The sequence below is a fragment of the Streptomyces sp. DSM 120436 genome, assembly GCF_055778765.1.
On the sequence record NZ_JBSKBS010000001.1, the window covers coordinates 1,410,846 to 1,466,437 of the forward strand.

Sequence of the window (55,592 nt, forward strand, 5' to 3'; positions counted from 1 at the left end):
CGGGTGTGGCCGACGGCGTCCGCGCGTGACGAAGCCCGGAGGGAATGCCCTCCGGGCTTCGTCGGTTCGAGGTGGTAAGAAGTTCAATGCTCAACTAAGCTGGGCGTACCCGAGGAGGTACCCATGCCCGCAGTGACCGTCGAGAACCCGCTGACGCTGCCCCGTGTGACCGCTCCCGCCGACGCCGTGGCACGTCCCGTGCTGGCCGTCACGACCGCCCCCAGCGGTTTCGAGGGCGAGGGCTTCCCGGTGCGCCGGGCGTTCGCGGGGATCAACTACCGCCACCTCGACCCGTTCATCATGATGGACCAGATGGGTGAGGTGGAGTATCAGCCTGGGGAGCCGAAAGGAACCCCGTGGCATCCCCACCGCGGCTTCGAGACCGTCACGTACATCATCGACGGCATCTTCGACCACCAGGACAGCCAGGGCGGTGGCGGCACCATCACCAACGGCGACACCCAGTGGATGACGGCCGGCTCGGGCCTGCTCCACATCGAGGCGCCGCCGGAGCACCTCGTGATGTCGGGCGGCCTCTTCCACGGCCTCCAGTTGTGGGTGAACCTGCCCGCCAAGGACAAGATGATGGCGCCCCGCTACCAGGACATCCGCAGCGGCAGCGTCCAGTTGCTCACCTCCCCGGACGGCGGCGCGCTGCTCCGCGTCATCGCCGGCGAGCTGGACGGCCACGAGGGCCCGGGCATCACCCACACGCCGATCACGATGGTCCACGCCACGCTCGCACCGGGCGCGGAGGTCACCCTGCCCTGGCGGGAGGACTTCAACGGCCTGGCGTACGTCATGGCCGGACGCGGCGCGGTGGGCGCCGAGCGGCGTCCGATCCACCTCGGGCAGACCGCGGTGTTCGGCGCGGGCGGCTCGCTGACCGTCCGCGCGGACGAGAAGCAGGACTCGCACACGCCGGACCTGGAGGTCGTCCTGCTCGGCGGCCGGCCCATCCGCGAGCCCATGGCGCACTACGGGCCGTTCGTGATGAACACGAAGGAGGAGCTGATGCAGGCCTTCGAGGACTTCCAGAAGGGCCGCCTCGGCACCGTCCCCGCCGTGCACGGCATGACGGAGGAGGGCCCGCAGGGGGCCTGAGCCTCTTCGGTCCGCGGGGTCCCGCCCGGCACCGGGCGGGGCCCCTGGCGTTCCCGGCGTCCCGGTCAGCCGGGACCGTCGCCGTTCTTCTGTTCGTGGAGCTCGAACCAGATGCTCTTGCCGCGGCCGCGAGGGCGGCCGCGGGGACGGTGTGCACCAGCGCATTGGTCAGTATTTCGGACACGGCCGAAGCGATGCGCGAGCGGTCAGGTGGACGGGTAGCGCGCTTCGCACTCCCCCAGGGCGGGCAGGGGTTCACCAGTGCGCATTGCACCACTTCGGGAAGATGCTCCCGGAAACCTCCACCCATGTCGTTTGCCCGCCCCATGGGTTATGGCGGAGCGGCGATCTTGGCCCGGCCGGTAGGCTTGGGGGGAGTTTCACGTGAAACGACGACCCCGATCCGCGAAGGCTGGATGAACGACGATGCATCGGTACAGGTCCCACACCTGCGGCGAGCTCCGCGCCTCTGACGTCGGCACCGACGTCCGGCTGAGTGGCTGGCTGCACAATCGGCGCGACCTGGGCGGCATCCTCTTCATCGATCTGCGCGATCACTACGGGATCACCCAGCTGGTGGCCCGTCCGGGCACCGAGGCGTACGAGGCGCTCGACAAGCTCTCCAAGGAGACCGTGGTCCGCGTCGACGGCAAGGCCGTCTCGCGCGGTGCGGAGAACGTCAACCCCGACCTGCCGACCGGCGAGGTCGAGGTCGAGGTCTCCGAGGTCGAGGTGCTGGGCGAGGCGGCCCCCCTGCCGTTCACCATCAACACCGAGGACGGTGTCAACGAGGAGCGGCGCCTGGAGTACCGCTTCCTCGACCTGCGCCGCGAGCGCATGCACCGCAACATCATGCTGCGCACGCAGGTCATCTCGGCGATCCGCCAGAAGATGACCGCGCTGGGCTTCAACGAGATGACCACGCCGATCCTGTCCGCGACCTCCCCCGAGGGCGCGCGCGACTTCGTGGTCCCCTCCCGCCTGAACCCCGGCAAGTTCTACGCGCTGCCGCAGGCCCCGCAGCAGTTCAAGCAGCTGCTGATGATCTCGGGCTTCGACCGCTACTTCCAGATCGCGCCCTGCTTCCGCGACGAGGACGCCCGCGCCGACCGCTCGCCGGGCGAGTTCTACCAGCTCGACGTCGAGATGAGCTTCGTCGAGCAGGAGGACGTCTTCCAGCCGATCGAGAGGCTGATGACCGAGCTGTTCGAGGAGTTCGGCAACGGCCGTCACGTGACGTCGCCGTTCCCGCGCATCCCGTTCCGCGAGGCGATGCTGAAGTACGGCTCCGACAAGCCGGACCTGCGCGCCCAGTTGGAGCTCGTCGACATCACCGACGTCTTCGAGGGCTCGGAGTTCAAGGCGTTCGCCGGCAAGCACGTGCGCGCGCTGCCGGTGCCGGACGTCTCCGGCCAGCCCCGCAAGTTCTTCGACCAGCTCGGCGACTACGCGGTCTCCCAGGGCGCGAAGGGCCTGGCGTGGGTGCGCGTCGGCGAGGACGGCTCGCTGACCGGTCCGATCGCGAAGTTCCTCACCGAGGACAACGTCGCGGAGCTGACCAAGCGGCTGGCGCTGGCCCCCGGCCACGCGGTGTTCTTCGGCGCGGGCGAGTTCGACGAGGTCTCGAAGATCATGGGCGCGGTGCGGGTCGAGGCCGCCAAGCGCGCCGGCCACTTCGAGGAGAACGTCTTCCGCTTCTGCTGGATCGTCGACTTCCCGATGTACGAGAAGGACGAGGAGACCGGCGCGATCGACTTCTCCCACAACCCCTTCTCGATGCCGCAGGGCGGCCTGGAGGCCCTGGAGACCCAGGACCCGCTGGACATCCTGGGCTGGCAGTACGACATCGTCTGCAACGGCGTCGAGCTGTCCTCCGGCGCGATCCGGAACCACGAGCCGGAGATCATGCTCAAGGCGTTCGAGATCGCTGGCTACGACCGCGAGACGGTCGAGGAGAAGTTCGCCGGCATGCTCCGCGCGTTCCGCTTCGGCGCCCCGCCGCACGGCGGCATCGCCCCCGGCGTCGACCGCATCGTCATGCTCCTCGCCGACGAGCCCAACATCCGCGAGACCATCGCCTTCCCCCTCAACGGCAACGCCCAGGACCTGATGATGGGCGCGCCGACGGAGCTGGAGGAGGCCCGGCTGAAGGAACTGCACCTGTCGGTGCGGAAGCCGCAGCCGAAGTAGGCGCAGGGCAGGCGAAGGGCCCGGGACCGAGCTGGTTCCGGGCCCTTGCTGTTGCCGGCGTCGGCACCTCAGTTGTGGAACACCTCGATGTGGTTCCTGGTCACACAGTGCTCGGGCCGCATGCGGCCATTCGATCACCGGTGGCCGGGACTCAGGAAGCTGCCGTGTCTTCCGTTTCGTCGGTGAACAGGTCCTCGGCCTTGGAGACGGTCAGGGAGCGGTCGAACCACACGGCGAGGGTGTCGAGGTCGGTGCATCCGGTGACGCGCTCCCGGACGTTGTCCGGGACCGGAAGCCCGCGCACCGTCAGCACGCGCAGGATGTCCTCGGTCTTACCCTCGGCTTTCCCTTCACTCTTCCCCTCGCTCTTCCCCGCAAGGTACTTCTCCTCGAAGAGCGTGCCGTGTCCCGGGAAGTAGGTGACGACATCCTGCATCAGTTTCCTCCAGTTCTCCCTGGCCGGAGTGGACTCCAGCCCGACTTCCACGACCTCGAACCAGTACTTCGTGACGTCCGGCTCGAAGGACACGAGTCCGCGGGCGACCGCCTCCAGTATGGCCGTGGCCCGCTTGCTCTGGCTGTGCACGATGGCCGAGAGCGCCGCAAGAGCCGGTTGCCGGGCCACCACCGCCTCGTCGGTGACCTCGGGCACGGTCTGCGGTCCCAGCACGAAGGGGCGGGTGACCTGGGTCGTCCAGGGGCCGACCGAGCACGCGAAGGGGCCCATGGCCCAGGCTGCCGTCGACGGGTCGCGGCAGACCGCGACCAGCAGCACGGGCAGGTCGTACTTCGCGCGCAAGTAGGAGACGTAGTACGCCCAGTTCCTTGCCTTCTCCGGGTCCTTCTTCGTCTGGGCCTCGACGGCCAGGACGAAGTGCTCGCCCATGTCGGGCTCGAACATGAGGACCGTGTCCGCGCGGCGCTCCATCGGGCGGATCTCGGTGACATCCGGGGAGAGCTCGTGGAAGTCCGTCTTCACGGGCGGCGGAAGCCCCAGTGCCTCGAAGACGGGGGCGAGGGCCTCGGGATGCTCCTGGAACAGTCGGTGGGAGGCCTCGTGTGTTGCGGTGACCATGAGCGCACGGTAGGGCGCTCATGGTCATAAGGACGGGCGTATGCGGGCACGTTCACCCGTTCGAGGACAGAAGGAGCGTTCCCGCCGGTTCGGGAGCCCGGTCAGCGGGTGACGGACTGGGTGAGGACGGCCGGGACCTCGTGGGTGTCGACGCCCTTGGTGAAGGACCATGGGGCAGCGGTACGACTGGACCGGACGCGGGTGGGCACGTCACGTCGTCGCCGCTCACGGGGATGAATGCCGGGCGGCCAGGTCAGGGTCCGAGCGGCAGGGAAGACTGTTCCGCCGCCGGACCCAGATAGGTGTACTCGGTCGGCCGGGCGATTCCCACCGCATCGAGGCGCTGACGGAAACGGACCCGGAAGTGCACGTTGTCCCCGAGTCCGGGACGCATCCGCAGCAGTGTCTCCGGCTCCTCGAAGTGGACGTCGTAGGCCTGGGCGTTCCTGGCCGTGCCCGTCTTGACCTTCACCCAGCCGCTTTCGCGGAGCTCGGTGACGCGGACCGAGATGATGAGTTCCTGGTCACGGGCCCTGGTTTTTTCACGAAGCCGCTCGACGTGGCGTCTGCCGCGCTCCGTGAGCTGAGCCCTGCGCATGTCGCCGTCGGCGCCGTACCAGGTCACTCCCAGGTCGAGCTCGTACTTGCCCAGAGCCCGGGCCAGGGCGTCCACCGCGTCGCACAGGCGCGACCATTCACGGACGTCCTGCTCGGCCTCCAGCGCACCGAGCAGCCTGGTGAGCATCTGCATGCCGGTGCTCGCGGCCGATGTCGCGGGCGCATCCATGGCCGTGGTCTCCGGGACGACCACGGACGGCACGGGACGCGCGTGGACCACGGTGCTGCCGGCCGAGATGCCCGTGAGCTCCAGCTGGATCGGAGTGCTCGCGGCGACGGAGAGCGCGTTCTCCACAGGGCTCAGCAGAGCGTCACCCCACTGGAAGCGCAGGGCGCCTCCCGCGGTGTCCGGACCGGTCAGCCGGAGCCGCAGTTCCTCGTCGAGGCGGCGTCGGGCTCGAAGGCACGGACCGCGGCGAGGCGGCCGGCCCGGTGCCCGGCCTCGACCTCCTCGTCGTCCCGCTCCTCGGTGCCCATGTCCTCAAGAAGGCGCTCGGCGGCCTCGGCCGCTGCCGGATCGTCCCTGAGCAGCGCACGCCTGCGCTCACGCCAGCGGTCGCCGGTGGTCACAGTCGCTCACCGCCGCCGGTGTCTCCCGGCACGCGGGCGTCCCGCTCCCTGCACTTACGGCACCTGCCCGGCTCGGGTGCTCGGAAGGCGAGGTCGCAGCCGTCGCAGTTCTGGAGGGGGTGACGGGGACCGGGGGCCGGTGAGGCCGGGGGCCGGGGCGGCGGCGGGGGCGGGAGTTGGGCGGTCAGGCGGTGGGCGAGGAAGGCGGCCGGACGGATCAGGGGCTCGTCCGGCAGGTCCGCGGCGAGGGCATGGCGTACGGCGGTGGGGGTGAGGTCGCGCTCCAGCCAGGCGGCGACGCCGGGGGCGAGGTGCTCGGCGTCGGTGGCGGAGAGGAGCAGCCGGGGGTCCTGGCGGCGCAGGCCGGCCAGGACGTCGAGGGCCGCCTGGAGCAGGGCGGGCCAGGGGTGCGACGGCTGGGGCACGGCGGGGAGGCGCCGCTTGCGGGGCGTGGGCTCGTCGGGGGCCGTGCGGCGGGCGGGCCTGCGGGCGGGCCTGCGGGCGGCCGTCTCCCGCGCCGCGTGGTGCCCCGGCCGGTTGCAGGACACCGTGCGGGTGACGATCCGGCCGGTGGGCGTGCGCTCGCGGGTGCGGCGCAGGTAGCCGTGCGCTTCGAGCTCCCGCAGGGCGGCGGCGATCCGGGTGGGGCCCTCGGGGAAACGGGCCGCGAGGGTCTTGATGTCGACGGCGGTGCCCCGCCGCACCGACTGGATGTAACAGGCCAGTCCGATGGCGAGCAGGGACAGCTCCGGGTGCTGGGCCAGGTCGTTGCCGATCACCGTGAAGTTCTCGGTGTGGCGGACGTGGTCGTGGACGACGCCGGCGACCGGCTGCCCGTCGGGGTGGTTCTTGCCCCGGATACGGGACTGGAGGGGCGCGGGCGCGCTAGGGTTTTCGGTATCCATCGGGAAGAGGTCCGATCTTCCTTGGTGGTCAGGCCCTCGCAGTGGGATGCCAGTCCCGGCGGGGGCCGTCGCATGTCTGGGGTGGTCTTGTGCTGCTGGCGCTGAGCGTAGGGCAGGCAACCGGTCCCGAATCCAGCTCACAGGGGCATATTCACTCGCGGGAGTGAGTTTGCCCGGCGGGAGGGAGGGGTGGGGTTTGGTGGGGTGCTTTCTCCCCCGTGGGTGGTGCATAGGGAGCGCAGGTCCGGCCGGAGCACGGGGAGTCGTGTTCCGGTGACTGCGGCGCGGGGAAGGTGAGTTCGGCCCAGACCGTCTTGCGGGGCGGCAGGTCGTGGGTGACGCCCCAGCGGTCGGCGAGGGCGGCCACGAGGGTCAGGCCGCGGCCCGACTCGGCGTCCGTGGCCGGAGACCGGAGATGCGGGATCCGGTCACCGCGCGTGTCCGTCACCTCGATGCGGAGCGTGCCGCCGACCACGTAGAGCAGGAGCCGGACGTTCCGACCGGGGACGCGACCGTGGGTGACGGCGTTGTTCGCCAGTTCGGCCACGATGAGCTGGGCCGGGTCCAACGGGAGACCCCAGGCGCGCAGTTGTTCGGCGGCGAACAGGCGGGCGAGGCGGGCGCCTCGGGGCGTGGGGGACAGCAGGACGCTGAAGTTGCGGACGGTGTGTCCGGGGGCGGTGATTTTCTGGTTCACGTCACTCAGCGTGGCCGGATATGCCTACCGTGAGGAGTGACGCCGTGGTTGCGTACGGTGACTGTCCCACGGTTGTCCGGTGGTGTCCGGGCTTGTCGGGGCGGTGCGTACGGGTAGGGCGTGGCTGGTACGACCCGGTACGACGGAGGGGCGCGCATGTCGGTGGACGGCGAGATTCGGCAGCTGAGGACGGAGGCTGACGAGCCGGGGTGGGAGGTGGACCCGGACGACGAGTGGGGCGTGGCCGTGGTCGCCACCGTGGGGCGGCAGTTGAAGCTGCGGCGAGAGGCGGCCGGGATGCGCGCCGGCGAGTTCGGCAGGGCCACGGGGTACGGCGAGGACCTCGTCTACAAGATCGAGAGCGGGAAGCGGATTCCCCGGCCCGAGTATCTGGACAGGGCGGACGAGGTGCTGGGGGCAGGTGGGCTGCTCGCCGCGATGAAGGAGGACGTGGCGAAGGTCCGGTACCCGAAGAAGGTGCGGGACCTGGCGCAGATGGAGGCGCGGGCGGTCGAGATCGGGGTGTACGAGAACAGCAACATCCCGGGGCTGTTGCAGACCTCGGACTACACGAGGGCACTGCTGGAGTCGTGGCTGCCCGCCTACACGCCGGAGGACTTGGAGCGTCGCGTGGCCGCCCGTGTCGCTCGACGGGCCGTCTATGAGCGGTGTCCCGCACCGGCGTTGAGCTTCGTCCTGGAAGAGGCGACGCTTCGACGCAAGGTGGGAGGCACAATGGTCCGACGGCAGCAATTCGAACGTTTGCTGGAGGTGGGGAAGTTGAGCAATGTCTCCCTCCAGGTGATGCCGATGGACAGCGCGCCACACCCCGGCATGAGCGGCAGGATCGAGTTGCTGAAGTTCGAGGACGGAACCGCCGTGGGGCGCTCCGACGGGGCGTTCAACGGACGCCCCGTGACTGACCTGCGGCAGCTCCGCATCCTTGACCTGCGGTATGGCACCATCCGGGCGCAGGCTCTCCCGCCGGGGGAGTCACTGGCCTTCGTCGAGCAACTGCTGGGAGAGACATGATCCGCAAGGTCCCCGCCGGTGACGCCTCCGAGCCGGCGTGGTTCAAGAGCAGCTACAGCAGTGGCCCTGACGGCGACTCCTGCGTCGAGGTAGCCACCACCCCCGGCACCGTCCACGTCCGCGACTCCAAGCACCGGGACGCCGGCCCCCGTCTCGCCGTCGCGCCGGAGGCGTGGGCGGACTTCGTGGCGTACGCGTCCGGGAGCAGGGCCATCGACTGACGTGCCCCGCACCCGGGCACACAGCGCGCCGCGCTACCGCGCCACGAACTGGGTCAGGATGGCCTGGACCTCGTAGATGTCGACGCCCTTGGTGAAGGTCTTCTGCACCGGGGTGGGGGAGCCGGAGATCCAGATCTTCAGCTCGGCGTCGAGGTCGAAGTGGCCGGCGGTCTCGACCGCGAAGTGGGAGATGCTGCGGTACGGGATCGAGTGGTACTCGGTCTTCTTGCCGGTGATGCCCTGCTTGTCGACCAGGATCAGCCGGCGGTCCGTGAACAGTATGGTGTCGCGGATCAGCAGGAACGCGGCGTGCACCTGCTCGCCGTGGCCGAGGAGCCGGGCGTAGTCCTGCTGGGCCTTGGCCGGGTCGACGGTGTGCGCGTTGCCGAAGAGTGCCATGGTGCGGGTCCCCCCGTGTGTCGTGAGCGCGGCCGGACGTTCGGGCCGCCGTGACGCGATCTTCGCAAAGCGGAGGGCCCCGGGAGAAGCGTCGTTCTCTCCCGGGGCCCTGCTGTAGCGAGCGTGTTACGCGGTGGGCTTCTCCTCGAGACGGGGGAAGAGGACCGCGCCCTTGGTGACGGTGGAGCCGGCGGGGAGCAGGCCCCAGGTGCCGGCCTCCTGGACCTTCTGGTCGGCGAGGGCGCCCAGGGAGGGCTCCGCGCCGAGGGAGTCCCAGAGCTTCTGGGAGGTCTCCGGCATGACCGGGTTCAGCAGGACGGCCACCGCGCGCAGGGACTCCGCGGCCGTGTAGAGGATCGTCGCCAGGCGGGCCTTGCCCTCCGGCGAGTCGTCCTTGGCGACCTTCCAGGGCTCCTGCTCGGTGATGTAGCCGTTGACCTGCTTCACGAAGTCGAAGACCGCCAGGATGCCGCCCTGGAAGTCCAGCTCCTCGCCGATGCGGCGGTCGGCCTCCGCGACGGCCTTCGCCAGGCCGTCGTGGACCGCCTTCTCGGCGTCGCCGTCGGCCGTCGCGGCCGGCAGCTCGCCGCCGAAGTACTTGCCGACCATCGCCGCCACGCGGGAGGCGAGGTTGCCGTAGTCGTTGGCCAGCTCGCTGGTGTAGCGGGCGGAGAAGTCCTCCCAGGAGAAGGAGCCGTCCTGGCCGAACGCGATCGCGCGCAGGAAGTACCAGCGGTACGCGTCCACGCCGAAGTGCGAGGTCAGGTCCTGCGGCTTGATGCCGGTCAGGTTCGACTTGCTCATCTTCTCGCCGCCGACCATCAGCCAGCCGTTGGCGGCGACCTTGCCCGGCAGCGGCAGGCCCTGCGCCATCAGCATGGCCGGCCAGATGATCGCGTGGAAGCGGAGGATGTCCTTGCCGACCAGGTGCACGTCGGCGGGGAACGTCGACCCGAACTTCTCCGGGTTCTCGTTGTAGCCGACCGCCGTCGCGTAGTTCAGCAGCGCGTCGACCCACACGTAGATGACGTGCCGGTCGTCCCACGGGACCTTGACGCCCCAGTCGAAGGTCGAGCGCGAGATGGAGAGGTCCTGCAGGCCCTGGCGGACGAAGTTCACGACCTCGTTGCGCGCGGACTCCGGCTGGATGAAGCCGGGGTTGGCCTCGTAGTGCGCGAGGAGCTTCTCGCTGTACTCGCTGAGCTTGAAGAAGTAGTTCTCCTCGCTGAGGATCTCCACCGGCTTCTTGTGGATCGGGCACAGCTTCTGGCCCGCGTACTCGCCCTCGCCGTCGAGCAGCTCACCGGGGAGCTTGTACTCCTCGCAGCCCACGCAGTACGGGCCCTCGTAGCCGCCCTTGTAGATCTCGCCCTTGTCGTACAGGTCCTGCACGAACTCCTGGACGCGGTCGGTGTGCCGCTTCTGCGTGGTGCGGATGAAGTCGTCGTTCGCGATGTCGAGGTGCTCCCACAGGGGCTTCCAGGCCTCCGTGACGAGCTTGTCGGCCCAGGCCTGCGGGGTGACCCCGTTCGCCTCGGCCGTGCGCATGATCTTCTGACCGTGCTCGTCCGTGCCGGTGAGGTACCACACCTTCTCGCCCCGCTGGCGGTGCCAGCGGGTGAGCACGTCGCCTGCGACGGTCGTGTAGGCGTGGCCCAGGTGAGGAGCGTCGTTGACGTAGTAGATGGGGGTCGTGACGTAGAACGCCTTCGCCCCCTGCTTCTCTGATCCAGTGGCCGCCATGGGCGAAATCCTACTGGTCCCGGGGAGATCGACTCACACGCGTTTCGGGGGGTGGACGGGGGTGAACGGGGGTTCCGTTTCTCTCTCCGTCCACCCCCCGGGGGTGGGTGAGGGCAGCGCTTCCTACGGGCGCCAGGCCGCCAGGACGCCCTCGTACAGCTCCTTGTCCGTGAGCTCGCGGGGGGCCGGGCCCGCGTGGAAGAAGGAGGCGTTGCCGGTCTTGAGCTTGCGGAGGTAGTCGAACGCCTTGTTGTCGTGCTCGCCGAAGGCGACGAAGGAGAAGAACACCTCGGGGTGGTTCTCCGCGGCCTCGGCGAGGGCCTTGGTGGCCGGGGTCTTGGCGTCGGGGGCGCCGTCCGTCTGGAAGATCACCAGGGCGGGGGTGCCGGCCGGCTCCTCGGCGTGCCGGCCGAGGACCGCCTCGACGGCCGCGTGGTAGCTGGTACGGCCCATCCGGCCGAGCTCCGCGTGCAACTTGTCGATCTTGTTCTCGTGGTCGGAGAGGGTCAGCTCGCCGGTGCCGTCCAGCTCGGTGGAGAAGAACGTCACGTGGAGCGTGGCCTCGGTGTCCAGGTGCGCGGCCAGGGCGAGGGCCTGCTCGGCGAGGGCCTGGGCCGAGCCGTCCTTGTAGTACGGGCGCATGGACGCGGAGCGGTCGAGGACGAGGTGGACCTTGGCACGGGCACCGGTGAGGTCGTGCTGCTCGAGGACGGTGCCGGCGGCTTTGTAGGCGGTGGTGAGGGTGGTGTCGCGGAGCGCGGTGGCAGGGGTGGCGGGGGTGGCAGGGGCGGCGGGCTTGCCGGCGGGGGCCGTGCGGGGTTCGGCCTCGGCCTCGGCTTCGCCTTCGGCCGGGGTTTCGTTCCCACCCGCACCACCCGTGCGGGTCTCGTCGTCGGGTGCGGGTGACTCCTGTGGGGCCTGCTCGTCGTCGGCGGCTGCGGGAGTCGTCCCCGGTGCGGATTCCGGTTCCGGTGTCGGTTCCGGTGCCGGTGCCTGAGCTGCGGGCTTCGGCTCGGGATCCGGCTCGGGAGCCGGCTCGGGCGCCGGTTCCGGCTTTGCCTCGGGCTCGGGCTCGGCGGTTCCCTCGGCCTCGGACCGGGGGGCCGCCCCCGGCTCGGCAGCGGCCTCGGGCTCCGAGGTCGCCTCTGTCCTCGGCCCGGCGTCGACCTGGGGCTCGGGCTCGGGCTCGGCTTCAGCCTCGGGCTTGGACTCCGGGGTCGTTTCGTGCGTCGGCTCCGGCTCGGGAGCCGGCTTGGCCTCGGGCTCCTCGGCCGTGGTCGCCGCCTCGGTCCCGGCGAGGGCTTCCTCCGGCTCCGGCTCTGCTTCCGGCTCTGCCGTCGCCTCGGCGACCGGCTCCGGGGCGGGCGTGGTCTCGGGCGTGGTCTCGGGCTCGGGGTCAGGGGCCGGTTCGGTCTTGGACTCGGCCTCGGCGACCGGCTCCGGGACGGGCGTGGTCTCGGGCGTGGTCTCGGGCTCGGGGTCAGGGGCCGGTTCGGTCTTGGACTCGGCCTCGGCGACCGGCTCCGGGGCGGGCTCTGCCTCGGGCTCTGCCTCGGCCTTCGTCTCAGCCTCGATCTTCGGCTCCGTCTCAGGGACCGCCTTCGGCTCCGGAGTCGTCTCCTCGGGCTTCGCCTCCGGCGTCTGGGCCTCGGCTCCCGTCTCCGGCGCCTCAGCCTCCGCCTTCCTCCCGGGCTCCGGCGTCTCCGCCTCCCGCTCCGACTGAGGCGTCTCCGCCTCCCGCTTCTCCTCCTCCGCGGACGGCCGCGTCGGACGGGGGACCGACACCCTGTCGAAAGCCGCGCTCACCAGGTCGTGTTCGTCGCTTTCACGTGGTTCCGGGACCGCCGGAGTCGTCGGAGTCGTCGGAGTCGGCGGGGTGCCCGCGGAGGCCGACGGCTCCGGGGACGGGGACGGGACCGTGCGCTCCGGGGACGGCTCGGGCGTCGTCGGAACCGCCGTTTCCGTCGCCTCGGCGGCCGGCGCCGCACCCTCCGCTTCGGCGGACTTCGCTTTACGTGACCGGCCGAACGCGTTCCGCAGGAGAGTGAGAATGCCCATGTGCGCAACCCTTCGCGTGAGTTGGTGCCCGTCAAACCCTGGCCAGGACGGACACGTAAGGTTAGCGGCCCTCGGGGGCGATCTTGGGCAGGGTGGGGTGTAGGGGATCGTCTCTGTCAAGGGTGCGATCCGGCCGGTGTGAGGTCGCCGTCCGCTCCGGCGCACGCCCTTGATGCCGCCCCGGCTTCACCCGTCGTTCACTCCCGCGCCCGGTCGTCGCACCCGTGTGCTCCTACGGTCACGCTGACACCACGGGCACGCCAAGGAGAGAACACGTGCGAAAGCTGCTGCCGTTGATCGGAACGCCGTCCGGTGCGCACCCCGGCGGCCGGTCCGCCCTGACCTGTCGTTTCCGGTGTGGTGACGCCTGCTTCCACGAGGTGCCCAACACCAGCGACAACGAGTACGTCGGTGACGTCGTCGCCGGCGCCCTCAGCCGCCGTTCGATGATGCGGGCCGCCGCCGTCGTGACCGTCGCCGCGGCCGGTGCCGGCGCGGTGGGTGTCGCCGCCGCTCCCGAGGCGCAGGCGGCCCCGGTCGCCAAGGGCCGTAAACCTCACACGCACAGGGGCGCCCGGGGCCTCAGGTTCACGCCCGTCCCGCCCAACACCCGTGACGCCGTCACCGTGCCGGAGGGCTACCGGCAGAACGTCGTCATCCGCTGGGGCGAGCCCATCCTGCGCGGCGCGCCCGCCTTCGATCCGGAGCGGCAGAGCGCGAAGGCGCAGGCCGGGCAGTTCGGGTACAACTGCGACTTCCTCGCGCTGCTGCCCCTGAAGGGCGAGCGGAACCGGCAGCTGCTGGTCGCCAACCACGAGTACACCGACGAGATCCTCATGTTCCGGGACTACGACCCGGAGAACCCGACGCGCGAGCAGGTGGAGATCGCCTGGGCCGCGCACGGTCTCGCCGTCGTCGCCGTGGACGAGGACCGCAGGAGCGGCAGGCTCACGGCCGTGGGGCGGCACCACCTCAACCGGCGGCTGACCGCCACCTCCGAGTTCCGGCTCACCGGTCCCGTCGCCGGCTCCGACCTGGTGAAGACCTCCGCCGACCCGAGCGGCACCCGCGTGCTCGGCACCCTCAACAACTGCGCCGGCGGCACCACCCCGTGGGGCACGACGCTGCACGGCGAGGAGAACTTCAACCAGTACTTCGCCCACGGCAGCAGCGCCACGGACAAGCGGTACGGGATCGGCGCCGGTGCGACCGAGCGCAAGTGGGAGAGGTTCGACAAGCGGTTCGACCTCTCCCAGGAGCCGAACGAGGCGCACCGCTTCGGCTACGTCGTCGAGCTCGACCCGTACGACCCCGACTCCGTCCCGCGCAAGCACACCGCGCTCGGCCGGTTCAAGCACGAGGGTGCGACCGTGCGGCTGACGCACGACGGGCGGCCGGTCGTCTACTCCGGCGACGACGAGCGGTTCGACTACTTCTACAAGTTCGTCGGCAGCAAGCGGATGCGGCACGGCAACAGCCGCGCGGCCCGCGAGCACAACCTCTCGCTGCTCGACGAGGGCACGCTCTACGTCGCCAAGCTCACCGGTGACTCGCCCGCCTTCGAGATCGACGGCACGGGGAAGCTGCCGAGGGACGGGGAGTTCGACGGCAGCGGCGAGTGGATCCCGCTGGCCACCGCGACCGCGCGCGGCGCCGTCTCGCACGTGGAGGGCATGACCGCCGAGGAGGTCTTCGTCTTCACGCGTCTCGCCGGCGACAAGGTCGGCGCGACGAAGATGGACCGTCCCGAGGACATCGAGCCCAACCCGGTCACCGGCAAGGTGTACCTCGCGCTCACCAACAACTCCAACCGCGGCGTCGGCTCCCACCCGAAGGCGGACGAGGCGAACCCGCGGCACGCCAACAAGCACGGCCACGTCCTGGAGCTCACCGAGCGGTGGAACCGGCCGGAGAGCACGAGGTTCGCCTGGTCGCTGTTCCTCGTCGCGGGCGACCCGGAGGACCCGGCGACGTACTTCGCCGGCTTCCCCAAGGACGCCGTCAGCCCGATCTCCTGCCCGGACAACGTCGCCTTCGACGCGCACGGCAACCTGTGGATCTCCACCGACGGCAGCGCCCTCGGCTCCCACGACGGCCTCTTCGGCGTCGCCACGCGCGGGGAGCGGCGCGGTGAGCTGAAGCAGTTCCTGACCGTGCCGACGGGCGCGGAGACCTGCGGCCCGGTCATCCAGGACCGGCGTGTGCTGGTCGCCGTGCAGCACCCGGGCGAGGTGAACGGGGCGACCGTGGAGCGGCCCGCCAGCACCTGGCCCGACGGGCCCGGCACGTACGTCCGCCCTGCGGTCGTCGCGGTGTGGCGCGAGGACGGGCGGGACATCGGCGTCTGACGCCGGGCCGGAGCCGGTGCCGGGGGTCAGGCCCCCGGCACCAGCTCCTCCAGCCACTCCCGGTACGCCGGGGCCTGCCGGGCCACCTCCTGGTAGGCGTCCGCCAGGTGCGGGTACACGCCCTCCAGCTCCGTGTCCGTGCGCGCCGCCAGCAGCAGCCGTACGCCCAGCGGGTCGCCGGCGATGCGGCGGACCGCCGCCTCGGGGCGGGAGGGCGAGGTCGGCTGGCAGACGGTGACGACCTCGCCGATCGCGACCAGGGACGCGGCCGTGTGGTAGTCGCCGTGCAGCACGGGCGGGTCGATGCCGGCCTCGCGCAGCATCCGCCGCACGGCGTCCCACTCGCCGTCGACCGCCGGGTCGATCATCCAGCGGTCGTGGGCCAGGTCGGAGAGGCGGACGACCGGGCGGGCGGCGGCCGGGTGGTCGGCGGGCAGGGAGACGAACTGCGGTTCGCGGGCGATGAGGACGCGGGTGCGCAGGCCGTCCGGGACGTGCAGCGGGCAGCCCTCGACCTCGTGCACGAACGCGACGTCGAGCTGGCCGTCGGCGACCATGCGCAGCAGGGCGTTGGCGGAGACGTCCATGTGCAGGGTGGGTTCCTGCCAGTGCCGGCGCAGGCGGCGCAGCCAGCCGGCCAGCGCGCGGCTGGCGGTGGAGCCGATGCGCAGCTGACGGCCGCCGACGGCGGCGGCGCGGGCCTCGGTGACCAGGGAGCGCAGCTCGGTGACGAGCGGGCGGGCGCGGCTGAGGACCAGCCGGCCCAGGGGGGTGGGACGGCAGCCGGTGCGGGCGCGGACGAACAGGGCGCCGCCCAGCTCCTGTTCGATGCGCCGCAACTGCGTGCTCAACGAGGGCTGGGCCACGCCGAGATGGCGTGCGGCCCGGTGCAGACTGCCCGTGTCGGCGATCGCGCACAACGCCCTGAGGTGCCGGACCTCAAGCTCCATGTCCTGGGAGGGTAAGCGGGAAGTTCAGGTTTCACCAGACGTCCAAATGCCGTCCCTCCAGGCGTAGTCGGACGTCTTCGGCATCGGGAAGGGGCGGGGACGCGGACGGCCCGCGGGCGGGGACGCGGGCGGCCCGCGGGCGGGGGGCGCCGATAGCCCGGTCCTATCGCCGGTTGCCATCATCACAGCCGCCGCACAGGCGCGGACACTCACCGGTGACATGTGACTCACCCCCCACCGAAGGAGTCGTCCATGCGCCTGCGCATGCCCCTGTCCGTGCTGTCCGCGGCCGGTCTGAGCCTGACCGCGCTCGGTCTGGGCGCCGCCCCCGCCGGCGCCGCCGAAGCCCCCCTCGCCCCCGCCGACACGTCCTCCGCGTCCGCCGCGTACGCGGGTTCGTCCGAGGAGGCCGCGGCCAACCGCGCGTTCTTCCGGGCCGTGCTGGAGTCCGTGGCCGAGAAGCGGGCCGCCGATCCCACCGGCGCCGCCGCCGTCACCATCGTCTACAACGCCTCCCAGGCGCCCACGTTCGCCACACAGATAGCCCGCAGCACCCAGATCTGGAACAGCTCGGTCTCCAACGTGAGACTCCAGGCGGGCACCTCGGGCGCCGACTTCTCGTACCGCGAGGGCAACGACCGGCGCGGCTCGTACGCCTCCACGGACGGCCGCGGCCACGGCTACATCTTCCTCGACTACGCCCAGAACCGGACCTACAACTCGACGCGGGTGACCGCGCACGAGACCGGTCACGTGCTGGGCCTGCCGGACCGCTACTCCGGTCCGTGCAGCGAGCTGATGTCCGGCGGCGGCCCCGGCCCGTCCTGCACCAACGCCTACCCGAACGCCGCGGAGCGGGCGCGGGTGAACCAGTTGTGGTCGAGCGGCTTCGCCGCCGCGCTCGACCAGGCGGAGAAGGCGCTGGAGAAGTCCGGACGCTGACCCCCGCGTGCCCCGTCCGGTGCGGGCCGTCCCCTCGCGGGGCGGCCCGCACCGCCGTCCGTGCGCGGGTGGTGGCCGGGGCCGAGGAAGCGGGCGCGGTTCGCGGTCACCCACCCGGCCAGTACGCCGCACGGCACGAGCAGACACGCGACGGCGCCGCACACCGCGACGGCGCCGCACACCGCGACGGCGCCGCACACCGCGACGGCGCCGCACACCGCGCCGACGACGTCCCGCGCCCGCGCCCGCGCCCGCGCCTGACGAGAACCGCTCCGGGAACCCACTCCTCCGGGCGAGCCGCCCGCCCCCGCCGACGCGAGCGGTGGTCCTCCGAACGGGCGGAGAGGAGCCTCCGGGCGGGCCCGGCGCCCGGAGCCTGGCCCACGCCCGCGGGTGTCCGCCGGAGAAGCCCCGCCGGTCTCACTCCAGGCGGTGTCCCTCCGCGTCCTCCTTGGTGTAGTAGCGGTAGAACAGGATCACGAAGGTGCCGACCATGACGCCCACGCCCAGCCCCACCGAGCGGTAGATGCTGGGGTTGGACTGGCTGTACAGGAATCCGGCCGCGCAGCCGGCGAAGGCGGCCCAGGCCAGCGCGTGGAGTTCGCGGCGGAGTCTCGGTGCCAGGGTGAGCAGCGCGATGAGGACCCCGGTGAAGACCAGCCCGGTGAGGATGCCGAGCAGCAGGTTCGTGCCGGTGATGGGACCGCCGTAGCGACGGTTCGCCGCCGCCCAGTAGCCGTAGATGATCCCCGCGAGGACGGGCAGGACCACCCGGGCCACGCGGTGGGTGCGGGCGTCGAAGACGTCGGTGGTGCGGCTCTGCTCGATCATGCCCCGGGACCGGGGCGCCGCATGCGTCATGGGAGCACTCCTTCCTGCGTCCCCCGTCCCTTCAGGGCACACCTGCCGCGCCCGGGCGGCAACTCGGCCGCCCGGGTCCGCCCGGGTGCGGCCGGAGGGGAGGGGATGCGGGCGCCCCGGCCGCGTGTTTCGCTGGGGCCGTGAGTCCGGCCACCACAGGACACGCCCGGCCCGAGCCGTACCCGACGGCCGGCCCGGGCGACGTCGTGGAGCGGCAGCAGCTGCTGCGCGTACGCGGCCGCAGCGTCGCCTGGGCGCCGCCGCTGCTGCTGCTCGTCGCGATCGCGGTGGCCGACTACAACACCACCGGCGAGTTCCGGATCATCTCCTGGATCGTGCTGGTGCCGGGCATCGCCGCCGCGCTGTGCGGGGTGTGGGGCACGGCGGTGTTCGCGGTGCTGGCCATGGGCACGTACACCCTGGTCGACAGCGCCTGGCCGCACCAGTTCCAGGCGGGGCTGCCCGACTTCATCCTGGTCGCCCTCGGCGGCGTCCTCGCCACGCTGGCGTGCGTGGTGCGGGTGCGCGGCGAGCGCCGCGCGCTGCACATGCGGGACGTGACGGACACCGTGCGCCGTACGGTGCTGCGGCCGCTGCCGCCCGGCTGGGGCGGCCTGGAGCACGCCGGGGTGTACCTCACCGCCGACGCCCAGGCCCGGGTCGGCGGCGACTTCTACGACATCCAGCCCGGCCCGCACGGCACCCGCGTGCTGGTCGGGGACGTGCAGGGCAAGGGGCTGGGCGCGGTGGAGACGGCGGCGGTGCTGCTCGGCACGTTCCGCGAGGCGGGCTTCCACGAGGCGGACCTGGCGACGGTCGCCGACCGGCTGGAGGCGCGGATGGCGCGGCACCGCGCCTACACCGCCGCCCTCGGCCGGACGGAGGGCGACCGGTTCGCCACGGCCGTGCTGATCGGGTTCCCCGCGGACGAGGACGGCGTCGTCGACGCCGTCGTCTTCGGTCACGAACCCCCGCTGGCGGTGGGCCCGTCGGGGGTGCGGCACCTGACGGCGGCCGGGGGGCTGCCGCTCGGCTACCGCGACCTCGCGCCCGGCCCTCCCGCGGTGCGCCGGGTGCGTCTGGACGCCGACGAGACGCTGCTGGTGGTGACCGACGGGGTGACGGAGGCGCGGGACCGGGACGGCCGCTTCTTCAAGGTCGCGGAGGAGGTGGGCCGGGCCGTGGCCGCCGACCCGCGGCTGACGGCCCCCGCCCGGCTGGTGAACGTCGTACGGGACCGGACGCTGCGGCACTGCCGGGGGCGGCTGGCGGACGACACCACCGCGTTCGCGGTGCGGCGCGCCCGGGGCGCGGGGGCCGAACGCCGCGAAGGGGGACGTTCACCGCGGTGACGCCCCCGTGTGCGACCACAGCCGTTACGGTGCTGCCGTGGGCGATCGACAGGGGGAGGGGACCATGCCCGGGACCGTGCTGCTGCTGGCGGTGTCGCCGCTGGGCCGTGGACGGCTGGTGGACGCGGCGTCCGTGCTCCCCGTGCTCGCGGCGGTGCCCCCCGCGGTGCTGTCCGGCGCGGACACCGCGAACGTCGTGGAGCTGGCCGACCCGCTGGAGCCGCAGGCGGTGCTGACCCGGCTGCGGGCGGCGGCCGCCGCGCCCGGCCCGCTGACCGTGTACGTGGCGGGAGAGCTGCGGCTGGACCGCAGGCAGCGGCTGCCGCACCTGGCGCTGGCCCGCACCACCCCGGCGACCGTGCGCTACACGGCACTGCCCTGGCACTGGTTCCGGGACGAGCTGCGGCTGCGCCCGGCCGGCGCGACGACCCTGTTCCTCGATCTGCACGCCGACCCGGACGCCTGGCAGGCGCTGTGCGCGCCGCCGGCGCCGGGCCGGCCGTTCTCGCTGGACTGCGGGCGGGACGCCGCCGTCTACGGTCGCGTCGCACCGCCGCCGTCGCGGCGCCGGGTGGCGGCGCCGGCGTACATGAAGGCGCTGGCGACGCTGCTGCGCAGCGGGCGGCGGCTGCCGGACGAGGAGCTGCACCAGCGGACGCTGGCCCGGATCGCGCCGGAGAGCGCGGGCGCCGACCTGGTGCTGGCGCAGCACGGGCCGCTGCCGGGCGACCCGCACGCGGCGGTCACGGCGGCCGTGCGGGCGGGGCGGCACGCGGAGGCGGACGCGCTGGCCGCGCGGCTGGAGCAGGCGGCGGGGCTGGCGCACGGGCCGGTGTCCGAGGAGGCGCTGCACTGGACGGAGGTCCGCGCGGACCTGGCGATGCTGGCGGGCGACGCGGTGCGCAGCTGCCGCGCGTGGATGGCGCTGGCGGGCACCCGGCTGGCCGCCGGGCAGCCGGCCGGCGCGCCCGCCGTCGAGGCGGCCGTGGACCGCGCCCACCACCAGTGGGGCCGGATCGACGACCCGGTGCGGGTCCGTGAACTGGGGTTGGAGCTGGTGGAGTTGAGGAGCCGGGTGCCGGGGCGCCGGGAGGGGGCCGTGGAGCATGTGCGGCGCCGGCTCCGGGAGGTGCAGGGGCGCGCGGCGATGCCCGCCGGACATCTGCGTACGGACCCTCCCCAGGGAGCAGCCGCGGTGCCATGATGGTGAGTTATGGCTAAGGGGGACGGAGTGGCCGACCAGGACATCTGCATACGGCTCGACCGGAGCGCGACGGAGGGGGACATCACCGCCCTGCGCAACTGGCTGGAGCGGGAGAAACCGCTGGACGACCTGGCGCGGGACGGGAAGGTGCGGATCCTCGTGAGACCCGCCACCGAGCACGGCGGCACCCCGATGGGGACGAGCCAGGAGATCATCATCGCCGTCACGTCGGCGGGCGCCACCGTGGTGTTCCAGGAGCTGCTGGAGCAGGTCAAGCGGGGTGTGAAGGCCTGGCGCGACAACCGCCGCCAGGTCGGGCACGGCGATCCGCCGCAGGACAGCGTCGAACCGGTGAACCGCGACGACGGGTAGACCGGTGCAGCCTCAGGACGCGGGGGAGCCGAGGGACCGGGCGCTGCTGATCGGTGTGTCCGAGTACGACTTCACGAAGCCGCCGCACGGGGTGCCGGGCGACCTGCCGGCGGTCCGGCACAACCTGACCACGCTGCGCGAGGCGCTGGTGCGCGGGCGGGTGTTCGCGGAGCAGGAGATCAGGACGCTGCCGTCGCCGTACCTCGCCGACACGGCGCGGGTGCTGCAGCGGGCCGCCAAGGAGGCCCGCGGGCTGCTGCTGGTCTACTTCGCGGGGCACGGGGCGATCCCCAGCGGGGGCGACGAGCTGTACCTGCAGATGCGGGACGCCCGGGTGATCGCCGGTGAGCACACGGTCTTCTCCGGGGCCGAGAAGTTCAGCGACCTGATGGTGACGGTCCTGGCCACCAGCGCGGCGCGCCGGATCGTGGTGGTCCTGGACTGCTGCTTCGCGGGCAACGCGGCCCGGGTGTGGGAGCTCTTCGGGGACAAGCGGCGCGTCGCGGTGCTGATGAGCGTGCAGGCGAACCACCGGATCGACGCGGGCGACCCCAAGACGCCCACGCCGTTCACGGAGGAACTGGCGGCGGTGCTGGGGGAGGGGGGCGGGACGACCGTCTCGGAGCTCGCCGCCCGGCTGCGGGAGCGGATGGCCGCGCGGGGCCTTCGCACCGAGCGCGGAGACCCCTGGGAGCCGCAGACTGCGCGTCGAAGCGGGCGTCGACGTCCCGCTGGGGAAGGACGACGGTCCGCAGGTCCCGCTCCCGGGGCCGGGCTTACCGGGCGGGCCGGGTGGCGCCTCGGACCCCGGCCCGCCGGGCCCGGACCCGGGCCCCCGTCCGCCGTGGTGGCCGGCCGTGCTGAAGGGGTGGCGGTCCGTCCTGGCCGTGCTGAAGCGGTGGCTGTCCGCCCTGAGCGCGCTGAAGCGGTGGTGGCTCGCCCTGACCGTGCTGCTCGCCCTCGGTCTGCTCGGCCTGGGCCTGTACTGCACGCTGGGTCCGGCCGGCGACGGCGCCCACTGCGCCCCGCCGCTCGAACTGAGGGTGCTGACCGACCCGGACCTGGAACGGCCCGTACGCGCCGCCGCCGACGCCTATCTCGGCTCGGAGGAGAACACCACCGGTGCCGGCTGCCGCCGCACCGGCGTCACCGTCTACAGCGCCGGTTCCTCCGACGTGGTCGGCGCGCTGCGACGGCACACCGGCGACTGGCAGGAGCCGCGGGACGACGACGTCGACCCGCAGCGGGACCTCGGCCCGCAGCCGGACGTGTGGATCCCCGCCTCCCGCGCCGACGTCGACCGGGTGCTGGACGAGCAGGACACGGACGCCGTCGCGGTCCTGGAACCGAGGGAGCCGCCGCTCGCCTACTCCCCCATCGTGCTGGCCGTGCCGCAGCAGATCGCCGCCGAGGCCTATGACGAGCGCACCGGGCTGGACCTGACCGAGATGATCCAGGACCTGACCGATCGCGCCGGGGACGCGGAAGTGCGCCGACCCGACCCCGAGTTCACCGACTCCGGACTGCTCGCCACCGTCGGCCTGTACGGCGCCGACGCGAGCGCCGCCGCCCGCGGGGAGGGCCTGGTCGAGCAGTCCGGCTCGCCCTCCCCCACGGCCGGCGACCTGCTGTGCGCGCTGCCCGACGACGACGCCGTGGACGACCGCACCGCCGCCCTCGTCCCGGAGTTCCTGATGCGCAGCGGCGTCGACTGCGACAGCACCACCCGCAGTCCGCGGATGGCCCAGTACCCGCAGGACGTGCCCGGGGTGGAGCCGGTGTTCGTGCGGGTGCGCTGGAACGGCGGCGACCGCGACGGGACGGAGCGGGACGCGGCGGCGAGCGCCTTCCGCGACTGGCTGACGGGCGACGACGGCCGTGCGGTGTTCGCCGACCACGGCTTCCGTTCCGCCTACACCCGGGAGCTGCCGGACGGGGAGCCCGTCGCCGACGGCGTGCTGCACGCGCCCAGTCCGCTCGACGAGTCGGCCGGACGGGACGCGATGGAGCGGGCGCTGCGCGCCTACCAGGCGTACGGCGGACCGGGCCGGGTGCTGTTCCTGCTGGACAGTTCCGGTTCCATGGCCGACCTCTGGCAGGGCCCGAGCGGCGGCCCCGGTCTGCTGCGGCAGTCGCTGGGCGGGCTGGGCGCCGAGGACGAGTACGGCGTCTGGGCGGTGGCGGACACCGGCGACGGCCCCTACGAGACGCTGCTGGGCATCGCCGCCCACCGGCGGACCGACGCCCAGCGCGCCGTCGACGAGCGGGCGCGGGTGCGGGACGCCACGGCCGACCCGCACGCGGCGCTGCTCTCGGCGTTCGACGCGATGGACCGGCGGGGCGGCGACGGACGGCCGCAGATGATCGTGCACATCACCGACGGCGAGCACGGCGAGACGCTGAGCGGCGGCCGGCTGACCGAGGTGCTCGACCGGGCCGGGGCGAGCGGCGTTCCGGTGACCGTGGCCGTCCTGGGCAGCGGCGGCTGCGACCCGGGCCGGCCGGACCGCCGCATCGCCGACGCGAGCGGCGGGCGGTGCCTGGACGCGGGGGACGACCTGGGCGCGGCCCTGCACGACGAGATCGCACGCACCGGAACGGGGGAGGGCTGATGCGTCGACGGCTCGCCGTACTGGCGGCGCTGCTGCTGTCGCTCGCCGCCTGCACCGGCGGCGGGGGCGGGGGCGGGACGGAGGCGTCCGACGCGACCGCCGCCGAGGACGTGCCCGGCACGATCGTGGTCGCCAGCGGCCGGGACGTCACCGGCAGCAACGGCGTGCGCCAGCAGCTCATCGACGCGTGGAACCGGCGTGAGCGGCAGGCGGGTTCGCAGTACCGGGCCCGGCTGGTGGAGCTCGCGGGCAGCGCCGACGAGCAGCGCAGCCAGTTGCTCGGCGCCCTGCAGTCCCGCAGCGCCGAGTACGACGTGGTGAACCTGGACGTCACCTGGGTGCCGGAGTTCGCCGAGGCCGGGCTGGTGCGGGCGCTGCCGGACGACATCGTGGACGAGGACGTGATCGGTCCGGTCGCCGAGACGGCCCGCTGGGACGGGAAGGTCTACGCGGCGCCGTTCAACAGCGACGTCGGCCTGCTCTACTACCGGCGCGACCTCCTGCGGCGGGCGGGTGTCGAGGAGCCGTTCGTCCCGGAGGGGTTCACCTGGGACCAGCTGCGCGGGCACGTCGAGACCCTGCACACGAAGCTCCCCGCCGGCGCCTTCGCCAAGGGCTGGACCACCCAGCTCGCCGCGTACGAGGGCCGCACCGTCAACGCGGTGGAGGCGTTCGCGTCGGCGGTGCCCGGCCTGGCGCTGGTGGACGGGAAGGGCCGCTACACGGGCGACGTGGAGCAGCTCACCGAGGGCGTGGCGGAACTGCGCCGCCGCATCGAGCCGGCGTACACCCTCCAGGACGCGGCGGTCTCCGACGAGGCGGGCGCGACCGGCGACTTCGTCGAGGGGCGCACGGCCTTCCTGCGTGCCTGGCCCTCCGCCTACCCCACGCTGTACCGGGTGTTCGGGGACCGGGTCGGCGTGGCGAAGCTGCCCGGGCGGGCGGTTCTCGGCGGGCAGAACCTGGCGGTGACCAAGGCGTCGCAGCGGGCGCGGAAGGCGACCGAGCTGATCCGGTACCTCACGGGGCGGGAGAGTGCGCGCTGCCTGCTGGAGGCCGGGTTCGCGGCGGCCCGCGACTCGGCCTACCGGGACGTGGTGCGCTGTCCCGAGGGCGTGGCCGCCGCGCCCTCGCCGTCCCCGACGGGGGAGGGCGCGGACCAGGTGCCGCGGGACGGCGGGGGCCGCCCCGCTCACGCGGACACGACCCTGCGGGCGCTGAAAGAGGCCGTGCACCGCCCGAGGACCCCGCTCTACGGCGCGCTCACCCAGACCTTCATCACGCAGCTCGGCCCGCTCGTGGACGGAGCCACGATCGGCGACGAGGAACTGGCCCGGCGGCTGGACGAGGCGCTGCGCGACGCCCTGCCCGGCTGAGGACCGTCCCGGCCGGGGGCCGCTCCGCTGAGGGCCGTCCCGTCCGAGGGCCCCCGCCCTGCCGCTCCGCCGTCCTGCCGCTCCGCCGTCCTGCCGCTCCGCCGTCCTGCCGCTCCGCCGTCCTACCGCTCCGCAGCCTCCACCTCCACCGGCGCGGTGGTCCCGCGGTCGGCGTCCGGGCCGACGGTCCCGGCCGGACCCGCGTTCGCCGCCAGGAGAAGCGCCGCGACCGCGGTGAGAGCCGCGACGAGTCCTCGGGCGTAACGCTCGGTGGAGCGGGTGCGTTCCAGCACGGCGACCTCGCAACAGCGACGGGTTAAGCGGGTTTAATTCACGGTTTAACCTAGGGGCTGTCCGACGCGAACGGCAAGGGGCACTGAGGGAGTTGGCATGGGGGAGCGGGACGAGCCGGGCACGATCGGACGCCGGGTGCAGCGACTGCGCGTGGCGCGCGGGCTGACCCAGAGACAGCTGGCGGAACCGGTGTACACCCCCGCCTACGTCTCCACCCTGGAGGCCGGCCGGGTGCGCCCCTCCGACGACGCGCTGCGGCACCTCGCCGAGCGGCTCGGGGTCGAGTTCGACGAACTGGCGACCGGGCGTTCCGCGCGCCGGGTGACCGAACTGCGGCTGCGGCTGACCGAGGCGCAGCGCGCGCTCGCCGCCGGCGAGGCGGAGTCGGCGGTGGAGCAGTACACGGCGCTGCTGGCCGAGGCGGAGGCGCAGGAGCTGCCCGAGGAGCAGGCCGCCGCACTGCTCGGACTCGGGGAGTGCGCGCTGGACACCGGCGAACTCGCCGACGGACAGCGGTACTTCGAGGAAGCGGAGGCGCGGCTCGCGGACGCGCCGCTGCCCGCGCGGGTGCCGGCGCTGCGCGGCCGGGCCGTCGCGCACTACCTCGCGGGGGAGCTGCGGTACGCGGTGTACCTGCTGGAGACCACCATCGACGAGCTGAACCGGGGCGGCCTGCACGACCCGGACGCGCTGCTCCTGCTGTACGCCAGCGTCATCGGGCCGTACATGGACATGGGGGCGCACGCGCGGGCCGCGCAGGCCGCGGAGTTCGCGCTGGCGCTCGCCCCGCAGTCCGGCGACCCGGCGCTGGTGGCGCGCATGCACCGGTCGGTGGCCCGCACCCTGCTCGCCGAGGGCCGCCTGGCGGAGGCGGACGCCTCCCTGGCCAAGGCGGCCGAGCTGTACCGGGGGCTGCAGCTGCGCACCGAGCTGGCCAACTGCCACTGGATGCGGGGGTACGTACACGCGCAGAACGGCGAACTGGCGCAGGCGGAGGCGGAGATGCGGGAGGCGCTGCACATGCTGTCCGCGACCCGCGCGACCCTGTACAGCAGTCAGCTCACCGTCGAACTGGCGGACGTACTGCACCGGCGGGGGCGCTCCGCGGAAGCCGCGGAGCTGCTGAAGGACGTGCTGGGCGGGCTCTCCCCCGAGCGGGGCGCGGTCCACGCGGCGGCCGCGCACCGGCTGCTCGGCATCATCGCCGAGGACGCCCGGGACACGGAGCGGGCCGAGGAGCACTACGTCCGCGCGCTCAGCCTGCTGGAACGCGCGGGCGCGGCGGGCGACCTGGCCGACCTGTGCCGCCTCCTCGGCGACCTCCTGCGCCGCACGGGCCGCGTGGAAGCGGCGCTGGACGCCTACCGCACCGGCCTCGGCCACCGCACGGCCCCGGGTACGACCACCTTGGGACCGGCCCCGGCGCAGCCACCGGTGTGAGACACCGGTGGGGGACCAGGGGGCTGAGACGGGCGCGGCCCCGCCCTCGCCGTCACGTGGTCCGGCCGGCCGGCGGCACGGTGCGGACGCGCTTTCCGCCGTGGGCGCGAGGCCCCGCCCGACCGCGGACGTCGCGCCTCCCGGCAGGCTGACCCACGCCTGGGGCGGTGGCGTGTCCCCCGGCGGACCGGTCTCCCGCCCCGGCAGCGGCGACCTCCCCGCGGCGGCATGCCCGTCGGCGGGCAGAGGTGCGCCCCAACGGCGGCTGGCCTCCGGACGAATGACCGTGCCCGCATGCAACCGAGGCGCGCCCCGGGCCGGCCACCACCGGTGCGGGGGGGGGGGGGGGGGGGGCTCAGGGGACCCGCGCCGGACCCGCCGCCCGCCCCCGCGCCGACGCCCGCGCCCGGCACGCACACCCCTTCCCCGCGAACGCCCCCGGCACCCCGTCCGTATCCCACGCCCCACGCCCCCAGGAGTGACCCCGGCCCGCCGGGTGCCGACCGGTTTCGCCTGCCCCGCCCCGGGTAGTCAGACCGCGTTTCGGCTGGTGAGGGGATGTGATTGGTGTGCGGCCCGGGAACGTCCCGGGGGGTGGGCAGGACCGGGGTGCGGGTGGCGGGGAGTACCAGCGGACGGTCGGCGCCATCGCCGCGGGGCTGCGCGGGGCCGGGCCCGCGGAGGCGCCGGGGCGGCTGTGCGCGGTGGCCGTGGAGCTGCTGCCGGTGGACGGCGCGTCCGTGTCGCTGCGCGGTGACAGCATGCCCCTTCAGCTCGCCGCGTCCGGCGCCGGCGCCGCGCGGCTCGCCCAGATGCAGGCCACCCTCGGCGACGGCCCCTGCCACCACGTGCTGCGGACCGGCGTCCCGGTCCTCGCCCGCGACCTGGCGGACGGCGACTGCGCCGACCGCTGGCCGGTGTTCGTGCAGCAGGCGCTCGGCTCCGGCGTGCGTGCGGTGTACGCGCTGCCCCTCGGTTCCTCCGCCGTGCGCGTCGGCACCCTCGACCTCTACCGCGGCTCCCCCGGCGGCCTCACCGCGCGTGAGCTGCGCGTGGCGCTGCTGGTGGCCGGCGTGATGACGGTCGCGCTGACGGACCTGCCGTACGACGCGCGGGACGGTGACGGGGGCTGGCTCAGCGGGCTGGCCGCCGGCCATGACCGGGTGCACCAGGCGGTCGGCATGATCATGGCCCAGCTCGGCGTGGGCGCCGACGAGGCCCTGGCCCGGCTGCGCGGCGACGCCTTCGCGCAGGGCCGCACCGTACGGGAGGCGGCCGTCGACGTCGTCGCCCGCCGACGGCGTTTCGACACGCCCTGACCGTCCGTCCCCGGTGAGCGACTCCCGTCCACGGCCTAGGCTGACGGGTCATGGACATAGCCATCCTCTTCGTCACCAGCGTCGTGATCCTCGGCGTGGCCTCGATCCAGACCCACCTCTCCCGCTCCGAGCGCCGTCTCGCCCGCGTGGAACGCAAACTCGACCTCATCCTGGGTCACTTGGGACTGGAGGAGGAGGTCCCGAGGAAGGACGAGATCCTCGCCCTGGCGCGCGACGGCAAGCAGGTGCAGGCGATCAAGCTGTACCGCGAGTCCACCGGCGCGAGCCTGGTGGAGGCCAAGCAGGCCGTCGACGGCATGAGCTGAGCCCCGAAGGACCCCCGGACCGGTCCCCTCAGACCCGCAGCCGCTCCTGCCGGGCGACCTCCGCGAGCCGGTCCGCGCCGAGCTGGGCCATCGCCTGGGTGACCTCGGCCCGCACCTCCCCGAATCCGCCGTTGGTGAGGACGACCGCGTCCTCGCCGACGCGGACCGCCGCGAGGTGCACCGTGAGCCGGGCCGGGGCGGCGTCCGGCGTCCCGCCGGTCAGCGTCACCCGCAGCGCGGCGCGGGCGTCCCCGGCGGTGTCCGGCAGGGGCAGCTCCGTCACCTCGACGTCCTGGGTGCCGGACCGGGCGGTCCGTGCCCGGAAACTCCCGCACTTCCCGGGCAGCGTGCCCAGCCAGGCCAGCGCGCGCTCCACGTCGTCCGGACGGTGCGCGCCGACCTGTTCGCGCAGCTGGACGCCCTCGGCGGTGTCGTCCAGGGTCACCGAGGCGCGCGGGCCCGCCGGGACGCCGAACGGCTCCTCCGTGTACAGGACCTCCAGCAGCCGCCGGCAGTCGCCGTCGTCCGTGGTCGCCTTCAGCGTGCCGTCGCGCCACAGCGCCGCCCCCTGGCCGGCCGCCCAGGGCGGGCCGAGGTCCGCCGCGGTGATCAGCGCCGCCTCGAGCTGCTCGTCGTTCAGCACGGGCGTGGACCGCTCGGTGCCGGTCACGGCGGAGGAGGACGCCGAGGGGGACGGGGCCGCGGAGGGCGACGTCTCGGCGGGCGGCTCGGACACGCCCTGGGGCAGCGCGCGCGGCACGTCCCGGTCGTAGGCCACGCAGGCCGCCGTGATCAGCAGGGCGGCGACGGAGAGGGCGGAGGCGAGGAGGGTGCGGGCGCGGGTCATCGGATGCCTCCTGAGGGCCGGGCCGTCCAGGGGCGGACGCGGCGGGAGTGGCGGACGTGCTCCCACGGCACCACCGGGGCAGGCCCCCCACCAGCGAGGCGAGCCGTCCGGGTGAGCACCGGGCACGGCCCCGCCGGGCGCGGAAACCGGGTGTGCCCGTCGGCCGCCCGCCGCCGGCGTCCAGGAGGAACGCGCCCGCGCCGTCGTCCGGCAGGCCGCCGGACCCGGGCCGCGGGCGGAGGCCGACGGACCCGTCGGGGGCGGTCTCGGCGCCCGGATCCGCCGGGTCCGGCGGGTGCCGTACCGGGCGGTGCCCGGCGCGCGGGAGGCCGGGGACGGACGGCGGCCCGGCGTGCTGCCGGGTGCGGAGTTCACGCGGCGCGTCGAGGAGCGGGTGCGCGCACGCGGGACCGCGCTGGGGGAGCCCGCGTAAGGTCGACGGGCAGATCCGCCTCGAGAAGGAGTCCGTCGTGGGCAACGGCCGGCCGGTCCCGGTGATCATCGACTGCGACACCGGTGTCGACGACGCCCTGGCGCTGCTGTTCGCCGTACGGCACCCCGGGATCGACCTGCGGGCCGTCACCTGCGTGGCCGGGAACACGGACGTGGACGGCGTCGTGCGCAACACGCTGACCGTGCTGGAGGCGGCGGGCGCGCCCGACGTCCCGGTGGCGCGGGGCGCCGAGCGCCCGCTGATCGAGGCGCCGCGCTCCGCCCGCCACGTCCACGGCCGCGACGGCATGGGCGACCTCGGCCTGCCCGCCCCGCGCCGGACCCCGGCGGACGTGGACGCGGTGACCCTGCTGCGCCGCGAGATCCTCGCCTCGCCGCGCCCGGTCACCCTCGTGCCCACCGCGCCGCTCACCAACATCGCCCTGCTGCTGCGGACCCACCCCGAGGTCACCCGCAACATCGAGCGGATCGTGTTCATGGGCGGCGCGGCGGGCGCCGGGAACGCCACCCCGGTGGCCGAGTTCAACGTGTGGCACGACCCGGAGGCCGCCGCGATCCTGCTCACCGCGGGCGTGCCGGTCACCATGTACGGGCTGGACGTGTTCACCCGGGTCGTCGTCCCCGGCGCCGACGTGCGGCGGCTGCGCGCGAGCGCCGAACCGGGCGCCCGGCTGGCCGGCGACCTGCTCGCCCACCGTCCCGCCCACCCGGGCAGCCGCCCCGACGACCCCGCCGAGGACTCCGGCGGCCTCGGCGACGCGGGCGCGCTGTGCGCGGTCGCCGACCCGGAGGGGCTCACCACCCACCGCCTGCCGGTCGAGGTGTCCCTGGCGCCCGGCCCGGCGCGCGGGCAGACGATCGTCGACCGCCGCCCCCGCCCCGGCGAGTCGGAACTCCACGAGGGCACCCGCGAGCAGGCGCTCGTGGACGTCGGCCTGGACGTGGACGTGGAGCGCTACGTGAAGCTCTACCTGACGACGGTCGAACACCCCGCGGCCTAGCCGAACACCCCGCGACCCGGCCGAAACGCCCCGCGACCCGGTCGAAACGCCCCGCGCTCCGGTCGAACACCGTGCGTCCCGATCGGACGTCGGTTCGACCCGTGTGCGCCGGGTGGGCGTGCGGTCCGCCACACCCGGAAGGAATGGCACCCCCTTACCGGTGCGTTCACTTTTACGGTGTTCTGGTCAGTTTCTCCGCCGGTACCCGCACACCCAGAGGAGACCCCGCGTGACCGACCGCCCGACCGCGCCCGACCCCCGGCCGCCGCACCCCGCCCCCGACGCCACGCCCGACCTCTCCTCCCGCGACCCCGACTGGTGGCGGCAGGCGGTCGTCTACCAGATCTACCCCCGCAGCTTCGCCGACGCCGACGGCGACGGCCTCGGTGACCTGCGCGGCATCACCCGACGCCTCACGCACCTGTCCGCCCTGGGCGTCGACGCCCTGTGGCTCAGCCCGTTCTACCCGTCCGAGCTGGCCGACGGCGGCTACGACGTCGCCGACCCGCGCGACGTCGACCCGCGGCTCGGCACCCTCGACGACTTCGACGAGCTGGTCCGCGAGGCGCACCGGCTCGGCCTCAAGGTGATCGTCGACATCGTCCCCAACCACACCTCCCACCAGCACGTCTGGTTCCAGGAGGCGCTGCGCGCCGGGCCCGGCTCCCCGGCCCGCGACCGCTACGTCTTCCGGGACGGCCGGGGCGAGCACGGCGAGCTGCCGCCCACCGACTGGCAGTCCGTGTTCGGCGGCAGCGCCTGGCAGCGGGTGCCGGACGGACAGTGGTACCTGCACCTGTTCGCCGCCGAGCAGCCCGACCTCAACTGGGACCACCAGGACGTCCGCGAGGACTTCCGCACCACCCTGCGCTTCTGGTCCGACCGGGGCGTGGACGGCTTCCGCGTCGACGTGGCGCACGCCCTCACCAAGGACCTCGAGGAGCCGCTGCGCGACCTCGGCGACCACGCGGCGGGCGGCGAGGCGGCCCTCACCGACTTCGCGCCCGGCACGCACCCGTTCTACGACCGCGACGAGGTGCACGAGATCTACCGCGACTGGCGGAAGATCTTCGACACCTACACCCCGCCCCGCACGGCCGTGGCCGAGGCGTGGGTGCCCGGCGCCCGGCGCGCCCTGTACGCCCGCCCGGACGAGCTGGGCCAGGCCTTCAACTTCGAGTACCTCCAGGCCGCGTGGGACGCGGACGAACTGCGCCAGGTGATCACCGACTCGCTGGCGACCGCGCGGGCCGCCGGGGCCTCGGCGACCTGGGTGCTGTCCAACCACGACGTGGTCCGGCACGCCTCCCGGCTGGTGCTGCCGCCCGGCACGGACGAGAACGCCTGGCTGCTGTCCGGCGGCCACGCCCCCGCCGTCGACCTGGAGGCCGGTCTGCGCCGGGCCCGCGCCGCCACCCTGCTGATGCTGGCGCTGCCCGGCTCGGCGTACGTCTACCAGGGTGAGGAGCTGGGGCTCCCCGAGGTCGCCGACCTGCCGACGGAGGTCCTCCAGGACCCGATCTGGGAACAGACCGGCCACGTCCGCAAGGGCCGCGACGGCTGCCGCGTCCCGCTGCCGTGGACCACGACCGGCCCGTCGTACGGCTTCGGCGCGGGCGGTGCGTGGCTGCCGCAGCCGGCGTCCTTCGCGGAGTACGCCGTGGAGGCGCAGGACGGGGCGGAGGGCTCGACCCTGGAGCTGTACCGCACGGCCCTGCGGCTGCGGCGCAAGCTGATCGACGGCGAGACGCTGACGTGGGCGGAGGACACCCCGGAGGGGGTCCTGCAGTTCGACCGCGGCGACGGCTGGCGCTGCGTGGCCAACCTGTCCTCCGACCCGGTCTCCCTCCCCGCGGGCGAGACCGTCCTGACCAGCGCCCCCCTGGAGGACGGCCGCCTGGCCCCGGACACGACGGCGTGGCTGACCCGCTGAGGGAGCCGGCGGGCGACGCCCTCCTCGGGGGAGACGCCGTGCGCCGCGGACGCGGGTGACGGCCGGCGGCACCGTGCGTGGTGCCGCCGGCCTCGCGGTCGTTCCGGCCGGTGACCGGGCGGCTGCCGCCCGTCCGGCCGCACGGCGCCCCCGTGCGCGGCCGCACCTCGCGGCCGCGTCCGCAGGAGGGCGTGGGTCACGTCCGGACCGCCAGGTCAGACGTGCCCCGGCCCACCGCTGCCGAAGGCTCCGCTGGAGCCCGGCAGCCAGCGTTTGCGCTGCTGGTCCTTGCCGGTCCTGGTGCCGGCGTGGTGCAGCTCGTACGGCATGAGCCGGGAGCCGCTGCGGGGCGTGAGCGGTATCTCGTCCGGCTCCCGCATCTCCCGCATCTCGCGTACCGCGCCGCCGTCCGGCAGCCTGGGCTGCTCGTCGGGCCGGGGGCGCGGCGACTCCTGGTCCATGTACCGCATTCCCGCACGGACGGCCCAGACGAGGGCACCTGCCACGATGATGCCGCCGATGAAGGCCGCTGCCACGGCCCACTGGTGGTCACTGGCGGCCAGTTGTACAAGCGTTGCCGTGTTCATGTTTCCGAGTATGGCCCAGGAAATGTGATAAAGCGCCCGGTCTGTCCGGATTGGCGCCGGTCCCCCGTTCGGCTCTCCCGGGGGGCGGCGCCCCGTGCCGCGTAGCAGGCTGCGGCCAGTGGGAAGGCCGGGACGGGCCGTCGCGTCCCCACGTGTGCAGCTCGGGGCCCGGCCCCGGCCTTCCCGTCCTCCGGCCCGCCGGCCCCCGCGCCGCCGGCCCGGCGGCCGACTCCCGCGCCCCCGGTGTCCGACCGGCATCGCGGCCCGGCGGCCGGCGCCCGCGCCCCCGGTGTCCGACCGGCATCACGGCCCGGCGGCCGGCGCCCGCGCCCCCGGTGTCCGACCGGCATCACGGCCCGGCGGCCGGCGCCCGCGCCCCCGGTGTCCGACCGGCATCACGGCCCGGCGGCCGGCGCCCCGCCGCTGCGGACGCGTGACGGCCTCCCCGGCCACCGGAACCGGCGCGCCCCTCTGCGCCCCCGTCACCAGCGGCGCCGCACGGCCGAGGTGATCGTCCCTCCGGTGCCGGTCGGACCCTCCAGGGCGCCGCGCGAGCAACCGGAGCGTCGGCGCACACGGTCATGGCACGTCCTCTCCACGACCGCCCGGCGGGGAACGGCCTCCCCTTCTCACGGGGGCGATGGCATCCGCCCGGGGAGCACTCCCCGGTTCGCACGGAGGAACCCATGACCGCCGGTGAAGAATCCACCGCCCCCGGGCCGGCCGGGCCGGAGGCCGCGGCGTCCGTCCCGCCCCGGCTGCGGCGGGACGCGCGGCGGAACCGGGAGCGGCTGGTGGAGACGGCGCACGCCGTCTTCGCCGAACAGGGGCTCGAGGCCCCGCTGGACGTGATCGCGCGGCGCGCCGGCGTCGGCAACGCGACCCTCTACCGGCACTTCCCCACCCGCGCCGCGCTCGTGGACGCCGTCTTCCGCGATCAGCTCACGGAGACCATGGAGGCGGGTGGACGCGCGCGCGGCGCATCCGACCCCTGGACCGGTCTGACCGGCTACCTCGATGCCGTGTTCGTCACCCTTGCGGCCGATCGCGGCACCAACGACCTGATGACCACCCGACTGCCGGACGCCGAGACGCTCGGCGCCGTGCACGCGCACCACCGCGAGACCGTCGGCGTGCTGCTGGAACGCGCCCGAGCGGAGGGCGGCGTGCGCGCCGACGTCACCACCGAGGACCTCCTCTTCGCCCTGGCGGCCCTGGGCCGTGCCGTGCCGCCGCTGGCCGTGGCCGCCGGCCCTGACGCCTGGCGCCGCCCCCTCGCCCTGTTCCTGGAAGGGCTGCGCGGCCCCGCGGGCGAGCCCCGTCCGCTGCCCGGCGCCCCGCTCGGCGAGGAAGAACTGGGCCAGGCCCGCGGACGGGTCCGGTGCGGGCGACGAGGCGTAGTCGAGGACATCTGCACGCGCCGGGGCAGATTTTCCGCCGAGGCGACTAGAGTTTGGCGGTGGGGAACCCGTCCCCGTGGCGGACCGTGCCCCCTGTGGTCCGCGGAAAGGTGCGTATGCCCTCGGAAAGTCAGCCGTACGTCGACGGCCGGCAGCCGGACCAGGACCGGCCTCCCGTCGCCGACCGGCTCGACGACGACCACTTCCCGGCCTACACCATGGGCAGGGCCGCCGAACTGGTCGGCGCCACACCCGCGTTCCTCCGCGCCCTCGGTGAGGCGCGGCTGATCACCCCCACCCGCTCGGACGGCGGCCACCGCCGCTACTCGCGCCACCAGCTGCGGCTCGCCGCCCGCGCCCGCGAGCTGGTCGACCAGGGCACCCCGGTCGACGCCGCGTGCCGCATCGTGAGCCTCGAGGAGCAACTGGAGCGGGCCGAACGGACGAACGAGGAGCTCCGCCGACAGGGTGCCGACACGGTCCACGGGCACCGCTGAAAATCTGTCCCGGCCGGTACAGGATTTCCTCCCCGTCCGCGAGAAATTCCTTTCTCTAAACGCGCCGACCGGGTTTATTCCAGTGATTTTCCTCGCTTGCCGAGAATGCTTTCCGTGCTAGGCTGACGTCAGTTGCAGTTGTGGTTGCCAGTTTGAACCGGTTCTCCGGGCAGGTGATCATCGCGACGATGTAGGGATTCGTAAAGTGCGATTCCCGGCACTGTCTCAGGAGATAGATATGGCCACCGGTACGGTCAAGTGGTTCAACTCGGAAAAGGGCTTCGGCTTCATCGAGCAGGACGGCGGCGGCGCTGACGTGTTCGCCCACTACTCGAACATCGCCACCTCGGGCTACCGCGAGCTCCAGGAAGGCCAGAAGGTGACCTTCGACGTCACCCAGGGCCAGAAGGGCCCGCAGGCGGAGAACATCGTTCCCGCCTGACCTGCACGCAGGTTTTGAGGAGCGGGTGCCCGCACGTTTCGTGCGGGCACCCGCTCCTCGGCGTTTTCCGGCCCTTTTCCCGGGCGTTTTCCGCCACGCTCAGCGTGAGCGGAACGCCTTCGCGCGCAGCGCGTCCACCGCGATCCGCGCCGCCGTGCCGATCACCGCGTCGGCCGCCGGCAGCGTGGCCGCCGTGTGCGCGGTCCGGGTGAAGACGGCGACCGCGTAACGGCCCCCGTCGGGATACTCGACCACGCCCACCTCGTTGCGCAGGGTCGGCAGACTGCCGGTCTTTCCGGCGACATGGACGTCGTCGAAGGGGAAACCCGAGGCCAGGCGGTGCGGCCACACCTGGAGCCCCATGATCCGCCGCATGGCCGCACCGTGCTCCGGGGTGCACGCCTCGTCCCGCCACACCGCGCGCAGCAGCCGGGTCATGTCCCGCGGGGTGCTGCGGTTGGTGCGGGCCGGGTCCAGCGCCCGCAGCCGGCTCACCACCCGCGGGTCGGCCAGCGCCCGCGCCCCGTCCGGCCCGGCGTCCTCCTTCACGGTGGCGAGCATCTCGCCGAAGGAGTGCACGGCCCGCGTCCCGGAGAGGCCCAGCCGGGCCGTCGTCGCGTTGACGGCGTCCAGGCCCACCCGGCGCAGCAGCAGGTCGGCGGCCGCGTTGTCGCTGACCGCCATCATCAGATAGGCGAGGTCGCGCAGGGACATCCGGACCGCGTCCAGCATCGCGGCCACCCCCGTCGGCCCCGCCGTACGCCCGCCCGGCACGGTCTCCACCTGCTCGGCCAGGTCCAGCGCGCCCCGCGCCGCCCGCTCGTGCAGCGCGACCAGCAGGCACAGCTTGTGGACGCTGGCGGTGCACACCGGCCGGTCGGCGCCGGCGTCCAGTTCCGCGCCGGAGTCGATGTCGAGGGCGTGCAGCCGGCCGGTGACCCCGGCGTCGGCGAAGGCCGCGTGGATGCGGGCGACGGCGTCCGTCACAGCCAGTACTCCGATGCGGGTCGCAGATGCAGGGGGCGGGCCGGCACATCGGGGACCGCGCGGGCTGCGGTGCGCAGGGCGTGCGTGGCCGCCTCGGCGAAGGCCCGCACGGCGGCGTCGCCGCGCCCCTTCGGCCAGGCCGCGGAGTGGCGCAGCGCGGGCGCCCCGCCGGTCAGCGGGCGCCACACGACATCCGTCTGCCCGTTCCCCGGCTCCGGCGGCGCGGCGTCGCGCGGGCACAGCGCGACCGCCCCGGAGGACAGCACGAGCCCCCGTACGAAGCTGGCGCCCTGGCCGTGGCGTACGGCGGCGGGGGTGAAGCCACCGCGGGCGCAGGTGGTCAGCAGCTCGTCGTACAGGGCGGGGGCCGCCGTGCGGGGGAAGAGGATCAGGTCCCGGCCGGACAGCGCGGGCAGCGGCACCTCGCCGGGGGCGGCCGCCGGGTCCCCGGCCGGCAGCAGCACGCCGAGCTCCCGGCGCAGCACCGGGCCCAGCTCCAGCCCCGTCACGTCGCACGGGTGGTGGACGACCCCCACGTCCAGGTCGTGCGCCGTGAACCGGTCGAGCTGCTGCGCGGTGGACAGTTCGTGCAGCTCCAGCTCCAGACCGGCGTGACGCTCGCCGAAGTCCGCGAGCAGGGCGGCCACGGTCTCGCCCGACAGGTCAGGGGGGAGGGCGGCGCGCAGCAGTCCCGTCTCGCCGTCACGCACCCGGCGGGCGGCGGCGAGGAACGACTCCGTGCGGGACAGGACCTCCCGCGCCTCGGCCAGCAGCAGCCTCCCGGCCTCGGTGATGCGCACCTGACGGCTGGTGCGCTCGAACAGCCGCACCCCCAGCTCCCGTTCCAGCCGCTGGACGCGCTGCGACAGAGGGGGCTGGGCCATGCCCAGGCGGGCCGCGGCACGGCCGAAGTGTGACTCTTCTGCAACAGCCACAAAGCACTCCAGGTGCCGCACCAGGTCCACGACCAGTCACCATATCGAGTGTTGATCGATCCATGATTGATAGGGGACTTGGACGGACGGCCGTCTCCGCTGCTGTGGTCGGGGCATGGACACGTATCCCGACCTTTCCCGTTCCGGTCCCCGTCGGCGTCCCCGCATCGCGGTCAGGGCGCTCACCGCCGTCACGGCGGTCGCCGCGGTCGCCGTGGGCGGCGCCTGGGGCGCCGGGCTCGGCCCGTTCGCCGGCGAGACCGGACCCGACCCGGAGGCGGTGGCCGAGGCCCGCGCGTTCCTCGCCGACTGGGCCGCCGGACGCCTCCCGGACGCCGCCGCCCGCACCACCAGACCCGACCGCGCGGAGGAGGTGCTGCGCAGCTTCACCGCCGGGCTCGACATCGACAAGCCGGTGCTGAAGGCCGGGAAGCCCGAGGAGGACGAGAGCTCCGGTGGACGCGCCGTCACCGTGCCCTACACCGCGCGGATGCCCGTCGCGGGACTCGGCACCTGGACGTACACCGCCGAGCTGCCGCTGCGGGAGCGCGACGGCGCGTGGACGGTGGACTGGCGGCTGTCGCTGGTGCACCCGCGGCTCAGCGGGACGGAGAAGTTCCGCCTGGAGCGGGAGGAGACCGAACCGGTCCGGGCCGACGACCGTGACGGCCGCACCCTGTCGGCCGCCGCCCACCCCTCACTCGGCCCGGTCCTCGCCCGGCTGGCCCGCGGCACGGGCGGCGGGCCGCGCGGGGCGGTGCTGCTCGTGGACCGCGTCACCGGGGACGTCCGCCGCACCGAGGCGACCTTCGGCGCCGGGACCCGCGGGGACGAGGGGCCCGTGCGCACCACCCTCGACGCCCGCTGGCAGACGGCAGCCGAGCAGGCCCTGGAGAAGGCCGGCGGCAGGAACGCGGCACTGGTCGCCCTGCGCGTCGACGACGGGGAGATCCTCGCCGTGGCCAACTCCCCGGCCGACGGCTTCAACCGCGCCGTCTCCGGCACCTACGCCCCCGGCTCCACCTGGAAGATCGTCACCAGCGGCGCCCTGCTGCTGAAGGGCGCGGTCGCCCCGGACGACGTCGTGGACTGCCCCCGCTACCTCACCGTCGGCAAGCGGTTCCAGAACGTCGAGACCTCCGCCCACCCGGGCGCCACCTTCCGCAAGGCGTTCACCGAGTCCTGCAACACCGCCTTCATCGGCCTGCGCGACAAGCTCGGCGACGGCGAACTCGGGGACGTGGCGAGGACGTACTTCGGGGTCGGCCAGACCTGGCACGTCGGCATCCCCTCCTACGACGGGTCCGTGCCGGAGCCGCGGGACGCGACGGAAAAGGCCGCCTCGATGATCGGCCAGGGACGGGTGCAGGCCAACCCGCTGATCATGGCGTCGGTCACCGCGACGGCCGTCTCCGGCCGCTTCCACCAGCCCGCCCTCGTCGCCGGCACCGAGGACACCACCGAGACCGAGCCGCTGCCGCCCCACGTCGTGGATCAGCTCCGCACGCTGCTGCGCGCCACCGTCACCGAGGGCACCGCGCACGCCCTGGCCCCGCTCGCCGGAGAGGTCGGCGGCAAGACCGGCACCGCCGAGGTCTCCGACGACCAGGAGAACAACGGCTGGATGGTCGCCCACCGCGACGGCGTCGCCGTGGCCTGCGTCGTCGAGGAGGGCGTCACCGGCGGCGGTTCGGCCGGACCCGTGCTGCACGCCCTGCTGTCCGCCGCACCCCGATCCTGAGCCGTGCCCCGATCCTGAGCCGTGCCCCGATCCTGAGCCGTGCCCCGATCCTGAGCCGTGCCCCGATCCTGAGCCGCGCCCCGCTCCTGAAAGGACGCCCGTCATGACCGCACGCCCCTCCCGCCGCGCGCTGCTGCTGACCGCCGCCCTCGCCCCCGTGGCGGGCTGCGCCGCCGACGCCCCGGACCGCACCCCCGCACGCGGCGGTCCCGCGACCGCCGATCGCCGGAGCCCGACCCCGGTCAGCCCCCGGAACCTCGCCGCCCTGGAACGCGAGTACGGCGCCCGTCTCGGCGTCTTCGCCGTCGACACCGGCACCGGCGCCACCGTGGTCCACCGGGCCGACGAGCGCTTCGCGCTCTGCTCCACCTTCAAGACCCTCGCCGCCGCCGCGGTGCTGGACCGCCGTCCCGGCGCCCGCCTCGACGAACGGATCCCCTACGGCACGGCCGACCTCGTGCCGTACTCGCCGGTCACCGAGAAGCACACGGGAAAGGGCATGACCCTGCGCGAGCTGTGCGACGCGGCCGTCCGGTACAGCGACAACACGGCGGCCAACCTGATGCTGCGGGAGATCGGCGGCCCGCGCGGCCTCACCGCGTACGCGCGCCGGCTCGGTGACCGGGTCACCCGGCTGGACCACACCGAGCCCGAGCTGAACAGCAACCCGCCCGGCGACCCGCGCGACACCACCACGCCCCGCGCGATCGCCGGCGACTACCGCGCCCTGGTGCTCGGCGACGCCCTCCCCGCCGCCGGGCGCGCGCTGCTCACCGACTGGCTGGTGCGCAACACCACCGGCGACCGGCGCATCCGGGCGGGCGCGCCGCGCGGCTGGAGGGTGGGCGACAAGACGGGCGGCGGCGAGTGGGGACGCGCCAACGACGTGGCCGTGCTGTGGCCCGGCGCGGGCGGCCGCTCCCCGCTGGTGCTGGCGGTGCTGACGGAGCGCCCCGACCGCGCCGCGTCCCCCAGCGACGAGCTGGTGGCGGAGGCGGCGCGGCGGGTGCTGGACGTGGTGCGGTGACCCCGGCCGGACGCTCCTGCGGATGTCAGTCCTGGCGGGGCGCCGCCTGCTGGACCACCTCGAAGGACCACAGGGTGGCGTCGGTGGCCGCGGGACGCGGCTTGTCGCCCTGCGCCCCGGCGTGGGCCGCCCGGCCGCGCCCCTCCACCCAGCGCTGGAAGTCCTCCTCGCTGCGCCAGCGCGTGTAGACGAGGTAGGTGTCGGTGCCCTCCACCGGGCGCAGCAGCTCGAACCACTCGAAGCCGTCCGAGTTCTCCACCGCCCCGGCCCGCGCGGCGAACCGCTGCTCCAGGGTCTCGCGCTGGTCCTCGGGAACCGTGAGTACGTTGATCTTGACGACGCTCATGGCGCGATTGTCCCGCAGCCCCTGCGGGGACCGCCGGTCGGGGCGCGCGGCCGGCCGGGGCGGATCGCCGGCGGGCACGGGCGGGGACCGCGCGGCTCGTCGGCGGGGTGCGGGGTGCCGGGGGCGGCCGGGCGGTGGAGCCGTCGCCCTGGTCCGCGCCGCCGTCGCGGCCGGTCCGGGAGCGCGGTGGCCGCCCACCGCGCCGGAGGGGGTGGCGGGGGCGTGGGCACCGCCGCGACCGGGCGGACCCGGGCGCCGTTCGGGTGCCGGCGACACGTGGGGCAGTGGTCCGTCCGCCGTCTTCCTGAGGCGCCGTACCGGGTTCCCGCGCGGGGGCGGCACGCCCGGGCCGGGCAGGGGGACAGCCACGCCGGCCAGGCCCGCGGCCCGCTGTGTGCAGCCGGTGTGCCGCTCCTGCGCACATTCTCGGCGTGCCAGGGGAGGAGGTCGTGATCACGCGTCCCGCGCCACCGTGCGGCGGACAGACTGCTGAGCGACGTTCCGGACCCGGCCGGACGTCGGCCCCGACGCCGTAGCCGTACGGAGTGCCGCGTCGGCCGTCCGGCCCCCCACGCCACACGTCCGCCTGGAAGGCGCCCCCACCGTGAAATTCCGTACCACCACTGCCGTCGCACGCCGTTGCGTCCTGCTGCTGACCGCCTCGCTGTCGGCCCTCTCCCTCACCGCCTGCGGTGTGCTGGAACCGGGCGGCGACGCCCCCTCGGACGTGCGCGCCGACCAGGACATCACCGTGGGCCTGCTGCTGCCCGACCGGGACACGGCGCGGTTCGAGAAGTTCGACCACCCGCTCATCGAGGAGCGGATCGCCTCGCAGACCGGCGGGCGCGGCGAGGTCGTGTACGCCAACGCCGAGGGCAGCAAGGAGAAGCAGAGCGAGCAGTTCCGGCAGATGATCGACCGGGACGTCGATGTGATCCTCGTGAACGCGGTGGACGCGCGGGCGGTCGCGCCGGACGTGCGCCGGGCCGAGCGGGCGGGCGTACCCGTGATCGCCTACGACCGGCTCGCCGAGGGCCCGATCGACGCGTACGTCTCGCACGACAACGAACTCGTCGGCCAGGTGCAGGGCCGCGCCCTGGTCGACGCGCTCGGCGAGAACGCCGAGAACAGCAAGGTCGTCATGATGAACGGCGAGCCCGCCGACCCGAACACGGCGCTGTTCAAGAAGGGCGCGCTGGACGAGCTGGACGGCGCGGTGGACATCGCCGCGTCGTACGACACCAGGAAGTGGCTGCCCGAGGTCGCGGCGGAGAACATGCGCAAGGCGATCGAGGAGGTCGGCGCCGGGAACGTCGCCGCCGTCTACTCCGCGAACGACGGCATGGCCGGCGCCGTCATCGAGGAGCTCCAGGACGCGGGCGTCACCGAACTGCCGCCGGTGACCGGGCAGGACGCGGACCTGGAGGCGGTGCGGCGGGTCGTCGCGGGCACCCAGTACATGACCGTGTACAAGTCCTTCCTGCTGGAGGCGACCGGGGCCGCGGACATGGCGGTGGCCAAGGTGCAGCACCGGGCGATCCAGTTCGACGCCCTCGCCCGGGACGAGATCGACAGCCGGTCGCGGAAGGACATCCCGGCCATGCTGGTGCCGGTGGTCGCCCTCACCCGGGAGAACATCGAGGACACGGTGATCGCGGACGGCGTCTACACGGTCCGGGACATCTGCACCCCGGCCCACGCGGAGGACTGCGCGGCGATCGGGCTCACCGGCCGAGGGTGATCCAGGTCACGTCCGTTCGCCGCTCAGTTCCGGCGCTCCCTCCGGTCTTCATGGGCGTAGGTGTCCGCGAGCGGAGGAAGGACCGGTCGTCATGAGCGCACAGGTGAAGGGCCCGGCCAGCTATTTCCCGTCGATCGAGAAGAAGTACGGCCGCCCCGTGGCCGAGTGGAAGGAGCTCATCCGCTCCTCGCCGCTGACCCGCCACATGGAGCTGGTCGCCTGGCTCAAGACCGAGCACGGCCTGGGCCACGGCCACGCCAACGCCCTCGTCGCCCACACCCTCGCGGAGAAGGGCTGACCGCGGGCGCGTGCTCCGGAGGCGGGCCCGGGAGCGCGGCACGGCTGCGGGCACGAGCGACGTGAACCGGTTCCTGGCCGCCAGGCCTCGGCTGGAGGCCGTCGCCTGCCGTCTGCTCGGTTCCGCGAGCGAGGCGGAGGACGCCGTGCGGAAGACGTATCCGCGCCGGCAGGCCGCGGATGCCGAGCGGAACAGGTGCCCGAGGCCCGGCTGACGAAGGTGCTCACCCACCCCCGTCTGCGCCAGCTCACCTCGGCCCGCGCCCGGCGCGAGACGTACGTGGGCCAGTGGCTCCCCGCGCCGCTGGTCGCCGGCGACCCCGTGCTGGGCGCCGGCACCGCCGAACAGCGGGAGTCGGTGTCGTTCGCGATGCTCGTGCCGCTGGAGCGGCTGTCCCCGGACGAGCGGGCGGTGTACGGGCTGCGGGAGGCGTTCGGCCGCCCGTGCGGGGAGATCGCCGAGATCCTCGACGTCAGCGAGTCCGCCGGCCAGTAGATCCCGCGCCGGACCAGGAAGCACCTGGCGCGGGGCGGGACGCGCCGGGAGGTCGACGAGGCGCAGGCCCGGCGGGTCGTCGAGGAGTTCCTCGCGGCCGCCGCCGGCGGACGGACCGAACCGCTGGTCGCGCTGCTCACGCGGGACGCGGTCGCGGTCGGCGACGGCGGCGGGAAGGCGCCGGCCCGGGCCGAGGAGTTCGAGGGCGTGAAGGCGGTGGCCGCGTTCCTGCGCGGCCTGTTCACGCCGGGTCCCGGCGAGCGGGCCGGGGCGGGCGGGTCGCCCGAGCCGTACGCGACGACCGCGAACGGCGATCCGGCCGCCGTGGCGGTCCTCGACGGCCGGGTGATCGGGGTGAGGTGCGTGGAGGCCACCGAGAGCGGCATCGCCGCGGTCCGCAGCCAGGCCGGACCCGACAGGCCGGAACGCGTGACGGAGCGGTGGGCCGCCGTCGGCCACGGGGAGCCGCCGGTCCGGAACGTCTTCTGACGCGTACGAGTAATGTATGACGCAGTTCACATGTCGGAAGTGTCAGGGATCGACCGGTTGTCCGGTTCAAGGGGCGAACCAGTCGACGACAGGAGCCTGCCATGCAACACCGCATCATCGTCCTCGGGGCCGGATACGCCGGAACCTCCGCCGCCGGACGGCTCGCCAAGCGGCTGCACCGTGACGACGTCGCCCTCACCCTCGTCAACGCCGAGCCCGACTTCGCCGAGCGGATCCGCAACCACGAGCTGGCCACCGGCCGGACGCCCGCCCACCGGCCGCTGGCCGACGTGCTCGCCGGGACCGGCGTCGAGCTGAAGGTCGCCCGGGTCACCGCCGTCGACGTCGACCGCAAGGTGGTCACCGTCACCGGCGGCACCGGCGGCACCGGCGGCAACGACATCGAGGAGCTGGCGTACGACACCCTCGTCCACGCCCTCGGCAGCCGCTGGGACGACCGGGGCGTACCGGGCGCCGCCGAGCACGCGTACGAGATCGCCGGGCGGGCCGGCGCGCTGCGGGTGCGCGAGCGGCTGGCCGGGCTCGGCGCCGGACGGCCCGTGGTCGTGGTGGGCGGCGGACTCACCGGCCTGGAGGCGGCGACGGAGATCGCCGAGTCGCGTCCGGACCTGGAGGTCACCCTCGTCGCCCGCGCCGGCCTCGGCGACTGGCTGTCGCCCAGGGGCCGCGACCACGTGCGGGCGGTGTTCGCCCGGCTCGGCATCACCGTGCGCGAGGACGCCGAGGTCACGGCCGTGGAGGAGGACCGTGTGGTCACCGCCGACGGGGCGGTCCTGCCGTCCGCGCTGACCGTGGGGACCACCGGGTTCGCCGTGCACCCGATCGCCCGGTCCACGGCACTGCAGGTGAGCGACACGGGCCAGATCGTGGTCGACGGCACCATGCGCTCGGTCTCGCACCCGGACGTGTACGCCGTCGGCGACGCGGCCCTGGTGCAGGGGCCCGGCGGGAAGCCGCTGCGGATGTCCTGCGCGACCGGCACGCCCACCGCGTGGCAGGCCGCCGACGCCATCGCGGCGCGCCTGACCGGCGGCAAGCTGCCGCACGTGTCGCTGCGCTACTTCAACCAGTGCGTCTCGCTGGGCCGCAAGGACGGCCTCATCCAGTACGTCACCGCCGACGACCGGGCGGTGAACGCCGCCCTGACCGGCCGCCTCGCGGCCCGCTACAAGGAGCTGGTCTGCAGGGCCGCGGCCTGGGCCGTCTCCCACCCCACCCTCGGCCTGCCCGCCCGCCGCCGGCGGATCGCCCGGCCCGCCCCGGCGTCGTCCACCGCGACGCCGGACCCGGCGCCGGAAGCAGCGGCCTGAGCACCCGTGACGTCGGCTCCGGTGCGGGGAGCGGCGGTCCGAGGCGCCTGTGGCGTCGGCCCCGGCACCGGCAAACGGCGGGCCGCCCGCCCGCCGCCGGCGGATCACCCGGCCCGCCCCGGCGTCGTCCACCGCGACGCCGGACCCGGCGCCGGAAGCAGCGGCCTGAGCCCCCGTGACGTCGGCTCCGGTGCGGGGAGCGGCGGTCCGAGGCGCCTGTGGCGTCGTCCCCGGCACCGGCAAACGGCGGGCCGCCCGCCCGCCGCCGGCGGATCGCCCGGCCCGCCCCGGCGTCGTCCACCGCGACGCCGGACCCGGCACCGGCCTCGGGAACGGCGGCCTGAGCACCCGTGACGCCCGTCTCCCCGGCGGGCCTCGAGGCGTCCCCGTACCCACGCGTCGGCCTGCGGGGACGTCTCCAGGGGTGGACGCCCCGCCCCGGCTTCTGCACCCAGGGACAGAGACCCGGATCCTCCTCGCGCCGGAGGGGGAGGCAGGACGGCCCGGCCTAGCCTGAACGGGTCATGAAACGTATCGACGACCGGCTGGTACCGGTCCTGCTGCTGTGCGCCCAGGCCGTGGTGTGGCCGGGGGCGGCACTGGTGCGCGGCGAGGTTCCGTCCGCGTACGCCCTGCTCGTGGCGGTGCTGGTCGCCGGGCCGGTCACCGCCGTGCTGGCGCTGCGCCGGAGCCGTCCGGTGACCGCCCTCGTCGTGGTCGCCGTCGCCTGTGCGCTGGGCGCCGGTCCGCTGCCCGTCGGGGCGGCCGCGGTCTTCGGCACCGCCGGGGTCGCGCTCGCCCTGTGGACCGTGGCCACCGGCCGGGACGCCTTCACCACCCTGCTGTGCGGGGTGTCCCTCGCCGTCTGGCAGCTGCTGCACGGGCTCACCCTGCACCGGCTCAGCGACCGCGACGGGCTGGACCTGGTGCTCACCGCCCTGCTGTACGCGGTCACGTGCGGCGCCGGGATGCTCGTCCGGCGGTCCCGGAACGCGCGGCTCGCGTCCGCGCACCTGCTGCGCCGGGCCGAGTCCGAGCGGCACCGGCTGCCGGCCGTCGAACGGCGGCGGATGGAGCGGGAGCTGCACGACGTCAGCGCCCACCATCTGACCGCCGTGGTGGTCACCGTCGGCGCCGCCCTGAGCCTGCGCGACCGGCGGCCCGAACTCGCCGACGAGGCACTGCGGTTCGCCGTGGACACCGGGCGCGAGGTGACCCGGGCGCTCGGCGCGGTGCGGGCCCCCGCCCCCTCCGAGAGCGATCTGCCCGCGCCCGAGGAGCGGCTGCTGGGTCTGGTCGACGGGTTCCGGCGGATCGGCCAGCCGGTCGACTGCGTGCTCGACCCGCTGCCGGAGGGCGTCGTCGCGGACGCCGCGTACGGCATCGTGCGGGAGGCGCTCACCAACGTGGCGCGGTACGCGCCGGGCGCGGCCACCACGGTGCGGTGCCGGTACGGCGACGACCGTACGGAGGTCGTGGTCACCAGCGGCGCCCCGCTGCCCGGCACCCCCGCGCACGGCGCGGACCTCGGCGGCGGACGCGGCCAGGGCCTCCTGCGCTCCCGCGCCCAGGAGGCGGGCGGCACCCTGACCACCGGGCCGACGGACGACGGCGGCTGGGAGGTGCGGGCGGTCCTGCCCGGCCGTACCGCCGGTGCCGTGGACCGGCCGGGTGCGCGCGGCTACCGCGCCGCCCAGGTGACGGCCGCCGCCGGTCTCGTGCTCCAGCCGCTGCTGCCGGTGGTGGCGATCCGCGCGGAGGAGACCCCGACGGGCTCGGACGTGTCGGCGGGTGTGCTGTTCGCGCTGCTCGCGGCGGCCCAGGCGGTCACCCTGCTGTGGCTGCGGCGGGCCCCGCGCACCGCCCACGGCGCCCTCGCGGTCCTCGCCCTGCTCTGGCCGGCGGCGGCCGCGGCCGGCGGCTACACCGGCCCGGTGCTGCTGCCGCCCGCGCTGGGCATGCTCGCCACCTGTGCGGCGCTCGCCGCGGCCGCGGCCCGCCGGGCGGCCGGGGACCACCCGCGCCTCCCGGGCCCCGCGCTGCTGACGGCCGCGGCGGTCGCGGTGCACACGGCCGCCGTCACCACCGCCGTACTGGACCGGGGGACGGGGCTGCCCGCCTGGGCGGTCGTGCTCGCGGCCACCGCCGGGACGGCCCTGGCGGCGGAAGCGGCCCGCCGCTGCGGGACGCTGCGCGGCCGCCGCACGCGGGACGCCCGCGCCGAGCGGGACGGCCGGCTCGGCGCGCTGACCGGGGAGGCGGTCCGCGACGCGTGGGCCGAGCGGCGCCGGATCGCCGGCGGACTGGAGACCACCGTGCTGGCCCGCACCGCCGACCTGGTCACCGAGGCCGAGGCGGGCAGGCTCGACGCGACCGCCGAGCGTGCCCGGGAGGCCCTGGCCGCGATGCGGGCCCTGCTCGACACCGTCCGGGACGGCGAGGTGGAGCCCGCGCTGCGCCCGCAGCCCACGCTCCAGGCGCTCGACCTGCTCGCCCGCCAGTGCCGGGCCACCGGCCGCGAGGTGGAGATACGTCTCACCGACCGGGTGCCCGGACGGCTGCCCGCCGCCGTGGACCTGGCCGCCTACCACGCCGCCGAGACCGTGCTCGCCACCGGCGGGGAGCAGCCGGCCGCACTGAGACTCGACGCGACGGAGGGTACGTTGACGCTCACGGCCACCGGGGTTCCGCCCGCCGCCCACCCGGCCGTGCGGGAGCGGCTGGCCACGCGCGTCGAGGCGCTCGACGGCACTCTGACCACCGGACCGGCGGACACCGTCCGTCTCCTGCTGCCCCTCGCACCGGGCGACGGGGAGGAGAGGGAACGATGAGCCTGAACGTGCTGGTCGCCGACGACCAGGGCATCGTGCGCGCGGGATTCGCCGCCGTGATCGACGCCGAGGAGGACATGACGGTCGTCGGCGAGGCCGCCGACGGCGCGGCCGCGGTGCGGCTCGCCGAGCAACTGGCCCCGGACGTCGTCGTCATGGACGTACGGATGCCCGAGCTGGACGGCATCGCCGCGACCCGGATCATCACCGGCCGCGCGCACGCGCCCCGGGTGCTGGTGCTGACCACCTTCGACCTCGACTCCTACGTCTTCGACGCGCTGCGGGCGGGTGCCTCCGGCTTCCTGCTGAAGGACGTCCACGCGTCCGAACTGCTGCGCGGGATACGGGTGGTGGCGTCGGGCGAGAGCGTCCTCGCCCCGTCCGCGACCCGGCGGCTCATCTCCCACTACGCGGCCGCCGGCGACGGCCCGGCGGCGCCGGTCGCCGAACTGTCCGGCCTGACCGGCCGGGAACGCGGCGTCCTCACGCTGGTCGCCGCCGGACTGACCAACGCGGAGATCGCCGGTCAGCTCGGCATCACCGTCGGCACCGTGAAGTCCCATGTCAACGCGTTGCTGCGGAAGCTGGGGCTGCGCGACCGGGTGCAGGCCACGATCCTCGCCTACGACCTCGGCCTCGCCCGCCCCAACCCGCCCGGCACCGCCGTGTGACCCGGCGTCCCGTACGCCTCCCCGACCCCCGCACCACCCCGCACGACCACAGGCACACCCGCAGACACACCCACAGACCCGTTCCGACCGAACCGACCCGAGGATCATGGACATGACCATCATCAGCAATGCCGGCGGCAGCACCTCCGAGGAGCCCACCCCCATGACCGGACGTTCCGACCGCACCCTCCTCACCCGCCTGCGCCACCTCTACGGCGATGTCTTCGCCCTCGTCTACCTGGGCGTCTGCGCGGCCCTGACCGTGTGGGCGGTCGTGGTGAGCGCCGGGGACAACGAGGACGCGTCCTTCGCGGGCGTCATCCCCCTGCTCGCCACCGCCCCCGCCAGCCTCGTCGGGATGGCCCTGCCGGGGGGCATACCGACCTTCGTGTTCGCCGTGGTCATGGGCGCGCTGGTGAACGCCGCCGTCATCGGCTGGTGCTCGCGCCGCCTGCGCGGCGGCCCGGCGCACTGACCGGGCGCCCGGTGGCGCGGGCGGCGTGGGACGCGGGCGGAAAACTTCACGGCGGGTGTCATCCGGCGGGCGGAGGGCCGGGGTTTGTACGGGTGGAGAGGCGCCCTCCGTCCATCAGACCGCCTGGGCCCGCAAGGACCCGATGCCCACGAGGAGTTGCCCGTTCATGAAGCGGACACAGAAGTACCTGGCCGGTGCGGCCGTCACGGCCGCGGTGGCCGGCATGGCCACGGTGTCGTACGCGGCGCCCGCCACGGCGCCCCACGACGCGGCCGGCCGCGCGGCGCACTCCGCGACGGCGGACGCGGCGAGCACCCCGGCGGCCGCCAGGAAGCACGCCCCGACGCCCCGCATCGTCGCTCCCGGTGAGCGGGTGACCGGCGCACCCGGCTTCGAGCTGTGGCTGACGCCCGAGGGCATGCACTGGACGACGCCGGACATGCCCGAGGGCCAGTTCCGCAGCGTGGTCGACGGCAACATCGACCTGAGCAGCCCCGGCGTCTCCCTCCAGTACGAGGGCACCCCGGAGCGCGTGTACCTGTCCGGTCTGTACTACGGCGGCAAGGGCACGGCGTCGGTCGTCGAGATCGAGACGCGGGCCGGCACGGTGACCGGGAAGCTCATCGAGCTGCCCGGCCGGCCCGGCTGGGGCGTCTGGTACGCCACCGCCGTACCGGACGACAGCTCCTGGGACTTCGTCTCCGAGGTCACGGTCCGCGACACCAAGGGCCGCGTCCACGCCTCGCTGACGAGGCGCTGACCCCGCGCCGACCCCGCGGGCGGGGGACCGGCCGGTCCCCCGCCCCGGATCCCTCCCCCACATCCGACGCAGAGGAACCGGTCCGTGCCGCACGAGACATCCGCCGCCTTGCCGGAACACCCCGACTTCACCGCCTACGCGGGTGCGGCCTGGGCCCGTCTGGTGCGGACCGCCCTCCTGCTCACCGGGGACTTCCACGAGGCCGAGGACCTGGTGCAGACCACCCTGGCCAAGGTGTACGCACGCTGGGGACGCATCCCGCCCGACGACATCGACTTCTACGTCCGGCGCTCCCTGGTCAACAACAACATCAGCCGGACCCGCAGACGCCGGGTCACGCATCTGCTGATGCCGTTCCTGCCGGAGCGGGTGCACCAGCCGGACCAGGGCCACGCCGAGTCCGTCGAGCACCGGGCCGCGATCACCGAGGCCCTCGGCTCGCTGTCCACCCGGCAGCGGACGGTGCTGGTGCTGCGGTACTGGGAGGACCTGCCCGAGACCGCCATCGCCGAGGTGCTCAACTGTTCTCTCGGCACGGTGAAGACGCATGCGCGGCGCGGCCTCGAGGCCCTGCGCTCCCATTCCGCGTTCGCCGCCGCCGAGCGCTCGCACCCGATTCCCGGAGCCCGCCCATGAACCACCCCCACCCGGAAGCAGAACCGGACGCGGAGCCCGCCGGGACCGGACCGCTGCGCGAGGCGCTGGCCGCAGCCGCGTACGGCGTCACGCCGTCCCGGGCGCCGCTGGCCGCCGTGGAACGCCGTGGCCGGCTGATCCGCCGCAGGCGCCGCGCGACCGTGCTGGGCGCGGGCTGCGGCGTGCTGCTGGCGCCGCTGGCCTTCGTCGCGCTGCAGGGCACGGACGGCGGTGACCGGGTCACCCGTCCGGCCGCCACGGTGTCCGCCTCGCCCGCGCCCACGTCCTCGCCGAGCGTGCCCGCGCCGACGCCGCGCATCGTCGAGCCGGGCGAGCGGGTGACGGCGGCGCCGGGGTTCGTCCTGTGGCTGACGGAGGAGGGGAAGCACTGGACGACGCCGGACAACCCCGAGCCGCAGTTCCGCAGCGCGGTCGACGGCAACATCGACGGGACCCCTCCCGGAGTCTCGCTGCAGTCCGACGGGACGGACACCGGGGTGTTGCTCTCGGGCCTCTACTACGGCGGCGAGGGGACGGCGTCGGTCGTCGAGGTCGCGTCGGGGAACGGCCCGGTGCGCGGGAAGCTGCTGGAACTGCCCGGCCGCCCCGGCTGGGGCGTCTGGTACGCCGTCACCGACACCGGCGAGCCGGGCCCGGTCACCGTGCGCGACACCGAAGGCGGCGTCTACGCGCGGCTTCCCTGACGGGGGAGGGCGGCCCCGACACCTCCGCCGGGTGCCGGGGCCGCCCGCTTCCCTGCCCTTACTTGCTGACGGCGAACCGCATCAGGGCGTGCTCGTCGCCCTGCTTGATCTTGCCGGTCTCGTTGATCACCTGGAGCTTCCAGCTGTCGCCCACCTTCACGGCCTTGGCCACGGCGCATCCGTTGTCCTGGCTGAGCATGCTCGGCCAGATGTCGGCCACCTGCTGGCTGCTGCCGCCGGTCGCGTCGTAGACCTTGAAGCTGATGTTGCGGGCCTTCTGGAAGGAGCTGCCCTTCTTGTAGGCGGCCGCGACGAACACGATCCCGGTGATGGCGCCGGGCAGCCGGGAGAACTCGACGGTCACCGTCTCGTCGTCCCCGTCGCCGTGGCCGGTCTGGTTGTCGCCGCTGTGCAGGAGGGAGCCGTTGCCCATCGGGTCGGGCGAGTCCAGTCCGGCCATGCGCACCGGGTCGCCGCCCGACATGGCGATGGCGATCAGGTCGAGGTCCGTACCGGTCTTGCGGCGCAGCTTGCCGAGCACTCCGCCGCTGCTGCCGGCGGTGGGGTCCCAGGAGACACCGATGGACAGGTGCGTGACCCCGTCCAGGTCCGCGGGGCCGTCTTCCTTGGTCAGCGTGATCATGAACGAGCCATCCTTCGTCGACACGGGTACGGCCCCGAGTCTGCCTGGCGCCGCTCCATCCTGAACAGGCGGGTCTGCCCTGAAACGGGATCGTTGTGGACGCTCAGCGCACCGGGAAGCCGAAGGAGTAGCCCTCTTCCTCCAGCCAGGGCAGCACCTGGCGCAGCGCCTCGACGGTCTGGGCGCGGTCGCCGCCGGCGTCGTGGAAGAGGATCGTCGGACCGTTGGGCAGTTCCCGCCGCACGGTCTCGACGATGGCGTCCGCGCCCGGCTGCTCGAAGTCCTTGGTGTCCACGTTCCAGCCCAGCGGGCGCATGCCGCGGGAGGCGGCCACCGCACGGCTGTGGGGGGTGAACGCCCCGCCGGGCGCGCGGTAGTAGAGGGGACGGACGCCGCCGGACGCCTCGGTGATCATGCGTTCGGCGTCGAGGATCTCCTTCGACTGGTACGCCTCGGACTTCCGGTCCATGGCGGTGTCGTGCGAGACGGAGTGGTCGCACAGCAGGTGGCCCTCCGCGACGATCTCCTTCACCAGGCCGGGGTGGGCCTGCGCCTGGACGCCGGTCACGCAGAAGGTGGCCTTCACGCCCTGCTCGCGCAGCAGGTCCAGCACCTCGGGCGTCCAGCGCGGGTCGGGGCCGTCGTCGATGGTGATGTTCACGCCGCGCGGGCCCGCGTCGGAGGCGTGCGCGATGGCGGGGGAGACCCGCTGCACGGCGGCGGGCTTCGCGGACGCTCCGGCCCGGGCGGACCCGCCGTCCACGCCCTCGGCCTGGGCGGTGTACACCGAGGCGCCGACGGCCAGCATCGTCACCCCGAGGGCCGCCCCGGCCACCTTGCCGTACCAGCTCCGTCCACCGCTGTGCCGCGCCATGTCCCGCCCCCGTTTTCCCGCTGTCGTCCGTCGCCGTGTCCCAGAAATGCTGGGAACCACTGGGGAGGACGGAGGACGGACGCCCCCGGATGCGTCCGTTACCGATCACGGACCTGTCCGGGGACGTACGCGGACACAGCGACGGCGGGCGGACTCCGGCGCCCGCACGGACGGGGGCCCGGTCACCGCGGTGACCGGGCCCCCGGAGGGTGGTGCGGTGTCGAGGTGCGGCGCGTCACCATCGGTACCAGCGGCCGCGGCCACCGCCCGCGGTGGTGGAGCGCATGACGAAGCCGAGCAGCCAGACCACGAGGACCGCGATGGCGACCCACCACAGCACCTCGAGGGCGAAGCCCGCACCGAAGAGGATCAGGGCGAGAAGCAGAACCAGCAACAGGGGAACCATGGTTATCGACCTCCTGCCGCACCGTTTGCCCTCGGTTCGCACCCGCACACCTCACCTCGCCTCGTTTGTGAAGGAAGGGCGGGGGAACCCGGCGTCCACGACGCAGTGCCCGCACGCTACGAGGAGGCGTTTTCCGTGAGTGCCGGTGAGAAGGCCAAGGCGAAGACCGAGCAGGCACAGGGCAAGGCTAAGGAAGCCATGGGACGCGCCGCCGGGGACGAGCGCATGGAGGCGGAGGGCCGGGCGACGAAGAGCAAGGGCGACGCCCGCGAGGCCAAGGAGAAGACGAAGGACACGTTCAAGCACTGAGCTGCTTCGCTCCGCCCGCGTGGGGCTGCCCCGGCTGTACGGCGGGGCAGCCCCACGCGGGCGTTCGCGTCGGTGCGGCGGAGGCGGCAGTGGGGGCGGGGCGTCGCCTTCCGCCGCCGCCTCCTCCTTCCCGGCTCCACGCCCGCACCGGACGACGGCCGGCGAGGGCGACGGCCGGTCGTCGTGCGGCCGGTCGTCATGCCGGCGGCCCCGTGACGAGGTCGCCGTCCTCGTCGTACGGCCAGGCGTTGGCCACGCAGCCCTTCAGGCCCTTGATCTGCTGCATCATCACGGGCGCGAGCCGTCCCTCGCCCCCGCAGGTCATGTGGGAGTGGCCGAGGAAGTGGCCCATCTCGTGGTTGATGATCAGCGCCCGGTAGTCGTGGATCGGCCCGTCGAAGGTGGGCGAGCCCTCGACCCAGCGCCTGAGGTTCACCACCACCCCGTCCGGCACCTCGCAGTTGTACTCGCCCCCGGTGTCCTGCCGGATGCCCTTCCAGCACAGGGCGTCCGCCGTGGCGGGGGTCGCGATCTTGATCGAGAGGTCGTGCGGGGCGCCCGCGCCGACCAGGCGGAACGCGTTCTCGGGGTCGTGGGTCCAGCCGCGCGGGGCGGCGAGGATCTCGGCGATCTCCTCGGCCGCGTCGGACGGCGAGACGTCCAGCCCGTCCTCGACCTCCACGACGTACCGCAGGGGCCGGGACCCCTCGCCCACCGTCTCCCCGTCGGCCCGCGCGGTGACGAACACCCCGCTGCCCCGCTCCGGCACCTCGATCGTGGTGCTGGTCGCGGAGGGGGAGGGTGCCGTGGGCGTGGGGTCGGGGGACGGAGGGGGCGTGGGCGCGGCCCGGGGAGGCCGTGCGTCCGGTGCGCCCCGCCCGCCGCCCCCGCCCCGCAGTTCCGCCCGCAGGAACGCCGCCGCGGACAGCAGCGCGACCGCGAGCACGACGGTCAGCAGGACGCGGCCCCGTCTGCGGGGACGTACGCGGCGGTGGGAGGACGGCCGCCGTCCGCCGGTGCGGCGAGCGGCCGCGCGGCCGCCGGTGGAGCGAGCGGCCGTGCGGCCGCCGGTGGAGCGAGCGGCCGTGCGGCCGCCGGTGGGGGGTGCGGATTGCCTCTCTCGTACCGAACGCATGACAGGTCAATCTCGTCATCCCAGTTGATCACCCCGAGTCCGCGAGGTCACGGAACGGTAACGGCGGTCGGGTGTCCGGCGGCTCGGGGCGGCCGGACCCGCCGGGCGCCCGGACCCGCCGTACACCCGCCCTGCCTACACTGCCGCAATGCCACGGATCCTGATCGTCGAGGACGACTCCACCGTGCGGCAGGCCGTGCGCCTGGGCCTGCGGCACCAGGGGCACGAGGTCGTCGCGGTGGAGACGGGCGAGGAGGGGCTGGCACAGCTCCGCGCCGCCCGGCCGGACGTCGTCGTGCTCGACCTGATGCTGCCCGGCATGTCCGGCCTGGACGTGTGCCGCCTGATCAGGGAGCGCGACCAGGTGCCGATCATCATGGTCACGGCCCGGGGCGACGACATCGATGTCGTCCTGGGCCTCGAGACGGGCGCGGACGACTACGTCGTGAAGCCCGTGCAGGCGCGGGTCCTCGACGCGCGCATACGCGCCGTCCTGCGCCGGCACGACGCGTCCCCGCCGGACGGCGCCCGGCCCCGGCCGGAGACGCACGGCGACCTGGTCGTCGACCGCGCCGGGCTGGTGGTGACCCACCGGGGCGAGCCCGTCACCCTCGCCCCCTCCGAACTGCGCCTGCTGCTCACCCTGTCCGCGTCCCCGGGCCAGGTGTTCAGCCGCCAGCAACTGCTGGAAGCGGTCTGGGAGCACGGCTACCACGGCGACATACGCCTGGTGGACTCCTGCGTGAAGCGCCTGCGCAACAAGCTCGGCGAGGGCGGGAACCCGCGCTACGTGCAGACCGTCCGCGGCTTCGGCTACCGCTTCGGCACCGGCCGCTCGTGACCGGTGACCCGTCCGCGGGGCCGCGGAGCACCCCGGACCCGGCGCCGCCCGCCGGACCCCGCCGCCTCTTCCGCGCCGTGGTGTCCCGCGTCCCCCTGCCCCTCCGCGGCCTGCGCTCCCGCCTCCTGATCTCGTTCGTCCTGGTCGCCATGGCCAGCTCCCTGGGCACCGGCGCCCTCGCCTTCCGGGAGGCGCGCACGGGGGTGCTCCAGCAGAGCCAGGACTCCGTCATCAACCGCTTCCGCGCGAGCGTCAGCGCCGTCGCGCCCGCCATCCCGCACCCCCCCGCCGCGTCGGACCTCCAGCGGGCGGCCGACCAGGTGATCCGCGCGAACCCGTCGTCGGGCTGGCGGGTCATGGCCACCTACGGCGACCGGCGCGCGTACGCCCCCACGCCCCGCTTCACCCGGCCCAGCCGCGAGATGCTCCGCTCCGTGCGGACGCGGCGCGCGGCGGTGTTCCAGCGGGTGAACGCCGACGGCAGTCCGCGTCTCCTCGTCGGCATGCCCGTGACGTACGCGACGGACGACGACATGGTGCAGCGGCTCTCCGGGGTGGTGATGTACCTGGAGGTGCCGCAGACCGCGGAAGCGGGGTACGTCGAGGCGATGGTCAGCGGCATCGAGCGGGCCACCCTGGTGGCCCTGTGCCTCGCCGTCGTCCTGGCCCTGCTGGCCGCGAGCGGCGTGCTGCGCCCCGTGCGGGCCCTGCGCGGGGCGACGCGCAAGATGGCCGCGGGCCGTCTCGAC

At 74.2% G+C, this 55,592-nt stretch carries 52 protein-coding genes and 3 pseudogenes (1 of these 55 only partly in view); 35 read left to right on the forward strand and 20 right to left on the reverse strand.

Translation table 11 applies throughout. The features are described 5' to 3' along the window. Positions 1–123 precede the first annotated feature (123 nt). Both ACWH4W_RS06460 and aspS read left to right on the forward strand, forming a co-directional pair. Positions 124–1,104, forward strand: a complete 981-nt coding sequence (locus ACWH4W_RS06460) for a pirin family protein (RefSeq protein ID WP_473074842.1) — start codon at positions 124–126, stop codon at positions 1,102–1,104. Between the two features lie 426 nt (positions 1,105–1,530). Further along, the gene (gene aspS / locus ACWH4W_RS06465; protein WP_473074843.1) at positions 1,531–3,294 is read left to right on the forward strand and encodes an aspartate--tRNA ligase; all 1,764 of its coding nucleotides are present in this window, start codon (positions 1,531–1,533) and stop codon (positions 3,292–3,294) included. Between the two features lie 151 nt (positions 3,295–3,445). On the opposite strand, the gene ACWH4W_RS06470 is transcribed toward aspS, so the two are convergent. The 5 genes from ACWH4W_RS06470 to ACWH4W_RS06490 form a co-directional block, all read right to left on the reverse strand. Next, positions 3,446–4,369 carry a hypothetical protein gene (locus tag ACWH4W_RS06470; RefSeq protein WP_473074844.1) on the reverse strand — a complete coding sequence of 308 codons (924 nt, stop codon included), beginning with the start codon at positions 4,367–4,369 and terminating at the stop codon, positions 3,446–3,448. Between the two features lie 253 nt (positions 4,370–4,622). Beyond that, positions 4,623–5,282 carry a hypothetical protein gene (locus ACWH4W_RS06475; RefSeq protein WP_473074845.1) on the reverse strand — a complete coding sequence of 220 codons (660 nt, stop codon included), beginning with the start codon at positions 5,280–5,282 and terminating at the stop codon, positions 4,623–4,625. Between the two features lie 62 nt (positions 5,283–5,344). Continuing rightward, entirely contained in the window at positions 5,345–5,557 is a 213-nt protein-coding gene (locus tag ACWH4W_RS06480) for a hypothetical protein (protein WP_473074846.1), read from the reverse strand. Further along, positions 5,554–6,462 carry a helix-turn-helix domain-containing protein gene (locus ACWH4W_RS06485; RefSeq protein ID WP_473074847.1) on the reverse strand — a complete coding sequence of 303 codons (909 nt, stop codon included), beginning with the start codon at positions 6,460–6,462 and terminating at the stop codon, positions 5,554–5,556. The genes ACWH4W_RS06480 and ACWH4W_RS06485 overlap by 4 nt, the downstream gene beginning before the upstream one ends. A gap of 151 nt (positions 6,463–6,613) precedes the next feature. Then, the gene (locus ACWH4W_RS06490) at positions 6,614–7,159 is read right to left on the reverse strand and encodes an ATP-binding protein (RefSeq protein ID WP_473074848.1); all 546 of its coding nucleotides are present in this window, start codon (positions 7,157–7,159) and stop codon (positions 6,614–6,616) included. A 156-nt stretch (positions 7,160–7,315) separates the two neighbouring features. Between ACWH4W_RS06490 and ACWH4W_RS06495 the strand changes: the two genes are divergently transcribed. Beyond that, complete coding sequence (locus ACWH4W_RS06495; RefSeq protein ID WP_473074849.1) at positions 7,316–8,191, forward strand: helix-turn-helix domain-containing protein; 876 nt, start codon at positions 7,316–7,318, stop codon at positions 8,189–8,191. Continuing rightward, entirely contained in the window at positions 8,188–8,412 is a 225-nt protein-coding gene (locus ACWH4W_RS06500) for a DUF397 domain-containing protein (RefSeq protein WP_473074850.1), read from the forward strand. The genes ACWH4W_RS06495 and ACWH4W_RS06500 overlap by 4 nt, the downstream gene beginning before the upstream one ends. A gap of 33 nt (positions 8,413–8,445) precedes the next feature. Here the strand turns inward: ACWH4W_RS06500 and ACWH4W_RS06505 are convergent, their stop codons facing one another. The 3 genes from ACWH4W_RS06505 to ACWH4W_RS06515 form a co-directional block, all read right to left on the reverse strand. Next, positions 8,446–8,811 (reverse strand): PH domain-containing protein, encoded by a 366-nt coding sequence (locus tag ACWH4W_RS06505; protein ID WP_106413312.1) that lies wholly within the window; start codon positions 8,809–8,811, stop codon positions 8,446–8,448. A 126-nt stretch (positions 8,812–8,937) separates the two neighbouring features. Continuing rightward, the gene (gene metG / locus ACWH4W_RS06510; RefSeq protein ID WP_473074851.1) at positions 8,938–10,554 is read right to left on the reverse strand and encodes a methionine--tRNA ligase; all 1,617 of its coding nucleotides are present in this window, start codon (positions 10,552–10,554) and stop codon (positions 8,938–8,940) included. A 123-nt stretch (positions 10,555–10,677) separates the two neighbouring features. Next, positions 10,678–12,612 (reverse strand): VWA domain-containing protein, encoded by a 1,935-nt coding sequence (locus ACWH4W_RS06515; RefSeq protein WP_473074852.1) that lies wholly within the window; start codon positions 12,610–12,612, stop codon positions 10,678–10,680. A 275-nt stretch (positions 12,613–12,887) separates the two neighbouring features. Between ACWH4W_RS06515 and ACWH4W_RS06520 the strand changes: the two genes are divergently transcribed. Then, positions 12,888–14,960 carry a PhoX family protein gene (locus ACWH4W_RS06520; RefSeq protein WP_473074853.1) on the forward strand — a complete coding sequence of 691 codons (2,073 nt, stop codon included), beginning with the start codon at positions 12,888–12,890 and terminating at the stop codon, positions 14,958–14,960. Positions 14,961–14,986: 26 nt separating this feature from the next. Here ACWH4W_RS06520 and ACWH4W_RS06525 read toward each other — a convergent pair whose 3' ends face one another. After that, positions 14,987–15,910 carry a LysR family transcriptional regulator gene (locus ACWH4W_RS06525; RefSeq protein WP_473074854.1) on the reverse strand — a complete coding sequence of 308 codons (924 nt, stop codon included), beginning with the start codon at positions 15,908–15,910 and terminating at the stop codon, positions 14,987–14,989. Between the two features lie 252 nt (positions 15,911–16,162). On the opposite strand from ACWH4W_RS06525, the gene snpA reads away from it, so the two are divergent. Next, positions 16,163–16,852 (forward strand): snapalysin, encoded by a 690-nt coding sequence (snpA, locus tag ACWH4W_RS06530; protein WP_473074855.1) that lies wholly within the window; start codon positions 16,163–16,165, stop codon positions 16,850–16,852. 420 nt (positions 16,853–17,272) lie between these two features. Here snpA and ACWH4W_RS06535 read toward each other — a convergent pair whose 3' ends face one another. Continuing rightward, positions 17,273–17,713 (reverse strand): hypothetical protein, encoded by a 441-nt coding sequence (locus ACWH4W_RS06535; protein WP_473074856.1) that lies wholly within the window; start codon positions 17,711–17,713, stop codon positions 17,273–17,275. Positions 17,714–17,853: 140 nt separating this feature from the next. Between ACWH4W_RS06535 and ACWH4W_RS06540 the strand changes: the two genes are divergently transcribed. The 6 genes and pseudogenes from ACWH4W_RS06540 (at position 17,854) to ACWH4W_RS06565 (ending at position 24,629) form a co-directional block, all read left to right on the forward strand. Then, positions 17,854–19,065, forward strand: a complete 1,212-nt coding sequence (locus tag ACWH4W_RS06540) for a PP2C family protein-serine/threonine phosphatase (protein ID WP_473074857.1) — start codon at positions 17,854–17,856, stop codon at positions 19,063–19,065. A 64-nt stretch (positions 19,066–19,129) separates the two neighbouring features. Continuing rightward, positions 19,130–20,269 (forward strand): hypothetical protein, encoded by a 1,140-nt coding sequence (locus tag ACWH4W_RS06545; RefSeq protein ID WP_473074858.1) that lies wholly within the window; start codon positions 19,130–19,132, stop codon positions 20,267–20,269. A gap of 9 nt (positions 20,270–20,278) precedes the next feature. Next, complete coding sequence (locus ACWH4W_RS06550) at positions 20,279–20,641, forward strand: hypothetical protein (RefSeq protein ID WP_473074859.1); 363 nt, start codon at positions 20,279–20,281, stop codon at positions 20,639–20,641. A gap of 91 nt (positions 20,642–20,732) precedes the next feature. Next, positions 20,733–21,242, forward strand: a pseudogene (locus ACWH4W_RS06555) (VWA domain-containing protein); the annotation flags it as partial. A 256-nt stretch (positions 21,243–21,498) separates the two neighbouring features. Further along, on the forward strand, positions 21,499–23,253 hold the full coding sequence (locus ACWH4W_RS06560; protein WP_473074860.1) for a vWA domain-containing protein: 1,755 nt from the start codon (positions 21,499–21,501) through the stop codon (positions 23,251–23,253). Next, positions 23,253–24,629: an extracellular solute-binding protein gene (locus tag ACWH4W_RS06565; protein WP_473074861.1), complete on the forward strand. Its 1,377-nt coding sequence runs from the start codon at positions 23,253–23,255 to the stop codon at positions 24,627–24,629. The genes ACWH4W_RS06560 and ACWH4W_RS06565 overlap by 1 nt, the downstream gene beginning before the upstream one ends. Before the next feature lie 122 nt (positions 24,630–24,751). Here the strand turns inward: ACWH4W_RS06565 and ACWH4W_RS06570 are convergent, their stop codons facing one another. Continuing rightward, entirely contained in the window at positions 24,752–24,922 is a 171-nt protein-coding gene (locus tag ACWH4W_RS06570; protein WP_473074862.1) for a hypothetical protein, read from the reverse strand. Between the two features lie 97 nt (positions 24,923–25,019). Between ACWH4W_RS06570 and ACWH4W_RS06575 the strand changes: the two genes are divergently transcribed. The 3 genes from ACWH4W_RS06575 (at position 25,020) to ACWH4W_RS06585 (ending at position 28,008) form a co-directional block, all read left to right on the forward strand. Then, positions 25,020–26,363: a helix-turn-helix domain-containing protein gene (locus tag ACWH4W_RS06575; protein ID WP_473074863.1), complete on the forward strand. Its 1,344-nt coding sequence runs from the start codon at positions 25,020–25,022 to the stop codon at positions 26,361–26,363. 563 nt (positions 26,364–26,926) lie between these two features. Beyond that, the gene (locus tag ACWH4W_RS06580; RefSeq protein WP_473077431.1) at positions 26,927–27,682 is read left to right on the forward strand and encodes a GAF and ANTAR domain-containing protein; all 756 of its coding nucleotides are present in this window, start codon (positions 26,927–26,929) and stop codon (positions 27,680–27,682) included. A gap of 50 nt (positions 27,683–27,732) precedes the next feature. After that, positions 27,733–28,008, forward strand: a complete 276-nt coding sequence (locus ACWH4W_RS06585; protein WP_473074864.1) for a hypothetical protein — start codon at positions 27,733–27,735, stop codon at positions 28,006–28,008. A 28-nt stretch (positions 28,009–28,036) separates the two neighbouring features. On the opposite strand, the gene ACWH4W_RS06590 is transcribed toward ACWH4W_RS06585, so the two are convergent. Continuing rightward, positions 28,037–28,855, reverse strand: coding sequence for a hypothetical protein (locus ACWH4W_RS06590; protein WP_473074865.1), 819 nt, complete (start codon positions 28,853–28,855; stop codon positions 28,037–28,039). Between the two features lie 470 nt (positions 28,856–29,325). On the opposite strand from ACWH4W_RS06590, the gene ACWH4W_RS06595 reads away from it, so the two are divergent. Both ACWH4W_RS06595 and ACWH4W_RS06600 read left to right on the forward strand, forming a co-directional pair. Then, positions 29,326–30,309, forward strand: a complete 984-nt coding sequence (locus ACWH4W_RS06595; protein WP_473074866.1) for a nucleoside hydrolase — start codon at positions 29,326–29,328, stop codon at positions 30,307–30,309. A gap of 229 nt (positions 30,310–30,538) precedes the next feature. After that, entirely contained in the window at positions 30,539–32,242 is a 1,704-nt protein-coding gene (locus tag ACWH4W_RS06600; RefSeq protein ID WP_473074867.1) for a glycoside hydrolase family 13 protein, read from the forward strand. Positions 32,243–32,457: 215 nt separating this feature from the next. Here ACWH4W_RS06600 and ACWH4W_RS06605 read toward each other — a convergent pair whose 3' ends face one another. Continuing rightward, complete coding sequence (locus tag ACWH4W_RS06605) at positions 32,458–32,829, reverse strand: DUF6479 family protein (protein ID WP_473074868.1); 372 nt, start codon at positions 32,827–32,829, stop codon at positions 32,458–32,460. 686 nt (positions 32,830–33,515) lie between these two features. On the opposite strand from ACWH4W_RS06605, the pseudogene ACWH4W_RS06610 reads away from it, so the two are divergent. The 3 genes and pseudogenes from ACWH4W_RS06610 to ACWH4W_RS06620 form a co-directional block, all read left to right on the forward strand. Next, a pseudogene (locus ACWH4W_RS06610) lies at positions 33,516–34,202 on the forward strand (TetR/AcrR family transcriptional regulator); the annotation flags it as partial. A 143-nt stretch (positions 34,203–34,345) separates the two neighbouring features. Next, positions 34,346–34,726: a MerR family transcriptional regulator gene (locus ACWH4W_RS06615; protein WP_473074869.1), complete on the forward strand. Its 381-nt coding sequence runs from the start codon at positions 34,346–34,348 to the stop codon at positions 34,724–34,726. Positions 34,727–34,964: 238 nt separating this feature from the next. Beyond that, a complete protein-coding gene (locus ACWH4W_RS06620; RefSeq protein WP_006134583.1) occupies positions 34,965–35,168 on the forward strand; it encodes a cold-shock protein in 204 nt (67 codons plus the stop codon). 99 nt (positions 35,169–35,267) lie between these two features. Here ACWH4W_RS06620 and ACWH4W_RS06625 read toward each other — a convergent pair whose 3' ends face one another. Both ACWH4W_RS06625 and ACWH4W_RS06630 read right to left on the reverse strand, forming a co-directional pair. Then, positions 35,268–36,155, reverse strand: a complete 888-nt coding sequence (locus tag ACWH4W_RS06625; protein ID WP_473074870.1) for a serine hydrolase — start codon at positions 36,153–36,155, stop codon at positions 35,268–35,270. Next, positions 36,152–37,120 (reverse strand): LysR family transcriptional regulator, encoded by a 969-nt coding sequence (locus ACWH4W_RS06630; RefSeq protein WP_473074871.1) that lies wholly within the window; start codon positions 37,118–37,120, stop codon positions 36,152–36,154. Before ACWH4W_RS06630 ends, ACWH4W_RS06625 begins: the two co-directional genes overlap by 4 nt. 85 nt (positions 37,121–37,205) lie before the next feature. On the opposite strand from ACWH4W_RS06630, the gene ACWH4W_RS06635 reads away from it, so the two are divergent. Together ACWH4W_RS06635 and bla are read left to right on the forward strand one after the other, a co-directional pair. After that, positions 37,206–38,831 (forward strand): penicillin-binding transpeptidase domain-containing protein, encoded by a 1,626-nt coding sequence (locus tag ACWH4W_RS06635; protein WP_473074872.1) that lies wholly within the window; start codon positions 37,206–37,208, stop codon positions 38,829–38,831. Positions 38,832–38,934: 103 nt separating this feature from the next. Then, positions 38,935–39,858 (forward strand): class A beta-lactamase, encoded by a 924-nt coding sequence (bla, locus tag ACWH4W_RS06640; protein WP_473074873.1) that lies wholly within the window; start codon positions 38,935–38,937, stop codon positions 39,856–39,858. Between the two features lie 25 nt (positions 39,859–39,883). Here the strand turns inward: bla and ACWH4W_RS06645 are convergent, their stop codons facing one another. Further along, positions 39,884–40,204: an antibiotic biosynthesis monooxygenase family protein gene (locus tag ACWH4W_RS06645; RefSeq protein ID WP_473074874.1), complete on the reverse strand. Its 321-nt coding sequence runs from the start codon at positions 40,202–40,204 to the stop codon at positions 39,884–39,886. A gap of 604 nt (positions 40,205–40,808) precedes the next feature. Between ACWH4W_RS06645 and ACWH4W_RS06650 the strand changes: the two genes are divergently transcribed. The 10 genes and pseudogenes from ACWH4W_RS06650 to ACWH4W_RS06695 all read left to right on the forward strand — a co-directional run bounded on the left by ACWH4W_RS06650 (position 40,809) and on the right by ACWH4W_RS06695 (position 50,635). Further along, positions 40,809–41,945, forward strand: coding sequence for a sugar ABC transporter substrate-binding protein (locus ACWH4W_RS06650; RefSeq protein WP_473074875.1), 1,137 nt, complete (start codon positions 40,809–40,811; stop codon positions 41,943–41,945). A gap of 91 nt (positions 41,946–42,036) precedes the next feature. Further along, complete coding sequence (locus tag ACWH4W_RS06655) at positions 42,037–42,243, forward strand: DUF4287 domain-containing protein (RefSeq protein WP_006134592.1); 207 nt, start codon at positions 42,037–42,039, stop codon at positions 42,241–42,243. A gap of 10 nt (positions 42,244–42,253) precedes the next feature. After that, a pseudogene (locus ACWH4W_RS06660) lies at positions 42,254–43,227 on the forward strand (sigma factor-like helix-turn-helix DNA-binding protein). 101 nt (positions 43,228–43,328) lie between these two features. Further along, positions 43,329–44,558: an NAD(P)/FAD-dependent oxidoreductase gene (locus tag ACWH4W_RS06665; RefSeq protein WP_473074876.1), complete on the forward strand. Its 1,230-nt coding sequence runs from the start codon at positions 43,329–43,331 to the stop codon at positions 44,556–44,558. A 524-nt stretch (positions 44,559–45,082) separates the two neighbouring features. Continuing rightward, entirely contained in the window at positions 45,083–47,389 is a 2,307-nt protein-coding gene (locus ACWH4W_RS06670) for a sensor histidine kinase (RefSeq protein ID WP_473074877.1), read from the forward strand. After that, positions 47,386–48,060 (forward strand): response regulator, encoded by a 675-nt coding sequence (locus ACWH4W_RS06675; protein WP_473074878.1) that lies wholly within the window; start codon positions 47,386–47,388, stop codon positions 48,058–48,060. The genes ACWH4W_RS06670 and ACWH4W_RS06675 overlap by 4 nt, the downstream gene beginning before the upstream one ends. A gap of 163 nt (positions 48,061–48,223) precedes the next feature. Next, positions 48,224–48,535, forward strand: a complete 312-nt coding sequence (locus tag ACWH4W_RS06680; protein WP_473077432.1) for an SCO4225 family membrane protein — start codon at positions 48,224–48,226, stop codon at positions 48,533–48,535. Between the two features lie 166 nt (positions 48,536–48,701). Continuing rightward, a complete protein-coding gene (locus ACWH4W_RS06685; RefSeq protein WP_473074879.1) occupies positions 48,702–49,295 on the forward strand; it encodes a hypothetical protein in 594 nt (197 codons plus the stop codon). Positions 49,296–49,379: 84 nt separating this feature from the next. Continuing rightward, the gene (locus ACWH4W_RS06690) at positions 49,380–49,931 is read left to right on the forward strand and encodes a SigE family RNA polymerase sigma factor (protein ID WP_473074880.1); all 552 of its coding nucleotides are present in this window, start codon (positions 49,380–49,382) and stop codon (positions 49,929–49,931) included. Next, a complete protein-coding gene (locus tag ACWH4W_RS06695) occupies positions 49,928–50,635 on the forward strand; it encodes a hypothetical protein (protein ID WP_473074881.1) in 708 nt (235 codons plus the stop codon). Before ACWH4W_RS06690 ends, ACWH4W_RS06695 begins: the two co-directional genes overlap by 4 nt. Before the next feature lie 58 nt (positions 50,636–50,693). Here ACWH4W_RS06695 and ACWH4W_RS06700 read toward each other — a convergent pair whose 3' ends face one another. The 3 genes from ACWH4W_RS06700 to ACWH4W_RS06710 form a co-directional block, all read right to left on the reverse strand. Next, positions 50,694–51,278, reverse strand: coding sequence for a TerD family protein (locus ACWH4W_RS06700; RefSeq protein ID WP_473074882.1), 585 nt, complete (start codon positions 51,276–51,278; stop codon positions 50,694–50,696). A gap of 103 nt (positions 51,279–51,381) precedes the next feature. Continuing rightward, entirely contained in the window at positions 51,382–52,152 is a 771-nt protein-coding gene (locus ACWH4W_RS06705; RefSeq protein WP_473074883.1) for a polysaccharide deacetylase family protein, read from the reverse strand. A gap of 235 nt (positions 52,153–52,387) precedes the next feature. Next, positions 52,388–52,558 carry a hydrophobic protein gene (locus tag ACWH4W_RS06710; RefSeq protein ID WP_473074884.1) on the reverse strand — a complete coding sequence of 57 codons (171 nt, stop codon included), beginning with the start codon at positions 52,556–52,558 and terminating at the stop codon, positions 52,388–52,390. Positions 52,559–52,693: 135 nt separating this feature from the next. Between ACWH4W_RS06710 and ACWH4W_RS06715 the strand changes: the two genes are divergently transcribed. Beyond that, entirely contained in the window at positions 52,694–52,867 is a 174-nt protein-coding gene (locus ACWH4W_RS06715; protein WP_473074885.1) for a CsbD family protein, read from the forward strand. Between the two features lie 196 nt (positions 52,868–53,063). Here ACWH4W_RS06715 and ACWH4W_RS06720 read toward each other — a convergent pair whose 3' ends face one another. Then, positions 53,064–54,002, reverse strand: coding sequence for a DUF3152 domain-containing protein (locus ACWH4W_RS06720; protein WP_473074886.1), 939 nt, complete (start codon positions 54,000–54,002; stop codon positions 53,064–53,066). A 148-nt stretch (positions 54,003–54,150) separates the two neighbouring features. On the opposite strand from ACWH4W_RS06720, the gene ACWH4W_RS06725 reads away from it, so the two are divergent. Continuing rightward, on the forward strand, positions 54,151–54,843 hold the full coding sequence (locus ACWH4W_RS06725) for a response regulator (protein WP_473074887.1): 693 nt from the start codon (positions 54,151–54,153) through the stop codon (positions 54,841–54,843). 77 nt (positions 54,844–54,920) lie between these two features. Next, positions 54,921–55,592, forward strand: the 5' portion of a protein-coding gene (locus ACWH4W_RS06730; protein ID WP_473077433.1) for a sensor histidine kinase. Its footprint extends 831 nt past the window's final position; only the first 672 of its 1,503 coding nucleotides appear in the window; it begins with the start codon at positions 54,921–54,923; its stop codon lies beyond the right edge, outside the window.

Coding starts and splice junctions, on each gene's coding strand:
- ACWH4W_RS06460 (WP_473074842.1), top strand. CDS start 124: ATGCCCGCAGTGACCGTCGAGAACCCGCTGACGCTGCCCCGTGTGACC.
- aspS (WP_473074843.1), top strand. CDS start 1,531: ATGCATCGGTACAGGTCCCACACCTGCGGCGAGCTCCGCGCCTCTGAC.
- ACWH4W_RS06470 (WP_473074844.1), bottom strand. CDS start 4,369: ATGGTCACCGCAACACACGAGGCCTCCCACCGACTGTTCCAGGAGCAT.
- ACWH4W_RS06485 (WP_473074847.1), bottom strand. CDS start 6,462: ATGGATACCGAAAACCCTAGCGCGCCCGCGCCCCTCCAGTCCCGTATC.
- ACWH4W_RS06495 (WP_473074849.1), top strand. CDS start 7,316: ATGTCGGTGGACGGCGAGATTCGGCAGCTGAGGACGGAGGCTGACGAG.
- ACWH4W_RS06500 (WP_473074850.1), top strand. CDS start 8,188: ATGATCCGCAAGGTCCCCGCCGGTGACGCCTCCGAGCCGGCGTGGTTC.
- ACWH4W_RS06505 (WP_106413312.1), bottom strand. CDS start 8,811: ATGGCACTCTTCGGCAACGCGCACACCGTCGACCCGGCCAAGGCCCAG.
- metG (WP_473074851.1), bottom strand. CDS start 10,554: ATGGCGGCCACTGGATCAGAGAAGCAGGGGGCGAAGGCGTTCTACGTC.
- ACWH4W_RS06515 (WP_473074852.1), bottom strand. CDS start 12,612: ATGGGCATTCTCACTCTCCTGCGGAACGCGTTCGGCCGGTCACGTAAA.
- ACWH4W_RS06525 (WP_473074854.1), bottom strand. CDS start 15,910: ATGGAGCTTGAGGTCCGGCACCTCAGGGCGTTGTGCGCGATCGCCGAC.
- snpA (WP_473074855.1), top strand. CDS start 16,163: ATGCGCCTGCGCATGCCCCTGTCCGTGCTGTCCGCGGCCGGTCTGAGC.
- ACWH4W_RS06535 (WP_473074856.1), bottom strand. CDS start 17,713: ATGACGCATGCGGCGCCCCGGTCCCGGGGCATGATCGAGCAGAGCCGC.
- ACWH4W_RS06545 (WP_473074858.1), top strand. CDS start 19,130: ATGCCCGGGACCGTGCTGCTGCTGGCGGTGTCGCCGCTGGGCCGTGGA.
- ACWH4W_RS06550 (WP_473074859.1), top strand. CDS start 20,279: ATGGCTAAGGGGGACGGAGTGGCCGACCAGGACATCTGCATACGGCTC.
- ACWH4W_RS06565 (WP_473074861.1), top strand. CDS start 23,253: ATGCGTCGACGGCTCGCCGTACTGGCGGCGCTGCTGCTGTCGCTCGCC.
- ACWH4W_RS06575 (WP_473074863.1), top strand. CDS start 25,020: ATGGGGGAGCGGGACGAGCCGGGCACGATCGGACGCCGGGTGCAGCGA.
- ACWH4W_RS06585 (WP_473074864.1), top strand. CDS start 27,733: ATGGACATAGCCATCCTCTTCGTCACCAGCGTCGTGATCCTCGGCGTG.
- ACWH4W_RS06590 (WP_473074865.1), bottom strand. CDS start 28,855: ATGACCCGCGCCCGCACCCTCCTCGCCTCCGCCCTCTCCGTCGCCGCC.
- ACWH4W_RS06605 (WP_473074868.1), bottom strand. CDS start 32,829: ATGAACACGGCAACGCTTGTACAACTGGCCGCCAGTGACCACCAGTGG.
- ACWH4W_RS06615 (WP_473074869.1), top strand. CDS start 34,346: ATGCCCTCGGAAAGTCAGCCGTACGTCGACGGCCGGCAGCCGGACCAG.
- ACWH4W_RS06620 (WP_006134583.1), top strand. CDS start 34,965: ATGGCCACCGGTACGGTCAAGTGGTTCAACTCGGAAAAGGGCTTCGGC.
- ACWH4W_RS06635 (WP_473074872.1), top strand. CDS start 37,206: ATGGACACGTATCCCGACCTTTCCCGTTCCGGTCCCCGTCGGCGTCCC.
- bla (WP_473074873.1), top strand. CDS start 38,935: ATGACCGCACGCCCCTCCCGCCGCGCGCTGCTGCTGACCGCCGCCCTC.
- ACWH4W_RS06645 (WP_473074874.1), bottom strand. CDS start 40,204: ATGAGCGTCGTCAAGATCAACGTACTCACGGTTCCCGAGGACCAGCGC.
- ACWH4W_RS06655 (WP_006134592.1), top strand. CDS start 42,037: ATGAGCGCACAGGTGAAGGGCCCGGCCAGCTATTTCCCGTCGATCGAG.
- ACWH4W_RS06665 (WP_473074876.1), top strand. CDS start 43,329: ATGCAACACCGCATCATCGTCCTCGGGGCCGGATACGCCGGAACCTCC.
- ACWH4W_RS06670 (WP_473074877.1), top strand. CDS start 45,083: ATGAAACGTATCGACGACCGGCTGGTACCGGTCCTGCTGCTGTGCGCC.
- ACWH4W_RS06675 (WP_473074878.1), top strand. CDS start 47,386: ATGAGCCTGAACGTGCTGGTCGCCGACGACCAGGGCATCGTGCGCGCG.
- ACWH4W_RS06680 (WP_473077432.1), top strand. CDS start 48,224: ATGACCGGACGTTCCGACCGCACCCTCCTCACCCGCCTGCGCCACCTC.
- ACWH4W_RS06685 (WP_473074879.1), top strand. CDS start 48,702: ATGAAGCGGACACAGAAGTACCTGGCCGGTGCGGCCGTCACGGCCGCG.
- ACWH4W_RS06695 (WP_473074881.1), top strand. CDS start 49,928: ATGAACCACCCCCACCCGGAAGCAGAACCGGACGCGGAGCCCGCCGGG.
- ACWH4W_RS06700 (WP_473074882.1), bottom strand. CDS start 51,278: ATGATCACGCTGACCAAGGAAGACGGCCCCGCGGACCTGGACGGGGTC.
- ACWH4W_RS06705 (WP_473074883.1), bottom strand. CDS start 52,152: ATGGCGCGGCACAGCGGTGGACGGAGCTGGTACGGCAAGGTGGCCGGG.
- ACWH4W_RS06710 (WP_473074884.1), bottom strand. CDS start 52,558: ATGGTTCCCCTGTTGCTGGTTCTGCTTCTCGCCCTGATCCTCTTCGGT.
- ACWH4W_RS06720 (WP_473074886.1), bottom strand. CDS start 54,002: ATGCGTTCGGTACGAGAGAGGCAATCCGCACCCCCCACCGGCGGCCGC.
- ACWH4W_RS06725 (WP_473074887.1), top strand. CDS start 54,151: ATGCCACGGATCCTGATCGTCGAGGACGACTCCACCGTGCGGCAGGCC.